Source organism: Anaerobacillus sp. CMMVII (assembly GCF_025377685.1).
Lineage (GTDB): Bacteria > Bacillota > Bacilli > Bacillales > Anaerobacillaceae > Anaerobacillus.
This window is the reverse complement of sequence record NZ_JACEHK010000016.1, coordinates 57,672-115,342: the sequence shown is the minus strand read 5'-3', so window position 1 is coordinate 115,342 and position 57,671 is coordinate 57,672. Positions and strand designations below refer to the sequence as shown.

Below are 57,671 nucleotides of genomic sequence, written 5' to 3'. Positions count from 1 at the left end.
TACCATACGCATATTTAAAATAATACTTTGTAGGTCCCCTGATATTCTTGACATATGTTCGACTGTCTCTGTCAAATCTGTACTTTTCAATTCTTTAGCAATTTGTTCGAGACGCCCACGATCAATGACTAATTCCTCAAATAAATTCATTAGAATATCTAGTCTGTCAATATTTACCCTAATTGTTTTGCTCGCTGAGTTATTTGACTTTTCTTCTTTGTTAGGGTTAACTAAATTCTTATCATTACTAGTATTAAGTGGAACTTCTTCGCTCTCAAGTTGACTTGATTCTTTTTCTTGATATGTATATTTATTGGAACCTAGATCGATATTTGTTACTTCAACGTTATCTACCTCGGAAACTTTTAAAATGCGATTAATCACGTCATCATTGGATTCCTTTGTTATAAGTGTCACTGTAAATTGATAGTCAAAGTTTTCTTCTTCTAGGGCCTCTACAGTTGGACTAGATTTAATGATTTCACCAACTTGTTCTAAAACTTCAAATACCATGAATACCCGCGCTGCTTTTAGAATACAATCCTCACGTAAAGTAATCTTTACTTGGTTAGCTAGAAAACCTTGTTCCAGCGCTTGCGACAAAACAGTGATCTCAAAGTCGTCATAAGTTTCTTCTAAGACAAGGCTATTAGTGTCAAGAATCTCTATAGTAGCAGCAATTTCATTATTTACCGTATCCTGTACTGCAACCACATCAGCCTCCTCTATTTTTTCCAATTGGGCAACGACTTTCTTCACATCACGCTTACCGTCACCACCCGTGGCAATTGATACGACCATTGCTTCTAAGTCATCAACCGCTTCAAAGACAACATCTAAAATCTCGCTTGAAACACCAATTTTACCATTTCGTATTCCATCAAGAACATTTTCCATAATATGTGTCAAGCTTGCAAGATCTTCATAGCCCATCGTAGCCGACATGCCCTTTAACGTATGAGCTGAACGAAAAATTTCATTTACTATAGCCATATTTTCAGGTGTATTTTCAAGCTTTAATAAGTTATCGTTCATTGCTTGTAAGTGCTCTTTACTTTCATCAATAAACATATCTAAATATTGATTTTTATCCACAAGTATATCCCCCTCTATCGACAATACTTTTCAATGCTCGCGGCAATGTCGTGCAAACGTACAACTTCGTCAACCTTGGTCGTGTTGATTGCCGCACGAGGCATTCCAAAGACTACCGCAGTCTCTTCTGCTTCTGCTATCGCCACAACATCACAAGAATTTTTTAATTTTAATAAACCTTTTGAACCATCAGAACCCATTCCAGTCAGGATAACCGCTATAATAGAATGATTTTTAATAGTGGCCAATGAATTTAGCATCGAATCTACTGAAGGTCGATGACCATTTTCTGGAGGTGACTGATCAAGCTGTATTGCTATGGTAGTCCCGATGCTTCTCGCTCTTAAATGGTATCCTCCTGGGGCAACATAGGCAACACCTTTTTTTACGACCTCACCATCTTCAGCTTCTTTCACCTTAATACTTGCTATGTTATCAAGGCGGGTTGCAAGAGACTTGGTAAAGCCTGCAGGCATATGTTGAACAATGAAGATCGGTGCATTTAGATCTTTAGGAAGCATTGTAAGGACTTGTTGCAATGCTTTCGGTCCACCGGTGGAAGTACCTATAGCAACAATTTTTTTTCTAATAACTGTTTTTGTCGTCTTTTCTCTAATGGATTGGGTTTAGGGTTAGGCACTGTTTGATTGTCGTTTGGGAACAACTTTGAAAGTTTTACACTCGCTGCTTGAACCACTTTTTCAATAAGTTCATCACGAACTTTATGGATATCAAGCGAGATTGCTCCTGATGGTTTAGCAATAAAATCAATTGCCCCATAGGACATCGCCAAAACAGTGTTTTCCGCTCCTTCTTTCGTTGTACTACTTACCATAATGACAGGCTTCGGTGATGTTCGCATGATTTGCTTTAATGCCTCTAGCCCGTTCATGATTGGCATCTCTACATCCAAGGTAATGACGTCAGGATTGAACAACTGAATTTTATCTAGTCCATCTTGACCGTTCCTAGCTGTTGCTATCACTTCGATTCGTTTGTCCTCCTCCAAAAAATCCTTGATCATCTTTCTCATAAAGGCAGAGTCATCTACTACGAGTACTCGGATCAATCTAGTCACCACCTTTTTTCTGTAAGGTATTGTTTAATCTTACTAAAGAAAGTAGTGTACGAACGGACTTTCAACTCATTTCCTGCGACACCTAGATATCGCGGAATAAGTTCTTTTAGAGACTGACTCGGTTTACTAGAAGGTGAGTAAAGTAAAAATGGTACTTGTGCTTTGACTGCCTTCAGTACAATCATATCAAAAGGGATAATTCCTAATAGAGTGATATCTTTTTGAAGGAATTGACTTGATACCAATTTTAAATTTTCGAACGTTTTCTTGCCTTCAGCAGGAGAGTCAACTTGATTAACTAAGATGGCAATTGGAATATCCTGATCTTTTAAGTGAATATATTTTATCAGAGCATAAGCATCAGTAATCGATGTTGGTTCCGGTGTTGTAACAACAATGACTTCATTGGCCGCTAAAATAAAATGTAAACTATCCTTAGAAATTCCAGCACCCATATCAAAAATAATATAATCGTACTTCCCATTCAATAGCTCAAGTTGCTGTAAAAATCTTGATAGTTTACGAGGGTTTAATTGAAATAGCGACGAAAAACCTGTTCCGCCGGCAATAAATGATAACTGTTCGGGACCTTCCTCAATAATTTCCAAAATTGATAGATCTCTTTCAATCATATCAAGGATTGTAAATTGAGGAGAAACCCCCATTAATATGTCAACATTTGCCATACCAATATCTAAGTCAAAAAGTAAAACCTTCTTACCTACTTTCATAAGATCAATCGCAAAATTCAACGAAAAATTAGATTTTCCTACGCCGCCTTTACCGCTTACTACGGCTAACACTTTCGTATCTATATTCGTATCACTAGCCATCTCTAACATTTGTCGTAAATTCTTTGCTTGATCATTCATAGGTTTCAACCTCTAAAATACTATTTACGATTTCTTCTAAAGAACCCTCAATGATATCGTCAGGTACACTCTGTCCATTTGTAATATAAGCTACGCCTACTTTATACTCATGAACTAAATTAAACATCGATCCTCTTGATAATGTTTCATCTTTTTTCGAAAAGATAACCTTACTAATATTTATTTTAGAGAATTGTTCATAAATCGACGCCATGTCACGATACTTTGACGTAAGAGAAAGTACTAAATACGTTTCCATTTCCTCATCAAAGTCAATAACCTTTTTAAGTTCATCAATATACATTTGATTTAAAAAATTTCTCCCTGCTGAGTCTATCAACACTACATCATACTCTGACAGCTTTTCTTTGGCTTTTACAAAGTCTTCTACAGAAAAGGCAACTTCAATAGGAACATTTAAGATTTTGGCATATGTCTTTAACTGGTCAATGGCAGCTATTCGAAATGTATCAGTCGTTATAAAAGCGACTTTTTTCTGATGCTTTAGCATGCAGTGTGCTGCTATTTTAGCAATAGTTGTTGTTTTTTCCCACTCCTGTAGGTCCAACTAGGTTTAAAAACTTCTTGTTAAATGCAAAGCCACCCATTTCATTCCCCTGGATAGTTTCTTTCAGTACTCCTTTTGCCCATTGCAACGTTTCACTCTCGCTAGTTGTTTCCTTATCTTTCACATACCAATTTTTTAATAGCTTTTTCATGACTTCAATGCGAATGTTAGGTGAAATTTCTTGGTCAATAAGAATTTGATTGATATTCTTCAAAGCCTCTGGATAATCATGGAATTGAGTTGCAAAAGAACTAGTCATATTGTTAACAAGGCTTTTAAGCTCCTTAACTTCCTTTTCTAACCCCTCATTTTTAACTTCCGTATTAATTGTTACTGGAGTACTTTGTTCCTTTGGCTTGATATGATCTTGAGGAGGCTTTCTCTTAGGTACAGATCTCCGAACAGTCGGTACAGAATCAACTGCGGCTATTACCTCAATATTTTTTTTCGTAAAAAAGCCTAGAAAACCACCAGTCTCAATTTCTTTCGAATTTAAGATAACCGCTTCACTTCCAAGTTCCTTACGAATTTGCTTCATTGCTTCAGACATAGAATTAGCTACAAATTTTTTGACCTTCACTATACATTCACCACCCCTACACTTTGAACCTCAATGGAAGGCTCAAGCTCATTATATGATAATACTGGAACATGAGGTAAATAACGTTCAAGTAAATGTCGAATATACATTCGAACAGCTGGAGAACAAAGTAATATTGGCATTTGCCCCATCTCACTCATTCGCTCTACCTCATAAAGAACTGCATCAATTATTGTCTGCGAGTCATTAGGTTCTAAAGTCAAGTAATTTCCATGTTCTGTTTGCTGGACTCCATCTGCAACTATTTTTTCTACAGAACCACTTATAGTTACAACGTAAAGAGGTTCATTATTATTTGCGTATTGTTTTGTAATTTGTCGTGAAAGAGCTTGTCGAACATATTCAGTAATTAAATCCGTATCTTTCGTCATTTGGCCATAGTCAGCTAATGTTTCAAAGATCGTTGGTAAGTTTCGAATAGAAACTTTTTCTTTTAATAGATTAGCTAGTACTTTTTGGACCTCGCCAATTGAGAGTGGATTTGGTGTCACATCTTCAACCAATGTAGGATAGGATTCTTTTAAATGATCGATTAACTGCTTGGTTTCTTGACGACCTAATAATTCATGTGCGTGACGTTTTATCACCTCAGTAAGATGCGTTGAGACAACAGAAGGGGGATCTACAACCGTATATCCAGATAACTCAGCCTGCTCTTTTACGTCTTCACTGATCCAAATCGCAGCCATTCCAAAGGCCGGTTCAATTGTTTCAATCCCAACGATACTTTCATCATCGATTCCTGGGCTCATTGCCATGAAATGATCAAGTAACAGTTCTCCTCTTGTAATTTCATTTCCTTTAATTTTTATTGAGTATTCGTTTGGTTGTAATTGAATATTATCCCGAATTCGAATAACTGGAACGATTAATCCTAATTCAAGGGCAAGTTGACGTCTAATCATAACAACACGGTCTAATAAGTCACCGCCTTGATTGGCATCTGCTAAAGGAATAAGACCATAACCAAATTCAAATTCAATCGGATCCACTTGAAGAAGGTTAATTACACTCTCTGGAGATTTCATATCTTCATGATTTTCTGATTCAACACTTGCGGCTTCCTCTGCCTCGAACAATTTCTGATCTTCTTTCTTTAATAACAAATAGCCACCAATGATTAAGAATAATCCAATCGGAGTTGTTAATCCTAAATTAATCGGAGTAAAGATTCCCAGTAAAAGAATTGTACCTCCAGCAATATAAAGCATTTTAGGATAAGCTAATAGTTGGTTTGTTATATCGTCTCCCAAATTCCCCTCAGAAGCTGCTCTAGTAACTACAATACCTGTAGCTGTTGAGATTAAAAGTGCAGGAATTTGACTGACTAATCCATCTCCAACTGTTAATAGCGTATATTTTGACGCAGCCGCACCTATATCAAGCCCTTGTTGCATCATACCGATTATTAAACCAAAAATAATATTTATAATAACAATAACAATACCTGCAATTGCATCACCTTTAACAAATTTACTAGCTCCATCCATTGATCCATAAAAATCAGCTTCTCTTTCAATTTTCAGTCGGCGCTCTTTTGCCTCGATATCAGATATCATCCCAGCGTTCAAATCTGCATCAATACTCATTTGTTTTCCAGGCATTGCATCTAAAGTAAAACGAGCACCTACCTCTGAAACGCGCTCCGCACCCTTAGTGATGACAACGAATTGAATAATAATTAATATTAAGAAAACTACGAAGCCGACGAGCGCATTTCCCCCCACTACGAATGAGCCGAATGTATCAATTACATTACCAGCTTGGCCTTCACCGAGTATGGATCTTGTCGTTGAGACATTTAGTCCTAAACGAAATAATGTAACTAAAAGTAGTAGTGTTGGAAAAATTGAAAATTGCAAAGGCTCTTTTGTATTCATTGCTACTAATATGATTAGGAGAGCAAGAGAGATATTAATAATGATTAGAACATCCAATAACACGGGTGGCAATGGGATGATAAGCATAACCACTATTAATATGACTCCTAATAGTACACTTAAATCCTTTGCTGACATTTGGTTCTCTCCTTCATAAGTCTAGACTTTGTTCTTGATCCGATAAACATATGCTAAAACCTCAGCCACAGCTTTAAACAATTCTTCAGGGACTTCATCCCCAATATCTGTTTGTTCGTATAATGCTCTAGCTAAAGGTCTATTTTCAACCATAATAATCTCATTATTCTTTGCAATTCCTTTGATCTTTTGAGCAATAAAGTCAACACCTTTGGCAATAACGACAGGCGCATCCATCTTCTCTCCATCATACTTCAAGGCAATAGCAAAATGAGTTGGGTTTGTAATCACGACATCAGCTTTAGGAACTTCCTGCATCATGCGCTGCATCGCCATTTGTCTTTGCTTTTCTTTAATCTTTGATTTTATTAAGGGATCTCCCTCAGTTTTCTTGTATTCATCTTTAACATCTTGCTTTGACATTCGGATATTTTTTTCATGATCGTAGCGTTGATATAAGTAATCTAAGACAGCCAAAAATATTAGTAAAATTGAAACCGCCACACCCATTGTTATTGTTAGCGTTCCTACAAAACTAAGTGCATCAGTGATTGGAATTAATGATAAGATCAAGATTTGATCAATACTAAACCACAAAATTGTGAAAGTTACTAGACCTACAAGTACAATTTTTAGTAGTGATTTTAGTAATTCAACAATCGCCCTTACTGAGTAAATTCTTTTAAATCCTTGAATCGGATTAAGTTTGCTCAGTTTCATCTTGATCGCTTCAGGAGCAAATAAGAAACCTACTTGCAAGTAATTACTGAAAATAGCAGCAAGAAACGCCATTAACATGATCGGAGCGACAATGACCACTGTTTGCATTGTAATCTCTAGAAATAAGCTCTGGACATTTTCTGCGGTCAGTTGAAATAGTAAATATTCTTGATACATAAACTGTAAAAAGGTAACCGTTTTTTTACCAACAAAACTACCAATTAATCCTAAAAATATAAAAATTAATAATAATATAATAGCAGTATTAATATCCGTACTTTTCGCAACTTGACCTTTTTTTCTAGTCTCTTGCTTTTTTTTCGGTGTTGCATTTTCAGTTTTTTCTTGCGCAAAAAACTGGAGGTCTACAGATAAAAAAGCCATCCTACATCCCCCCATAAAGCTGCATCAGTGTTCGCATCGCTAAAATCATTTGTTGTACCAAGTGTTTCGTCACCATGAAAAAAGCTGGCATTACCAAAATCAGAATAACAAAACCAACAAATATTTTAATTGGAAAGCCAATGACAAAAACATTCACTTGTGGAACAGCTCTAGCAATCATTCCTAATGCCACATCAACTAAAAATAAACAACCAACAATGGGCATTGCCATTTGGAATGCTATAAAAAACATGGTCGTAAACGTTTTAATAAAATGAATTAAAATATTTTCATTACTAAACGGAATGTAAATTTGCTCAAGCGGAATGAATTGATAGCTATAATAGATACCGTCTAATAATAGATGATGTGCATCTATGGCTAATAAGAATAGGAGAGCGAACGTATATAAATAGCCACCGGTTAATGGACTTTGTGCCCCAGTTTGTGGATCGATAACATTTGCGATCATAAACCCCATCTTTATATCAATAAATCCACCAGCTACTTGAATCGCATACATGATCACCATCGCTATTAAACCTACCGTTAACCCAACGATAACCTCTTTTAAAATGAGCAAAAAATAAATACCATCAATTTCAATTTGACCAGGGTCGACTGTAAAAAACATTAACCATGATAGGAAGACCGCTAGCCCCAATTTATGGATGGGTGGTATTGTTCGATGTGAGAACAATGGTAATGTGATAAAAAAGGCAGAAACCCTAGTAAGAATCAGTAAAAATGCAGGAACGTATTGTACTAAATCAAGCATTAGCCCACAAACCGATGTAAATTACTAAAAATTTCATAAGCATAGGTGATCATATGTGAAAGCATCCAGGGCCCAAAAACGATAAGCGCTATTAACACCCCAACAATTTTTGGAATAAACGCCAACGTTTGTTCTTGAATTTGAGTTGTTGCTTGAAAAATACTCACTGCTAGACCTATTCCTAAAGCTATTAATAACAAAGGACCCGCAATTACCAGGATTGTAAAAACCCCTTTTTCTGCCATTGAAATGACAAATTCCTCACTCACTTAAACCACCCTTTAAAAACTTAATAGTAATGATCTTACAACTAAATACCAGCCATCCACCATTACAAATAACAATATTTTAAATGGTAAGGCAATCATAACTGGAGGAAGCATCATCATCCCCATCGACATTAAAATACTAGCGACGACCATATCAATCACTAAAAATGGTACGAATACCATAAATCCAATTTGGAAGGCAGTCTTTAATTCACTAATTGCAAAGGCAGGTACTAACGCGGTAAGCGGAATGTCATCAATCGTGTTTGGTCGCTCCATTCCAGCATAGCCCATAAACAAAGCTAGATCTTTTTCTCTTGTATGCTTAGCCATAAAGTACTTAAATGGTGTTGCGGCTCTTTCAAATGCTTCCTCTTGGGTTAGTTCATCATTGAATAATGGCTGTAATGCTGTTTCATTTACTTCTGCCAAGATTGGTGACATAATAAAAAACGTGATAAATAGTGCAAGTGCAATTAATACTTGGTTCGGAGGCATTTGTTGTGTTGCAAGCCCTGTACGAACAAAGGATAAAACGATAATGATCCTCGTAAAACTTGTCATTAATATTAAGATGCTTGGTGCCAGCGTTAGTACTGTTAATAGTAATAGCAATTGGATTGTAGCCGCCACGTTTTGGGGCTCTTCACTAAAAATATCTAGGGCAGGAATAAAACTAATCATTGTTCCCTCTCCTTAATAACTGCATGAGCTTTTTTTTGGGAATTTTTGACTTCTGTTAATTGACGTTCTAATAATCCCTTAAAATTCACCTTTGTAGGCGAATTTCCCCCTTGACCATTAAGTTTCGTTTGTGCCCAGGTAACAAATGATGAAAGATTTTGTTGCCCCTCTTGAACCTCAAAATCTTCTAAGATCGTATTAATCTCATTTTCATCATCAATTTCCTTTAACAGTTGAATGGTTTCCCCTACCCCAACAACTAAAACTCTCTTACCTACTCTTACTAGCTGAATAGAGCGGTTAGTACCGACATGAACACCACCGATATTTTGAAGCGTACGATGTGTTTGATAGGATTGGGTTCTCTTACCAATAAAACGTATTAGTGCATAGATCATCAGAATGATCACAGCTAATGCTAAAAAAAGCTGAAAAAAGATCTTAAATAAACTCTGATCCTCAAGTGCTCCACCAACTTCATCAGAATCGATCTTATTTATTTGTCCCGTATTTTCATTTTCAGCATTTTCAGCAGGAGCTTGTCCATCTTTTGGCTGATAACTGTCAAATACTGAATTATTAGGCGCATTCGCTTGAACCTGCCATGCTACAAGCGAATGACTACCTCCCACGAACAAGATCATAGATAAGATAATTCTAAAGTAAAACATAGGTTGCAAACGACTAAACATCAGTTCTATCCAATCGTTTTCTTTATTGCTTCAATTACACGATCAGCTTGAAAAGGTTTAACAATAAAGTCTTTAGCACCTGCTTGAATAGCATCAATAACCATTGCTTGTTGTCCCATGGCAGAACACATGATGACTTTAGCATTCGGGTCAAACTTTTTAATCTCTTTAAGAGCGGTAATACCATCCATCTCAGGCATCGTAATATCCATGGTAACTAGATCTGGTGACAGCTCCTTATACTTTTCGATGGCTTGAGCACCATCATTTGCTTCACCAGCTATTTCAAATCCATTCTTTGTTAAAATATCCTTTATCATCATTCTCATGAATGCTGCATCATCCACGATTAAAATTTTATTTGCCATTTTAGGGCCTCCTTCAATTTTTACTTCAAATTCTTTAAACGGTCCGTTTGACTAACAATATCTGTTACCCTAACGCCAAAGTTTTCATCAATAACGACAACCTCTCCTTTAGCGATTAACTTGTCATTTACTAAGATATCTACAGGCTCACCAGCTAGTTTATCTAATTCAATAATAGACCCTTGTGAAAGTTCTAGAATTTCCTTTATCGAACGTTTCGTTCTTCCTAACTCAACAGTCACCTGAAGTTGAATATCTAAAAGCATGTTTAAGTTTTTCGCTTCTACATCATTTAAGCTTGGACTTTCAAAGCTTGAAAATGCTACTGGCTGTACGTTAACATCACGTTGATATTGGTGTTGACCACTCGATGGTCCGCCAAAATTTTGTGGCAATCTTTGAGTAGCTGACACTTGATAATAATTTATATCTGAAGCACTTTGTTGCGGTTCTACATCTGGCGTTGAATAATTGACAGGTGTCTGTTGTTCGTTTTGCTTCGCTCTCGTTTGTTGATTACTAGGAGAGACTTGAATAGTTTCAGGTATCATACCTTCTTCTTCAGTCGACGGATTCATGAGTTGATCTACTAAATCTTTAGCAAAAGAAACTGTCACTAATTGCATAATTTGCGAATCAATTAAGCTACCAATTTTCAGACTAAACGAAATTTTGACTAACGTATGTTCATCAGGTATATTACTCGTCCCTTGACCAACCTTTACATTCATTAAATTAATTCCTGGTGGAGAAATATCAACTTTCTTGTTAAAGATTGTTGACATTGACGTTGAAGCTGAACCCATCATTTGATTCATTGCCTCTTGAACAGCACTGATTTCCATTTCGCCTAATTCGGTTTCGTCCACATCTAGTCCATTTCCACCTAACATTAAATTGGCAATGATAGCTGCATCTTTCGTTTTAATTACTAATAAATTGGTTCCTTCAAAGCCCTTTGTATACTTAACATGGATTGCTACATGGGGTTGTGGAAACTGTTCTTCAAGCTTTTTCTTTTCAATAACTGATACTTTAGGTGTTGTAATATCTACTTTTTGATTTAATAATGTGGAAAGCGCAGTTGCTGCACTCCCAAATGAAATATTACCAATTTCACCAAGTGCATCCTGTTCAATGCTAGAAAGGTAATTCTCTACCTTTGGACCAGCTGACTCGCTATTATCTTCAATGACATCATTATTCAGCCCACTTAACAATGCATTAATTTCATCTTGAGAAAGCATGTCACTCATTCTTTTCATCCTCCTCAATTTCTTCTGTTATTTGAATCGCAAGTTTATTTTTCACTTTCCCTGGTTGAGCCCAAAACTTCGCAACATTCCCCACTTTAATCAAAAGAGGGTCATCAATTAAACTATTCAGTTCGATAGTATCACCTATGTTTAGATGCAAAAACTCTTGGATCGTAATTTCTGATTTACCAAGCTCAGCTTTTATAATTAATGGTGCACTCCGAACATTTTTTTCTAATTGCATCACTTCTTCAGGAAGACGACTTTTCTTTTTGGTTTGCATCCAGTAATGAACAGATAACTTTGGTAATATTTCCTCCAAAACAACATGTGGTAGACAAATATTGATCATACCTGTCGCTTCACCTATCGCAGTCGATAGAGAAATGACCACTACGGTTTCATTAGGGGAAACCATTTGTAAAAATTGTGGATTGACCTCTAAATCGTCCATTTGTGGATCAAGTTCTACAACAGTGCTCCATGCTTCTTGAAAACTATCTAATGTTCTTTGGAATAATTGCGTCATAATTCTTGTTTCGATTTCAGTTAATGTATCTACTTTATTGATGGAGACTCCTCTTCCACCTAAAAGACGATCTAGCATAGCATAGGCTATGTTGGGATTTACTTCAATTAAAAACCGCCCATCTAACGGGTATGGTTCAAAAACGTTTAAAATCGTCATCTTTGGTACAGAGCGAATAAACTCATCGTAGGGTAGCTGATCTACAGAAGCAACTGTTATTTGAACAAAAGTACGTAATTGAGCAGAAAAGTACGTTGTTAACAGTCGTGCAAAGTTCTCGTGAATTCTTGTTAAACTTCGAATTTGGTCTTTTGAGAAGCGAAGTGCCCGTTTAAAATCATAAACTTTGATTTTCTTTTGAGCTTCTTCTTTTTTTAACTCATCAGCATCCATTTCTCCTGTTGATAATGCAGATAGCAGGGCATCAATTTCACTTTGTGATAATACCTCAGCCAAGGGCCTCACCTCTCTTAAAAAAGTAATTTATTGTATCATCATTGTAGGACAAAGCCTGTGGTATACACACTTACTACCACCCCATCTTGCATGTATTCATTAATTTTGACTTTAATTAATTCTTCCAACCTTTCAATCCCTAACGGACCTGCAAAGTCGCTGGCTCTCATTCCAGATAATTCACGAATAATGATATTTCGGACTTGAAAATCACGTTTCTCCAACTCTTTTTTTGCTTTAGAATTATCGACTTGGATTTTAAATGCAACCCTGACATAATCATTTGTTAATAAATTCGTCGTAATTTCATTTGTATCAACTGATAAGGCAATAATGTCATCAATCGTTGGCTTTTTGGAGGAGACTTCTGCTTTTGCCGATTGATAGTACAGGACTAACGTAATACCTCCTATTAACGTTAAGGTCATTAATATGATAAGCATAATGTTGACTAATTTATTTTTAAACAATTAATTTTCCTCCGCTTCATCGTTGATGAGCCCAACCAATCCAATTTGTCGGTAGAATTTTGTAATTTTTAACATTACATCGTCTTCTTTATCTCGAACAATGATCTTTTTTCCATTTGTTAATGTGATAGTTGTGTCTGGAAATGACTCTACCTGCTCAATAAAGAGTGCATTTAACCTAAAAGAATGACCGTTTAGTCGGGTTAGTTTAATCATTTAATTTATGAAGAGGTGAGTATAATCACCTCTTTTCCTCCTTACACAAATTGTTACTAGATAAGAGAATGACAGTAGATTTACGCTATTAATCTACAATCTAGTTTCATAAGGATTAACGCTTTAAGTTTACTAGCTCTTGGAGGATTTCATCTGAAGTTGTAATAATTCTTGTATTTGCTTGGAAGCCTCGTTGAGCAACAATCATTTCTGTAAATTCTTCCGACAAATCAACATTGGACATTTCAAGGGTACTACCAGCAATTACGCCTCGCCCCTGACCTGCAAAACCAATATTAGGTATTCCTGAATTATTCGATGCTTGATATAAATTATCTCCGGACTTTGTTAAACCACCCGTATTATTAAACGTTGCCATTGCAATTTGTCCAAGAATTCGTACATCGCCGTTTGTATAGACTCCATTAATTTCTCCTGTCTGAGAGATATTAAAGCTCTCTAGGAAGCCTTCAAAGTTACCATTAATTTCATCCACATCTGCAGTACTTGTTCCTTCGAATTGAGTTAAACCCTTGAACATGTCAATACTTAGCGGAATCATGATTGGCTCTACATTATTCCCTAACTCAGCAGGAGACAAGGCTAGTATTTCTGGAGGATCAGGAAATCCTGCGGTAATTAGCGCTCCATTGGTGTCAAAATTAAGTGTTCCGTTCACAGCAGAATTCAGTCCTACCCAAGGACTACTAGGTGGTGTAACAGAACTATCAAATCTTTGAACTAAATAATTCCAAACTCCATCTGCTGCTCGTTCAAATTGAACTCGTAAATCATGTAATCTCCCGAGGGAGTCAATGACTTTATGTTGGATATGAACACGTTCAGGTGGTGTTGCCCCAATTGGAAGTGTTGCATTTAAATTACCTTTATATGATACTTCAGTTGTCGGTTTTGGTGGAATTACATTTCCTGCCTGTATCTTTAGCTCTCCATATTCATTCGGATTAATTCCATTTCCATTTGCATTTGCTTGATAGCCCTGAACCTTCAACCCATTTGCAGTTACTAATGTCCCTTGGCGATCCAAATAAAAATTTCCCGCACGTGTATAGTAGGAAAGATTGCCATCATTGACGATGAAAAAGCCATCACCTGATACCCCAAGGTCAAGAGCACGACCGGTAGTTTGTAAACTACCTTGAGTATGAACAGTATCAACTGTAGCCATTGTCACTCCCAAGCCAATTTGGATAGGATTTGTCCCTCCACGATTATTCGTTGGATTACTCGCACCAGAAAGTTGCTGACTGACCAGATCTTTAAATGTAACTCGTCCTTTTTTAAACCCAGAAGTATTAACGTTTGAAATATTATTACCAATTACATCAAGCTTTGTTTGGAAATTTCTCATTCCACTAATTCCAGAATACATTGAACGTAGCATAGTCGGTTCCTCCTTCAAATTTAACTGCTTCAATCAGTCAGCAGTTAGCGGCTCCCTCGCGGTCCAGCCGTTACTCAATAATTATCGTTCCATTAATATTAGTGAAAATTTGCATACTTGCTTCTTCTCGATCTAATGCAGTTATAACTGTATTGTTTTTAGCACTTACAACTAACGTAGCATTTTTTAATACTACTAATGAGTCTTTCACGCCTTTTTGCTTAGCCTCTTGAATTTTCATTGATATTTGTGCCCATTTATTATCATCAATGGTTATGCCACGATCATGTAGCCTTTTCTCAGCATGCTTGCTAACTTTGAGATCAAGCTTGTCCTGAATTTCACTATTTAATAGCTCCTTAAAGGAAGTAATACCCTGAGGTTTCTTGGTTTGTACTGTGGGTCTTGGAAGTAGGTTCAGATTGTAAGCTTGAATTCGTTTATCCATCCCATTCACCTCGATCTCTATAGTTATTGACTTGGACGGCTTATATGAATAACTTGAATTGTATCGATGACTTCCCCAGTTTCTAAAACTAGTTTAGTCTTGCCGTTTTGGAATTTAATTGCGTTTACAACGCTATCCTGAACATTCATTTCTGTTTCTCCGCTAGGGTTTGCTACTATTTTCTCCCATTTAATCTCTTTACCTATTAACTGGCTATGAGAAAGAAAGTGATTATCTTTTTGCATGTCAAGAAACCCTGTTAAGGCTTTATTCATTTGTGTCATTTGTTCTAAACTTGAAAAATTTGCCATTTGAGAAATGAATTCTTTATCTTCCATTGGTTTAGATGGGTCTTGATTTGCTAGTTGTGTAATTAAGATTTTTAGAAATGCATCCTGATCTAATGTACTTTGCCCGGTTTTCCGTTCTACTTGTCGCTCAGATAAATATAAGCTATTGACCGAATTTATCATCTTACACCTCCACATCAATTTCGAGCGTTTTGTTTAGCATGGTAAGAAAATTTTCTTCTTCTTCTTGTTCGGTATCCTGCTCTTTTTGCATTTTATTTTGCTGATTATTTTTTTGTTCTTCTTGATTTTCTTTATTTGCTTGATACATTGATGGTTGTTGCGTATGAACTTCTATTTTTTCAACTTGAATATTTTGAGCGATAAATGCTTGCCTTAGTTGTTGAAGTTGCGAATCAATTGCAGTTTTGGCTGCTTTAGTAGTTGTCATTAACTCTGCAACGATCACACCATTTTGGAGCGTTAGCTTTATGTCGAGTCTCCCAAGGTGCTGTGGGAAAAGCTTAACTGTTAATTGGTGTATTCCATTTGGAAATTGCGCTAAGGTACTTTTGCTTACTATATTTTGAAATTGCCTTAAAAACTGTTCTTCATTTTGACCATCTCGATTTTGGCCTACATGTAAAGCGTATTGATGCAACTGGTGAAGACCTTGATTTAACGGAGCTGTTATTACTTGTGCTCCGAGCATTGTTGGTTCAGTTGTTATTCTAGAGAAAGCAGAGGTCACGATTTGTTCTATTTTTGTCGATTGGAACAATTCTTGTGTTTCTGATTTTTCCTTTTTCAACAATGATAAACTCAATTGTGCTAGAGCTTTTTCCGTTAATTGCTCTTTAGATATATACCGTAAAAGCGTTTCTAGATTCTGCTCATTTTTACTTGTTAACTCAGTTTGTTCACTTGATTTAGAAACTATATTTCTATCTAGTAATTCTTGAATTTGGATTTGTAATTCGATCGGAAGTTGATTTACTATTTCTTCAATATCAGCTATTTCAATGAGGCCTTCAGTAAAATCATTCTCAGTCAGCTGAAATTGTTCGGAGATCTCCTTTAAAACCTCCTCGGTAACTAAACGTTCGTTAGGTAAATTAACTTTAAGATTATGTTCCGGAAATATCACATCCAGTTGTTGAAAAAAATTACTTTCCCCAGTTCCTTTGGTTCCAGTTTTAGGTCTCACTTGAGAAGTCATTTGTAGACCATTTATTACATTCATCTTTACACCTCCTTTCAAGATTAATTAACACTTAGTAAGGTGATTAGTTCAGCAGCTTTTTCTGGTGACATTTTTGCCAAAATTGAGGCTCTGGTGTCTATTTTGATAAAGGATAATTGAGTAGCCGCTTCTTCAACCGGAAGTTCACTTAGAATTCTAGCTGCATTATTAGCAGACATAGCAAGATACATTTTCGCCAGATCCTCGTACTCTTTTTTAATCGAGACTTGGGCTTCTTGCTTTTCATCTAGCTTTTTCATTAATAATTTAATTTCAGCAAGAAGGTTGACAATTTCACCTTCTTTTTGAGTAATGCTTTGTTTTAATTGGTCTATTTCTTTTTCCTGTACATCAACGATAGACGCTAAATCGTTGATATTTTTCTGTAGTTCCTCTTCGAGAATCTGTTCATCGGTTTTCACAAATTCTGAAAAAATCGGGATGTTTGCTGCAATTTGCTTTGTATGGTCCACTAGGTTTACCCCTATAACACTAAGAATAACCCCAAATAATAACAGCGCAAATACAGTAGGAATAAAAATAACCATAACAAACCATTGAGTTTTACTGTATTCTTGTTCTTCTTTTTTCAATTCGCTCACCTAATTTCAGCGATTGATGAACTGTTGAACGGAAATTTCGTCCATCAAAATATTTTCTTTTCGCTTTGACTCTTCTATATAAAGCTCATGCTTTATCTGTTTCATTTTTTCATATTTTTTTAATTCAATCGTTTTTTCAACTAATTGTTCTTGTTTCCTGTTCATATTCTCCCTAGCTTTTTGTGTATAGTATTGTAGATGATCAATTTGCTTTTGGTATTGTAATAAAATAGTATGGAATTGTTGAAGTTCAAAGATCGCTATTCCATTTTCGATACGCTGACTATACTTGGACTGGTAATTTTCTTTTTTTTTGAGGAGCTCATATAGTTTCGTGGCCACTTCTTCAAACTGCCTCGTTGCTTGAGTAAATTCTTTTTCGGATTTTAGCTTTTCATTTTCCCTAACTTCCAAAACTTTTTGCAGCGTAAATTGAAACGACATAACTATTCCCCTTTATGAAATTCTCTAATTAGTAGATAGATTGCCTCTTTAAAGGAAACTTTCTCCTCAGTACTTTGTTTAACGAAATTAATAATATTCGGATAAGCTACTATCGCCTCATCTACCTCTTTCGAAGTACCGCGTTTATAGGCTCCGATATTTATTAAGTCCTCTGAGTCAGTATAAATAGCAAGCAGTTGTCTCAGCCTATCTGCGGCTAATCGATGCTCAGGATCGACAATGTCATTCATGACACGACTGATACTTTTTAAAGGGTTTATCGCAGGGAATTGCCCCTTATTGGCTAGCTTACGGTCTAATACCAAGTGACCATCCAAAATACCACGTACGGCATCGGCAATTGGTTCATTCATATCGTCACCATCAACTAAAACTGTATAAAAGGCTGTAATTGTACCTTGTTCATTTGTACCCGAACGCTCTAATAATTTTGGAAGATAAGCAAAAACACTCGGTGTATACCCTTTAGATGTCGGAGGTTCACCGATAGCTAATCCAATTTCACGTTGGGCCATGGCAAAACGTGTGACAGAATCCATCATTAACGTTACATGTAAGCCTTGATTTCTAAAGTATTCTGCTATAGCAGTAGCGGTCATTGCTCCTTTTATTCTCATTAAAGCTGGTTGGTCAGATGTCGCAACAACAACCACAGTTTTTCTTAAACCCTCTTCCCCTAAATCTCTTTCAATAAAATCCCGAACCTCTCTTCCACGTTCACCTATAAGTGCGATAACGTTTACATCGGCTTCAGAATTCTTCGCGATCATAGCCATTAGCGTACTCTTTCCAACACCGCTTCCAGCAAAAATACCCATTCGCTGTCCTTTACCAACGGTAAATAAACTATCAATTGCCCGGACCCCTAAACTAAGCGGCTCAAGAATTCTCGGTCTAGATAAAGGATTTGGAGGTGCATTTTCGGTCGGGAATCGTCTTAACCCCTTAGGTAACCCAAGTCCATTAGAGGTTGACCGAGTCCATCAACAACATGTCCAATAAGTTCAGATCCTACCTTAATTTCGAGTGGTTTACTAGTTGCTTCAACTAAGCTTCCGGGACTAATCTCATTAACAGTTGTAAATGGCATCAATAATACCATTTCATCCCGAAAGCCGACTACTTCTGCCATAACTTTTCGTTGAGTCGATTTTCCGATAATAATATAACATAGCTCCCCAATTGAGACCTGTGGCCCTCTTGACTCAATGAGGAGACCTACAACCTTTGTGACTTTACCGTAACTTTTAAACGAGTTAATGTTGGCTACTTCACTTATTAAATTAGCAACCTTCATTTCCACTTAGCTCCTTTAACTTTTCCTCAAGGGCACGTTTAATTTCTGCAAGCTGACTATTAACTGACGCGTCTATTTTTCCATACGGAGTTTCGATTTGACAGCCATTTTCATCTAGGTGGATATCTGGATAAATATATAAGTTCTCACAATTCGGTAACAATAATCGTAACTCTTCTTTATGAGCTAATGTAAACTCATACCATTTCGGATGGACATATATCTTCACTTGCTCTTGTTCTCGTACTTCATCAATTACTGCTTTCACTATGGGAAGCCAAATACTAGGTTCTTGCTTCAAAGAGTTGGCGATTACTTTTTCTGATACTTTTACAGCTAATTCAACAATTACTTGTTCAGCATCTTCTAGTTTTTGGAAGTAGTCTTCCTTTGATGCATTTATGATCTCCCTCGCCTCTTGAATAAATGTTTCATATTGGCGTTGACCTTCCTGAAGCCCTTGTTGAAAACCTTGATTATATCCTGTTTCCTCAGAATGTTTGTATAAATCCTCAGCCTTTTGTTGATTTAGCTGAATTTCATGATTCATTCTCTCTTGAAAATGCTCATACTCGTATTTCGCTTCATTTCTAATAGACTCTGCCTCTTCCATAGCCTTTTGCAGTACTTCATCTACTAATTTAGAATTAATTTCACTAGAGTTTTCTTTACTATCATTTTTCATTTGAGTTGAATTAACAAACTTTGTTAAACTTCTTAAGCCAATTGTTCGTTTTTCGGAGTCGGGATTGTTAGCAAGAGACGACTTAATGATTTTAGACAATAATATCATCTCCTCCACCACGAGCGATGACAATTTCACCTGCTTCTTCTAAACGGCGTATAATTGCAACAATTCGCGATTGTGCTTCTTCGACATCACGTAGACGAACAGGACCCATATACTCCATTTCGTCTCTAAATGTTTCAACCATACGTTGGGACATATTTTTAAAGACAACATCTTTAACCTCATCGTTGGCAACTTTAAGCGCTAATTGCAAATCCTCATTTTCAACATCACGAATTACACGTTGAATTGAACGGTTATCAAGAGTTACGATATCTTCGAAGACAAACATTCGTTTCTTTATTTCCTCAGCAAGTTCGGGATCTTGGATTTCAAGGGCATCTAAAATCGTCCGTTCCGTACTTCTATCAACACTATTCAGGACTTCAACAACGGTTTCAATTCCACCGGTCCTTGTGTAGTCTTGAGTTACTGTAGCTGAGAGCTTCCGTTCTAGGATACTTTCTACTTCATTAATTATTTCTGGAGACGTACTATCCATTAGCGCAATTCTTTTCGCAATATCAGCCTGAACCTCTTGAGGTAGTTCTGATAATATTTGTGCTGCTTGCACGGATTCTAAATAGGAAAGTATTAAGGCAATAGTTTGCGGATGTTCATTTTGGATAAAGTTTAAGATTTGTCCTGCATCTGCTTTTCTTGCAAAATCAAACGGTCTAACCTGTAGAGTTGAGGTTAACCTATTGATAATTTCCATCGCTTGTTGTTCACCAAGAGCCTTCTCAAGAACATTTTTGGCATAACCAATGCCACCTTGAGTGATGTAATCTTGAGCAATGGCAAGTTGATGAAACTGTTCAATGATTTCTTCTTTTGTAGTCGAATCTACTTTTCGAACACTTGCAATTTCAAGTGTAAGCTTTTCTATCTCCTCTTCACTTAAATGTTTGTATACTTGAGCTGAAACATCTGGTCCTAGGGAGATTAGAAGAATCGCTGCCTTTTCCTTACCAGTTAACCCCTTCTTTTTAACCACCATACTTTTCCCCCCTTAATCCTCAGATAGCCATGTACGAACAAGCTTTGAAAATTCCTCTGGTTTTTCTTTTGCCATTTTTTCTAACTGGCGACGGCGCGCTTTCTCCTCACTATCTGTCTCGTGACCGAGGTCAGGTAAATCAAAGCTCATTATTTGCTCTTTAGATTCCTCAGCTATAACTACCTTTTTATTTTTTCTAAGTAATAAGAAAATCAGTAAAACAATAAATAAAATTAGTCCACCAACAATGTAATACCAATTAGGAATCTCAGGTTCTGGATCTTCAAAGACCATTTTTCCTTTTAAAGGCTGCGCAGATACAAAGACTTTATCGTTAATTTGTTCAGGTGTTAGTTGATCAATAACTTCTTTTGAAATGCTCGTTCTAACAATTGTACTAAGAATTTGTTGGACATCATTTAAGAGTTCAACTGGTAGAGAGTTAATGTCTTCCGGATTAGGAGGCTCTATCATCACTTGAATACCGAGATCCCTAACTTGATAAGGGCTCATGACGATATCACGACGAATTCGGTTCACATCATTATTAATACGTTCTTCCATTTTCTCATAATCCCCAGCACCGTTAGCTGCTCCACCTGGATAACCAGGTATATCCGTTTCACCCGTTCCTGGAATACCACCAACTTGGATGTCCTCACCACTAAAGTCTCTGTTATACGTTCAATGCTGATCGCTAAGCCAGACATCCCCTCGACATCAACGGGAGTAACTAAATCTTCGGCTCGATTTTCCTTTGTAAAATCAATATCTGTTGTAACCGATACAACAACTTTATCTCTTCCTACAAGAGTCCCTAACATTTGTTGAACTTGCCTTTGTAAATCTCGCTCAATTTCCTTTTGGATTGAACGTTGTTGTTCAAAAGTTGATAGCGTCGAGTCAACAATATTTTCATTATTTAATTCTAAGTACTCAAACATTTGATTCATAATGACGATATTATCAACAGGAAGCTTTGGAACACTTTTAGAGATAAGATGGTATAGTGCTCTGATTTGATTTTGATTTAACTGATAGCCAGGACGAATGTTTAATGAGATCGCAGCAGATGCTGTTTGCTCGCCACTTGAAATCCATATACTTTCTTCGGGCAATGTAATCATTACTTGAGCATGCTCAATTCCGTCAATACTTCGAATTAAATTTGCTAGTTCTGTTTGCATCGCTGCTCGTTCCATAATACTAAATTCATTATCGGTCATCCCAAATCCCATTCGATCTTTAAATGTCGTATAATCAATACTACCACTTTTGGGAATACCTTCAGCTGCCAGTTCTACTTTCAAACTATCAACCAATTTTTCTGGGACATTTATAGCAGTTCCACTATTTGTTATTTCAGAAGCAATACCTCTGGCATCCAACTGCGCCTTAATTTCACCTGTCTCCTGGAACGAAAGGTTTGTATAAAGTGGAGCCATATTCGTTCGTGAACCTAACATTGACACAACAACGAGTAGGATAAGGAGCAGTAGGAAAGAACCGACAATAATCCCTTTTTGGGCATTCGATCGTTCAGCCCAATATTTAGTTATATTTTCTTTATATAGTAATAATTTCTCGTTCATGTTTCCCCCTACACATTAAAACCACTTAGTTGATTATTGCACCATGTGTAAATTGTGTACTTCCTTATTAAACTTGCATTCTCATAACTTCCTGATAAGCTTCAACAACCTTATTCCTCACTTCTATTGTTGCTTGTAGCGAAATACTTGCTTTTTGAGCGGTTATCATTACTTGATGTAAGTCAATATTCTCTCCCCTAGCTAGCTGACTAGTTGCTAGTGTTGATGCATGTTGGGCTTCGTTAACTTTGTGTAACGCATCATTTAAAGCCACTTTAAAGCTAGTTTGAGCTTCTGCAGGGGTCAACTTTCTAACAGGTGTACTAGGACCGCTTATATTCATAACTGACTGCTGTTTCAGTGATATAGGTTCCACTTATTTACCTCCTTACCCTTTGCCAATTTCAAGGGCTTTCATTAGCATACTTTTTGTTGCGTTGAGTGTCGTCACATTCGCTTCATAAGAACGCGTTGCACTCATCATGTCAACCATTTCCTTTAAGGGATCGACATTAGGTAACCTAACATACCCTTCAGCATTTGCATCTGGATGGTCTGGCTGATAAGCGAGTTTAAAAGGAGTTTGATCTTCGACAATCTTACTAACCTTGACTCCATTGCCAGGGTGTTCGGAAACACCTAGTGCACGGGATAAATGGGTAGAAAAGCGATTTTCATTCGGTTGCATAACAACCATTTTCCGTTGGTAAGGCTGCCATTCTCCATTTACATATTTCCCTCTGGTTGTATCGACATTTGCCATATTTGAAGCTATGACATCCATACGTAGCCTCTGAGCAGTGAGCGCTGAGGCGGTTGTATTAAAGCCGTGAAAGATCGTCATAATTATTTTCCACCCCCTATGACTGTTTTTAAACTATTAAACCTACCATTTAATCTCTCGATCATCGCATTATAATAGATTTGGTTTTGAGCCATTTCGGACATTTCCTGCTCGATATCGACATTATTACCATTATGGTTAAACATTGTATTACTACGCGAAACAACAACTGCAGCTGCAGAGTTCTTCTTTCCACCAAATTCTATATGTAAATTGCTAGTCCGGTTAGCGGTCAATCGTTGCCCATCAAGCGCTTTATCAAACTGGTGCTTAAAGACCGTTTTCTTCGCTTTATAATTAGGTGTATCAACATTAGCTATATTTTGCGATATCGTTTTTTGACGTAAAGAGGCCGCATGTATGGATTGCTCAATTAGTTGTTGGTTAGCATTCGAAAATAGTTTCATCTTTAATCCCCCGTTAAAAAATTGGAAATAATTATACTTTCATAATTTAACTTTAACCCCCCAAAAAATAAACCACTAAACGTATTGTATATAATAATTTTTTAATTGTCTAACCTTGTTTTATTTTGTCAAAAACCGCAACTAAAGACCTAAAAATATTCCAAAAAAAACATGAGTATAGTCGGATTTTAACGGATCTTGTATAACGTTTTCGAACCTTACTTGTTACATATTATACTTTCATGGCACTCAATTAGTAAGGAACACTATTTCCCATTTCGTTAAATTACGACCAATTCTATTAAATCCACACAGAAATTATTGCTAAAAGTCAAATATTGTACACAAATTTATACAAAAAAAGGGCAGACAAAACCGAAGAAAAAATGTATAACCATTTATTCTTCGCAGTATTGTCTGTCCTTTGATTAATTTATGTTACAAGTTATCTTTATTTAGTTTTAAGCTTCTCTAATTCTAGGAGGAACTTATCGTTAAGAACTTTAATATATGTGCCCTTCATTCCTAACGAACGAGATTCAATAACTCCGGCACTCTCTAATTTACGAAGCGCATTTACGATTACTGAACGAGTAATTCCTACTCGATCGGCAATCTTAGATGCAACTAACAACCCTTCATTGCCTTCTAACTCATCAAAAATATGCTCTACCGCTTCTAATTCACTATAAGAAAGTGAACCAATAGCCATTTGAACAACAGCTTTACTTCTAGCTTCTTGTTCAATCTCTACTGTTTTTTCATGTAGGATCTCCATACCAACTACAGTAGCTCCATACTCACCAAGCAATAAATCATCATTATCAAATGAATTTGAAAGTCTTGCTAAGATCAAGGTACCAATTCTATTACCACCACCGTTAATTGGTACAATCGTTGTTAATCCAGTACTGAATAAATCTTTATTTTCAACAGGGAAAGCTGTAAATTCACTATTGATGTCCAAGTTTGAAGATGTTTCATTAATCTTGAAGAGGTTTGTTGTGTAAACTTCAGGAAATTGACGATCTTCCAACATTTTTTTCATTCTTTCATTTTCAATTTCTTGTTTGATAGCGAAGCCTAATAATTTACCTCTACGGCTTACGATGAAAACATTAGCCTCAATTACATCTCTTAACGTCTCAGCCATATCTTTAAAGTTTACTGGCTGCCCCGCAGTTTTTTGTAGCATTTCATTAATTCTTCTCGTTTTTGTTAATAAATCCATTTAAAATCCTCCTAATAATTATATCTCTATAGAATGTATTGGCTTAAATCTCTATTTTTTGCAATTGTCGCTAACTTCTCATCTACATATGTAGGTGTAATGACAATTTCCTCTAGTGTTATATCTGGAGCTTCGAAGGATAAGTCCTCTAAAAGTTTCTCTAGGATCGTATGAAGCCTTCTGGCACCTATATTTTCAGTATCTTGGTTTACTCCTGTTGCAATTTTTGCAATTCTTTTAATAGCATCGTCAGAAAATACTACTTGTATACCCTCTGTAGCAAGTAAAGCTTGATATTGTTTAATTAATGCATTATTCGGCTCCACTAATATCTTGACAAAATCAGCTTCAGTTAAGCTCGCCAGCTCGACTCGGATCGGAAAACGCCCTTGTAATTCTGGAATTAAATCAGAAGGTTTAGCCAAGTGAAACGCACCTGCAGCGATAAATAATACATGATCGGTTTTCACCGGTCCATATTTCGTAACAACCGTAGAACCCTCTACAATTGGTAAAATATCGCGTTGAACGCCTTCTCTCGATACATCAGCTGTAGACTGTTGACCTTTGCCAGCTACTTTATCAATCTCATCTATAAAGATTATTCCCAATTGTTCCGCACGTAAAACGGCTTCTTGGGACACCTCGTCCATATCGATAAGTTTTTGCGCCTCATCTTCTGTTAAAACTTTACGAGCTTCTCTAACCGTCAGCTTTCGCTTTTTCTTCTTTTTAGGCATCATGTTACCGAGCATATCTTGCATATTCATACCCATTTGCTCCATACCAGAACCTTGGAACATATCAAGAAAACCACCAGCTTGTTCTTCTACCTCTACAGTAACAAAATGATCTTCTAATTCTCCCAAAGCAAGTTGGTGTTCAATTCTACGCCTGCGATCACGGAGATTTTCTTCCTCATTGTTGTCTACCTGTTCTGAGGTTGTTTGATTTTGACCACCGAAAAGCATTTCAAACGGATTTTTATAAGCTGTTTCCTTCTTTTGCGAAGGAACTAACAGTTGCACAATCCGCTTATTTGCATTTTCTTCAGCTTTTCCTCTTACTTTTTTCATTCGATCTTCTTTAACAAGTCGAATTGATGTTTCAACCAAGTCACGAACCATTGATTCTACATCACGGCCTACGTAGCCAACTTCCGTAAACTTTGTAGCCTCAACCTTAATAAAAGGTGCCCCTACAAGCTTCGCTAATCTCCGGGCAATTTCCGTTTTACCAACACCCGTTGGCCCAATCATTAAAATATTCTTAGGTGTTACTTCATCGCGTAGTTTTTCATCCAATTTCCCGCGGCGATAACGATTACGAAGGGCTATGGCAACCGACCGCTTCGCTTTATCTTGGCCAACAATATATTGATCTAGCTTCTCTACAATTTGCCGAGGTGTTAAATGATTTTCCATACCATCGCTCCCTTTGTTCAGTTTTGAGGTTTGAATGTTGAGTTTGAGTTGATTGTAGAACTATTGCTTCGTTGAATAAGCAAAAAACACTCATAACTCATGACTCATAACTCATAACTTATTAAAGTTCTTCTAAGACAATGTTATTGTTCGTATATACACAAATTTCCGCAGCGGTTTGAAGGGCTGCCATTGCAATTTCAGATGCCTCAAGGTGTGTAGCGTGTTTTTTTAGGGCGCGACCAGCTGAAAGAGCATAGTTTCCACCAGAACCGATGGCTAAAACCCCATCGTCAGGCTCAATAACCTCTCCAGTGCCTGAGACAAGATAGATATGTTCTGAATTTGCCACGATTAACATTGCTTCAAGGCGACGAAGCACTTTATCACTGCGCCATTCTTTTGCTAACTCAACTGCTGCCCGCTGAAGATTGCCATTGTATTCATCTAATTTCGCTTCAAACTTTTCAAATAGAGTGAAAGCATCTGCAACTGAACCTGCGAAACCAGCCAAGACTTTGCCATTATATAGCTTACGTACTTTCCTTGCCGTATGTTTCATCACAACTGCATTTCCGAATGTAACTTGCCCATCACCTGACATCGCACATTTCCCTTTATGATGAATAGCAAAAATTGTTGTAGCATGAAATGAATGTTCCAATTTTAACCCTCCTTAATTAAGAAAAGCGCAAGGCGCCCGCCTATCGGCGACAAGCAAATGTTCTGTCAGATTAAAAGTGCGCACTTCTCTTTATGTCTAAGAAAAAGCGAACTCCTTTTTCCAAGGCAGATTATTTGACCTCGAGCCAAGTACTTCCTTGAGTCAGCTCCTTTGCGACGAGTAACCGCAGAAGCAGATGGCGCCTGAAGCTAGGCATCAAATACTAAAATGCATATACTTTCTTAATTTTCAAGAAAAGTACAAGTACAAACAACGTACTCTTTTCTCTAAAAATCAACTCGTTACAAGTCATCTAGTACCCGAATTAATGGTTTGTCTTTTTAACTAACACTAAAAACGCTTGAATTTCTAACTCTGTAAAAATCATGCTCTAGGGTGAAAGCTACTATACACCTGCTTTAAATGTTCCTTTTTTACATGTGTATAAATTTGAGTCGAAGAAAGATGAGAGTGACCTAACAACTCTTGCACACTACGCATATCTGCACCTTCATTGACTATGAGTTGCAAAGGTATGCGTTAGTACATGGGACTAATATGGACAGAAGTTGTAGTTATTTTCACTAGCTCTTCTAATATTCTCCTAACACCACTTCGCGATAACTTCGTACCACGGTAGTTTTAAAAAAGAGCATTTTCATCTTTATCCTGAATCCCATATAACAGTTTCTTTCTACCATTTATATACGTATGTATTGCATCGAGCGCATAGCTCCCAACTGGAATATTCCGCTCTATACGACCTTTACCTAATACCGATATCGTTCCGATTTGAAAATCTAGATCTTGCAGTCTGAGGTTACAGCACTCTGTACCTCGAATTCCAGTACCATACAACAATTCTAATAAGGCTTGATCCCGTTGACCTAAGGGAGTATTTATATCAGCAATAGTAAATAGCTACTGTAATTCATCTTTATACAAAAAAGTCGGTAATCTCGTTTCTTGTTTAGGAATAGTTGCAATCGCAAACGGATTTGCCGTACTAACTTCTTCACCCATTCAGAATTTGCAGAAAATTCTTAAACTAGAAATTTTCCGTGCAACCGTTTTTCTTTCCAATTCTAAAGCATACAACTCAGTTAAATAAAGCCTCACAAATACATAAGAAACAGCAGCGTAACTAGTTATGCTATGCTGCTTCATGAAAGATGAGAAATGCTCGATACCTTTTTTGTAATTGTAGACAGTATGGGTTGAATAATTTTTCTCCACCTGCAAAAAACGTATAAACGTTTCTATTTCCATTACCATATAGGACATATTGCTGTTCTCACCTCAACTAGAGCCTCTAAATAGTACCACAGTTTTAGGAGTGACGCAAGAGAATTTACAATTTTTTCACAAAATTCTGAATTGTGTCAATGGCGCGTGTAGCTAACAATTCATAACGCTCTTTTTTACTTTTAATACGTGGCTCAATCGGTGGTAACAATCCAAAGTTTGCATTCATCGGCTGAAAGTTTTTTTCGTTAGCAGTAGTAATATAATTAGCCATGCTGCCAAGAACCGTCTCTTCTGGAAATATGACTAACTCTTTCCCTTGAACATATCTTGCGGCATTTAATCCTGCTAAAAGACCCGCAGCTGCAGATTCTACATAACCTTCTACTCCAGTTATTTGTCCAGCGAAGAAAAGGTCCTCTCTACCTCGATATTGGTACGTTGGTAAGAGTAATTTAGGTGAATTTATAAAGGTGTTTCGATGCATAACTCCATACCGAACGATCTCAACCTGTTCAAGACCTGGAATTAACTGCAGAACTTCTTTTTGTGGTCCCCACTTTAAGTGAGTTTGAAATCCTACAATATTATACAGAGTTCCTGTTTGATTATCCTGTCGTAATTGAACAACTGCAAAAGGACGTTTTCCAGTTTTCGGGTCTTCTAGGCCTACAGGCTTCATTGGACCAAACAATAAAGTTTTCTTGCCCCTTTTTGCTAAAACTTCAATCGGCATACAGCCTTCGAAAAATATTTCTTTCTCGAATTCTTTTAATGGGACAGTTTCAGCGGAAATTAACGCCTCGTAAAAACGATCAAATTCTCCTTCAGTCATCGGACAATTTAAATAGGCAGCTTCGCCTTTGTCATAACGCGACTTTAAATATACCTTATCTCGATCAATACTATCAACTTCTAAAATTGGAGCCGCAGCATCATAAAAGTACAAATAATCTTGGCCCGTAAGTTCCTTTAGTTGTTGGGATAGTTTCTCAGAGGTTAGCGGTCCTGATGCGATTACCGTTGGACCCTCTGGAATTTCAGTTACTTCTTCCGTAATGACTTCAACTAAAGGGTGATTTTTCACTCGGTCAGTTACAGTAGCTGCAAATTCATGACGATCGACTGCCAAGGCCCCACCAGCCGGAACTGCACAATCGTCCGCAGAACCAATAATAACAGAATTTAACTGTCTCATTTCTTCTTTCAATACTCCTACCGCATTTGATAGGGCATTCGACCTCAATGAATTACTACAGACAAGTTCGGCAAATTTATCTGTATGGTGTGCAGGGGTTTGTTTCACCGGTCTCATTTCATATAGCTTCACTGGTATCCCTTGCTTAGCAATTTGCCAAGCAGCTTCACTTCCAGCTAAACCTGCACCAATAACATTTATTTTAATTTCAGTCAAAATAATTCCTCCAATAAGAAAACTGCGAAGCAAGTGCTGCTAACTCAGCACCTTGCTTCAAGACACTTTTCTAATTCAAAAAAGTTTTAATTTGTTTCTTCTTCGTAATCACATTTTGTACATTGTACGTTAACACCTTTTTTGGTTTTCTTCTCAACCAACATTTCATTACACTTTGGACATGGTCTAGCAATTGGCTTATCCCAAGAGATAAATTCACAGCTTGGATACCGATCACATCCGAAAAATGTTCGGCGTTTTTTACTTTTTCTCTCGACAATATTACCTTCGTTACAACTCGGACATTTCACGCCTATATCTTTGACTATAGCTTTTGTGTTGCGACAATCTGGAAAGTTAGAGCAGGCCATAAACTTGCCGTATCGTCCCATTTTATAGACCATTCCATGACCACAGTGCTCACAATCTTCCCCAGCAGGTTCATCTTTGATTTCGACTTCTTTCATTTCTTCTTCAGCTATTTTTAGATTTTTTTCAAATCCTTTATAAAAATGATCGATAATGCTGATCCATTTTGTCTGTCCTTCTTCAATAGCATCAAGATCACTTTCCATTTTTGCCGTAAATTCAACATCTAATATCTCCGGGAAAAATTCATTAATCAACTGAAGAACGATTTCACCTAATTCGGTTGGAATAAACCGTTTGTCCTCAAGGGCCACATAGCCACGGCGTTGGATCGTATCTAATGTTGGTGCAAATGTCGAAGGTCTACCTATTCCAAGCTCTTCTAGAGTTTTAACTAATCTAGCTTCGGTATAACGAGGAGGCGGCTGAGTAAAGTGTTGATTAGGCTCAATCGCTTCTTTTGAAACTGACATACCTTCCTCTAAATGTGGTAATAGACGATCTTCTTCTTTTTTTCCATCATCATTTCCTTCAATATATACTTTCATAAAACCAGGAAATTTAATTTTTGAACCTGTAGCTCTAAAAATAACACCATTGTTAATAATATCAACACTCATAGTATCCATAATAGCTGGTGCCATTTGACTAGCTAGTAAGCGTTCCCAGATAAGTTTATATAGACGTAGCTGGTCCCTACTCAAATAGTTCTTTAAAAATTTCGGGTCTTTAAAGATTGATGTTGGCCGGATAGCTTCATGAGCATCTTGAGATTTTTTATCTTTTTTTGCTTGCTTTTTATCAGTAGCAAGGTAATCTGCCCCGTAATGAGTTTGAATATATTCACTCGCTTCTTGCTGAGCGACTTCGGAAACTCTCGTTGAATCTGTTCTCATATATGTAATTAAACCAACAGTACCTTCTTTACCAATATCAATTCCTTCATAGAGTTGTTGGGCAATCATCATCGTTTTCTTTGCTCGAAAATTTAATTTTCTTGCAGCCTCTTGCTGTAACGAAGATGTCGTAAATGGCAATACCGGGTTTCGTTTTCTTTCTTTTTTCTTCACACTTTCAACGACATACGAATTCTGAAGTTTCCCTAAAATATTTTGAACGTCTTCTTCAGATTTCAATTCCGTCTTTTTGTCATCTACGCCATAAAACTTTGCTTCGAAGCTTTCTTTTTCAGTATTAAAGTTCGCGACAATTGACCAATATTCTTCTGGTATGAACGATTGTACTTCTCGCTCTCTGTCGATAATCATTTTGACGGCAACAGATTGAACCCTACCAGCACTTAAACCTTTTTTTACTTTCTTCCATAATAAAGGACTTATATTGTACCCAACGAGACGGTCAAGAACTCGTCTTGCTTGTTGTGCATCAACTAAATCCATGTTTATTGGTCTTGGGGTCTTAAAAGCATCTTTTATTGCTTGTTTTGTTATTTCGTTGAAAACTACTCGACAGTCTGATTTTTCATCAATTTTTAAACTGTGTGCTAAGTGCCAAGCAATTGCTTCTCCTTCGCGGTCAGGGTCAGCTGCTAAGTAAATTTTCTTAACTTTCTTTGCAGCTGCTTTTAAATCCTTCAAGATCGGCCCTTTGCCACGGATCGTAATATATTTAGGATGATAATTATCTTCAATATCTACACCCATTTGACTTTTCGGTAGATCAATGACATGTCCCATTGAAGCTTTAACAATGTATTTTTTCCCTAAATACTTTCCAATTGTTTTTGCTTTAGCGGGAGATTCAACGATCACTAAGTAATCTGCCATTTTATGTTTCCTCCCCCTTTAAGAGGTATTTTTAAAATCTTCCCTATTATTAACCACTATTTTGCTATTTGTCAAACAAAATTATGAATACTTCTCAAATTTACACTTTAAAAATTGGCAAAAACGTTCGTAATATCACTTTTTTCCAATTTTAGAAAAATTTTAATCATTTTAATTTTTTTACACATTTTACTGTTATTATACTCTGTTACAGTTCATTTAAAACATCATTACTACATTTTGTCAACTTTGCTCCTTGCTGTATTAACCAATGCGTTCCTTCTGTTTGTTCATCTAATATAGAACCAGGTACAGCAAATATTTCTCTTCCTTGTTGTAAGGCAAGGTCTGCAGTTATTAAAGAGCCACTTCTAGATTTCGCTTCAACAATTAAAGTACCCTTTGTTAGACCGCTAATAATTCGATTTCTCATTGGAAAGTTCCACTTTTGTGGTTGTCGATTTGGGGGAATTCAGAAATAAGCAAATGATCTTTTGCAATTTTTGAGGCTAGTTTTTGGTGACATTGGGGGTAAATATAATTAAAACCTGACCCTAATACAGCGATCGTTCGACCACCTTTTTCTATGGTAAGCATGTGCGCTCTCCCATCAATTCCGACAGCCAAGCCACTTACAATAATCCAATTTGCTTGTATTAATGGTGATAAAATTTTCTCTAAGCTTACTAGTCCATTACGAGATGGATCTCTCGTTCCAATAACACTAAGTTTATCTTGTTCTAAAAAAAGAGATAAATCGCCTTTACAATATAAAACCCATGGAGGATCATAGATTTGTTTCAATAAATATGGGTAGCATTTGTCGAAAATAGTAACTACTTCAATTTGATTCTTCCGATAATATTCAACAATATGTTCCAAACTTTTTAGATCTTCTAAAAAATGATCAATTTGATTGGATTTCATAGAGAAACGCTGCCTAAGTTCCTCTTTTTCTAAATTAATTACTTTCTTTAGTGTTGGATCAAATTCTAAGAATTTCTTTAGTAATACCCAGGTGACACCTCTACACCCATGTAATAGGATAAGTCTCTCTCTTTTATTCATCTTCATTTCTCCTTCGTCAGTATGAAGTATCCTAACAATTTCAGCAAAATAATATAGCCTTAATCCTAAAAAAAATAGACGACCCCCTTAGGAGCCGCCAATAATTATTACTTATGAGTGATACATTTTTCTAACAAGTTGTTTTCTACTAAAGCTGCTACTAATGTTTCGCCCATAACAGCAGGTGTTGGAGCTACTTTCACACCACAACTCTCAAGAGTTTTAATCTTTTCAGCTGCAGTCCCCTTACCTCCTGAAATTATCGCACCAGCATGCCCCATCCTTTTTCCTGGAGGTGCAGTTTGACCACCAATAAAGCCTACAACAGGCTTTTTCATATTAGCTTTAATCCATTCAGCAGCTTCTTCTTCAGCTGTTCCGCCGATTTCACCAATCATAATTACAGCGTACGTATCTTCATCTTCATTAAATAAATTTAATACATCAATAAAGTTCGTGCCATTCACTGGGTCTCCACCAATACCAACAGCAGTTGATTGACCAATTCCTCTAGTTGATAACTGATGAACCGCTTCGTATGTTAGCGTCCCTGAACGAGAAACAACACCTACGTGTCCTTTTTTATGAATGTAACCAGGCATAATACCAATTTTACATTCTTCAGGAGTAATTACTCCAGGACAGTTTGGTCCAATTAAGCGTGTTTCCTTACCTTCCATATAACGCTTAACCTTTACCATATCTAACACTGGAATACCTTCAGTGATACAAATAACTAAGTCTAAATTTGCATCTACAGCCTCCATAATTGCGTCAGCGGCAAATGCTGGCGGTACATAAACAACAGATGCATTTGCACCAGTAGCTTTTACAGCATCTTCGACTGTATTAAACACTGGAATTCCTTCGATTTCAGTTCCACCTTTACCTGGTGTAACACCACCGACAATATTTGTTCCGTACTCTACTGCCTGTTTTGTATGAAAAAGTCCTGTTGCTCCTGTAATTCCTTGTACGATTACTTTTGTATCTTTATTTATTAGGATACTCATATTCTTCTCCCGCCCTTCTATTTCACTAGAGATACGATCTTTTCTGCCCCATCAGCCATCGAATCAGCAGAAGTAATATTTAATCCAGATTCATCTAAAATTTTCTTTCCTAATTCAACATTTGTGCCTTCAAGACGAACTACTAATGGCAAGCTTAAGCCTACTTGCTTCGTTGCTTCAACTACACCTTCAGCAATTACATCACATTTCATAATTCCGCCAAAATATTAACGAAGATTCCTTTAACATTTTCATCAGAAAGAATGATTTTGAATGCTTCTGTAACTTTCTCAGCAGTAGCACCGCCCCCTACATCAAGGAAGTTAGCCGGATCACCACTGTAATGCTTAATGATGTCCATCGTAGCCATAGCAAGACCTGCACCATTAACCATACAGCCGATATTACCTTCTAAAGAGATGTAACTTAAGTCATATTTTGATGCTTCGATTTCTTTAGCATCCTCTTCATCTAAATCGCGATATTCGACAATATCCTTATGTCGATAAAGCGCATTTGAATCAAAATTAAACTTTGCATCTAATGCCATGACACGGCCGTCACCTGTTGTAACTAATGGATTAATTTCTGCAATTGAACAATCTTTATCAACAAATACAGTATAAAGACCCATCATAAACTTTACAGCTTGACCAACTAGTTCTTTAGGGATATTTATATTAAAAGCTAATCTTCTTGCTTGGAACCCTTGTAATCCTACAACCGGATCTACTACTTCTTTAAATATCTTCTCAGGTGTTTTTTCAGCAACTTCCTCAATTTCAGTTCCACCTTCTTCAGAAGCCATCATTACAACACGAGAAGTAGCACGGTCTAGCACTAATCCTATGTAATACTCTTTTTTAATGTCACAGCCTTCTTCGATAAGTAAACGCTTAACTTCTTTACCTTGAGGACCTGTTTGGTGAGTAACTAACGTTTTACCTAAAATTTCGCTAGCGTATGTACGTACCTCATCAAGACCTTTGGCAACCTTAACTCCACCTGCTTTTCCTCTTCCACCTGCATGGATTTGTGCCTTTACAACAGTAACATTTGAACCAAGCTCTTTAGCAGCTTCAACTGCTTCATCAACTGTAAATGCAACTTTCCCGTTTGGTACGCTTACACCGTACTTTCGCAGGATTTCTTTACCTTGATACTCGTGGATATTCATCGTCCATCCTCCTATCAAATGCAATTCATAATAGTGTTTCTCATCGACTAAACGCTCAGTTGGTATGAGAAACAAATAATCTAATTATACTTAGATTACTCACAACTTATTTTATTCAACACTACTATCAAAAAATCCTTTACTTTTTTGAAAAGTTACGAAAATTTTAATAAAATAGCATTGCAATTTTATTATACATTAGAAATTAGTAGTGTGCACTAATTAACTATCCGTTCAACTTGTTTTTGTTTTAACTTCTTTTCGTGAACCTTACTCCTGCAATTACTCGTGGCACTAAATTAATTGTTGCTTTTAATTAATAATATCGATTGTTAACCAATGCATTTCTTGATTTACATGGAAAGTTAGAGTTTCTAACAATTTATTTTAGAATTATAAGTTTACGAAACAAAAAAGCAGATTTGGTGCTATCTGCTTTTTTATGACTACTTTTGCGATCAACTTTTTATCGATCACTTATTTTTATCTTTCTTTTCTGTGTCTCTTTTAATGTTTCCATAACTAACATTCATCGTTGGATGCATAAACATTTGATAGGGATGTTCTTTTTTTGTGCTTACTTCCTCACAATCGCCATTTTCCCAGAAATTCAACTGTTCTAATGGGGAGTTCTCTTCTTGAGCCCAATGATCCCCTGACATAATTGCTGGATCCAACTCAACACTCCAATTATCGAGAGGAGTGGGTGGGTTTGGATTGAAGTTTCTTTCTTTTTTCACTCTCTTCACCCTCTTTACTAGCTTTTTGACTTTTTCCAATTGCTGTGATGATTTCTTTTTCAACTACCGGACGCGCGATTCCAAACTCTTCGGCAATTTCCTCACTTGAAAAGTGGTGTAAGTAATGTTGCAAGTGAAATATCTCCATAGAAAAAACACCTCTTTCGATGAACTACTACATTTTAGGTATAGCATTCCCAAAGTGCATAGTTTTACGATTGGTGTTTGTATTTTTTCAACTATTTTATTCATGATGTTTATCAACCCGGTAAATAAAAGCAAAAATTTCAGCAACAACTTCATACAATTCTTGAGGAATGGCTTCATTGATTTCTAATTGACTTAGTAGTCCTACAAGACTAGCGTCTTGTTGAATAGGAATGTTATGTTGAAGGGCTTCTTTAATTAGCTCCTCAGCTATAAAGCCTTTTCCTTTGGCCAAAACCTTTGGAGCACGGTCAATGGTAGACGTATATGACAGTGCCACTGCATGCTTCTTTTTAGACTCTTCCTTCATATTCGGATATCAACTCCTTGATATTGTCGATGTGGTTGATATAAGCGGTTTACTGGCGATACTGGATTGCTTTTATTATTGTTTTTTTGGCTTTGTTTAGGTTGGGTCCACTTTAGTGAAGAAATCTGATAATTCAGCTTGGTTAATGATTTTTTTAAGTAAGGTAGGAAGACATTAATTAAAGCTTCAGGTTTATCAAACTCATTATAAATTTGCAGAGATACAATCCGTTTTTGAATCTGCACATCAATGACAGTATCTTTTATTTTCCTAAGATGTAAATAGAATAATATTCGACAATGATCAGGATTGAACTTCCCATCTTGTTCTTTCTTTCCTTCCCATTGAATGGTTAAATCTGTAGTCTCGCCGAATAATTTTAATGGTATCATTACTGACTGATGTACCATCGGACCTTCTTGGTTAATCGACAGCAATTGCTGTCCTGTAATTTGATTTATAATAGCTTCAATTTTACTTTCAATACTTGATGGTAACTGTATTTGTTGTGATTTAATTAAGAGAGCCTTTAGTTGTGTCAAAAAGGTTTCGCTATTTTGATCTTTAAATAAGAAGAATTGCCTAGCATTACGTTCATGCTGAAAACCAATCTGTTGAATAATAGAAGTAAGTTGTTTTCCTACCGTTTCTTCTTGTTGAAAAACAGAACTCAGCAAGGATTTATCTCCTTTTGCGTTAAACAATGAGAGCAGCTGTTGCAATGTCCGTTCTCCATCTTCGTTCTTTTCTAGTACTACTTTTGTAAGTAAATCGTCGATTTTACCATTAGTTAGTTGTAATAAGATTTGTTCTCTTACTAGTATAGGCCAAATTTGCTTTAAATGAGCTTCGTCAGTTTTTGTTATCGTCTCCTTAAATTGAGCTACTACTTCTTTTGGAGATTGCTGTTCAATAATTCCTAATTTTTGAAGCAATAACCGCGCCTCTTCGGATTGAACTGCTTTGGTATCGTCTTTTATATACGTCCTTAATAAATCGAGAATGATATGTTGATCTACCTTAATATTTCCCTTTGTCGTAATGGTCTCAAGTACTTGCTGAACCTGAACTAATAACGGTTCTTTTATTTTTTCTGACTTTAGTAAGTACAAAAGCTCATCCAAATGAGCTGCAAATCCTTGACCAATTGACATACTATGCAATGCCTTAGTAGTTGCAGGTGTAATAGGTAAATTTTTCTTAACAAGAAGACGTAATATGGATAAGCCTTGTTCATCAGCCATACCAACACTTTGTAACATTTCAGCTCCACGCACAACCTGATCCCTAGTAAAAGGAAGATCCGCCTGTACTAAGGATTTTACTACTCGCTCATTTAGTTTTGAATTTAGGCTTAGTTGCTGGGGGATTTTATCATCTCCTACACCATCACCAAAAACCTTTAGGACAGGTAGCCCTTCTTTAGGTTGCACTTGAAACCAATAGCGACTTCCGGCAATTAACGAAGCTTCTAATTTTGCAGTTAAAGTCACGCCTCTCAATCTTATAGAAGCTAATTGACCTGGATATATCTTTACAATTTCACCGTTGATGAACTGCCCTGGTCTAAGTAATAATGATTTTTGATGAAATGGATCCAATCCCTTAAGCAAGGTATTCACATAATTCGTTTGGAACAAAACCATACCACCACCTTAGATATTTTACTTTTGATAGTGTTAATAACTAATAAGATTATAGCTGTTTCATTTAGATCAATGGTTTATCAAACCGGGACTGGTTTCTTAGAATAATCGATTAGTAATACTGCGTTCACGAATAGGAGCAAATGATTTACGGTGTTCAGACAATAGTCCAAACTCATCAATGGCTGCTAAATGCTCTTTAGTCCCATAGCCCATATGATTCTCAAACCCATATTGAGGGTATTGTTGACCGAGCTTTTCCATATAGTGATCTCTAGTTACTTTTGCAATGATCGAACTAGCCGCAATTGAGACACTCTTACTGTCGCCTTTGATAATCGATGTTTGGGTGTAGTTAGTTGGTAGCTTCATCGCATCAATTAGTAAATGCTCAGGTGGGATATTAAGTTCGTCAAGCGCTTTTAACATCGCTAGCTTAGTAGCTTCATAAATATTAATTCGATCTATTTCTTCTGCAGGCACCACACCGATACCGATAGAAATAGCTTCTGAATAGATAACTTCATAAAACTCTTCACGATTCTTTTTTGAAACTTTTTTAGAATCAGTAAGACCCATTAAACGAAACTTCTCCGGTAAGATAACCGCCGCAGCGATGACTGGCCCCGCTAAGGGTCCTCTTCCTACCTCATCTATGCCTGCTATGTAGCGAAGTCCCTGTTCCCATGCTTTTCGCTCATAATATAGCATTTCTTCGAATTGTGTCTCTAGTTGCTCCTGCTTCTCTTTTTGAGATAACCATTTAGAAAACGCTTTTTGAACTCCTTTTCTATCATCACTTTTTATTGTGAACAAGAGGTCCTCTGAAACTTCTTCATTCATTTTAAGGATGTTTTCAACTTCTTTAATAGACAATTTCAATTCTTCCACTACCTATTCTATAAAAATTTAATACAATCGTTTTGGATTTTAATTAGGTTAAAAAGCAACAAGTTTTTGTGCGACGAGTAATCGCAGGAGCAATGTTTTAGTAAAGAGCCTTGAGAAAACAGTCTTTCTAAAAAATATTCTCTTTGCTTATTGGGGCGTAACAAAGAATGCTTGGCTTTAAACGACTATCTCTAATTATACTAAAAAGCGAAAATAAAGAAAGGTACGCTTTTTCATGCGTACCTTCCTTTATGGTTTTTCTAGTGAAATTTTACCGATTTTACATGATCTGAATTCGCGAAGAATTAATTCTGCAGCTTTATCGTAATCAATATAGCCTCCGCTCATTAATAACCCACGATTTCTCCCAATAGCATCGAATAATTCAATCACATCTTCATTGATTTCTGTTAACTTAAATCGGTCCATTAAATACTTTGGATATTCTTCCTTTAAGTATTTTAGCAAGAAGACAGCAACATCCTGAAAATCCAAAATTTCATCTTTTATTGCGCCAGTAGCTGCTAACCGGAAACCAACGACTTGATCCTCAAACTTTGGCCAAAGAATCCCAGGAGTGTCCAATAACTCTAGTTCGCTACCAACCTTAATCCACTGTTGTTTTTTTGTAATTCCTGGTCTATCACCAGTTTTGGCAATCTTCTTTTTAGCTAAACGATTGATTAAGGTTGACTTACCCACATTGGGAATACCCAAAATTAACGCACGAATCGCCCTAGGTTTCATTCCCTTTGCTTTGAGCTTTTCTAATAAATCAACAGCAAGCTCTTTAGCGATAATCGGGATTTTTTCTGTACCTTTACCAGTTTGGGAATCAATCGAAATGACTTTAAATCCTTGGCCGATAAAATAACGACTCCACTGCTCTGTAATAACAGGATCTGCTAAATCTGCTTTATTGAGCAAGATAAGACGTGGTTTATGACTGACTAACTCATCTATCATCGGGTTTCTTGATGAGAGAGGTACTCTTGCATCAACTAATTCAAATACTACGTCAATTTGTTTTAGTTTTTCAGTTACTTCACGACGGGCTTTGGCCATATGACCAGGAAACCATTGTATCGTCGTCATCACTACACCTACTTTGCTATTCTAATTTCAGAAAAGGGCCAGAACACAACATTAGCGCTTCCTACAACACGATCGTACGGGATAAAACCAATATGCCGACTATCTTTACTATGCTGTCTATTATCCCCTAAGACAAATACGTGCCCTTCTGGAACGAATTCATGCCCAGTATAGTCTTTTAATGAAAAGTCCCCAGTAAATGGCAAGCTATAGGCACTTTTTTTATAGTCATCTAGATAAGGTTCCTCAACAAGTTCACCATTTATGTATAACATGTCATTTTCATAATAAATTGAATCCCCAGGTAAGCCAATCACCCGTTTAATATAATCTTTTTCCTCAGTTGCGTGAAAGACAACAATATCGAAACGATCAGGTTTACCTATTGTATAACCAATTTTATTGACAATTAAACGATCATTATTTTGTAACGTCGGCATCATTGACTGGCCATCTACAACAATGGGAGCAAATAAAAAATATCGTATAACAAACGCAAGAAATAGCGCAATAAAAACGGCTTTTAACCATTCCCAAGACTCACTTTTAACACTAGACATGTTTCTATCCCCCAGTACATCTATGTTATAATAATGCTCTTTTCATAACCTTTGTTGCTTTACAATAATCAAAAATAATAAAGATACACTAAAGACCCTTAAATGTTTCAAGACTGATACAAAACAGCCTAATATCGTTTTTCTTGTTGAAAAAAGGAGCTTGAAAATCAAGCTCCTTTTTTACTAACAATTGATTATCGAATTTCTTTAATACGGGCCGCTTTTCCACGAAGTGCGCGTAAGTAGTACAATTTAGCACGACGTACTTTACCACGACGCATAACTTCGATCTTATCGATCTTCGGCGAGTGTAATGGGAATGTACGTTCAACACCTACACCATAAGATACCTTACGTGCAGTGAAAGTTTCACTAATACCTGAACCACGACGCTTAATCACGACTCCTTCATACACCTGAATACGCTCGCGAGTTCCCTCAACAACCTTTACGTGTACACGTACAGTGTCTCCAGGACGGAAAGCTGGGATATCAGATCTTAATTGCGCTTTAGTTACTTCTTGAATAATGTTGTTCATCGTATCGTTCCCTCCTTCCCTAACAGATGCTCATTCCAATTTTTTTGCAGCGGAACATCTTGATACTGGCATAAGCCACAAGGAATATAATAACACAAGCATCTGGCAGTTACAAGGAGAGAATTATATTTTTTTATAAATTCCCTTTAAATGCTTCTAACCATTCTTTTTCACGTTTAGAAAGTTTTCGCCCTTCAAGCAAATCTGGTCTACGTTCTAAAGTCCGCTTTATCGCTTCCTGGTGTCGCCATTCCTCAATATTTTTATGATGACCTGAAAGCAATACTTCGGGGACTTTTAAGCCTCGAAAATCAACAGGTCTCGTATAATGAGGATATTCTAATAAACCTGTACTAAAAGAATCTGTTACAGCTGAAGTTTCATTTCCAAGTACACCTGTTAATAGTCGTGTGACACTATCGATAATCACCATAGCGCCTAATTCGCCACCTGTTAAAACATAGTCGCCAATAGATACTTCATCAGTGACCAAATGCTGCCGAATTCTTTCATCATAACCTTCATAGTGACCACAAATAAAAATTAGTTGTTCAGCTTGAGCAAATTCCTCTGCTTTTTTTTGGGTATATCGCTCACCTTGAGGACACAACAAAATAATCCGCCGCTGATTAGAGGTACTTTCTTTCGTAAGGTCTTCAATTGCATCAAAAATAGGTTGAGGTGTTAATACCATCCCACCACCACCACCATAAGGATAATCATCTACTCGGTTATGCTTGTCCTCAGAGTACTGACGAAAATCAACAACATTGTAAGAAACAAGGTTTTTTTCTTCCGCTTTTTTTAATATTGAATTCCCAAGCACACCCGTAAACATTTCTGGAAATAATGTAAGGACATCATAACGCATACTTATTCAAGTCCATCCATGAGGTGAATAACAACCTTCTTTTCTCTTACGTCTACTTGTTTAACGACTTGCTCTATGTAAGGAAATAGGAGATCTTTTCCGCCATTTTTTCGCTGCACAACCCAGACATCCTTTGCACCAGTTGCAAGAATTTCTTTCACTTTCCCTAACTCTTCGCCATCTTCAGTTACTACATTACATCCAATAATTTCATGATAATAGAACTCTTCGTCCTCTAATTCTGAAAGTTGATTTTCGGTTACTTGTAATGTCCCACCCTTATATGCGACTACATCATTAATATTAGGGTGGTTTTCAAAAGTTAGTAAGTCAAAGTTTTTATGTTGTCGATGACTGGCAACCTTTAATTGACGCCTGTCCTGTAAATCTTTGTGTTCTAGATAAAGAACTGAACCAACTGCAAATCTTTCATCAGCAAAATCAGTACTTGAAATAACGCGTACTTCCCCTCTAACCCCGTGCGTATTTACAATCTTTCCTACATTAAAATATTTTGTCATTAGTCTTACCTCCTTCACGAATTTCAGCTACAAGACCGTCTTTAATAATAATCTCGGTACCCTCCATGAATACATTCCAATCGTCACCAACGTTCAACTCATGCAAAGTATCGATCGTTTGTTCCTTGATTTCTGTACCAATTTCTAATTCTTCAAGTTGACCAATTTGAAAATCAATAATCTTAACTTTATCATTCCGCTCTTTTATTTCTTTATTAAACGAAGACTTAAGGGCATTCTGGTATTCATAGTTGTTTTTACTTGCTTTAAGCTTTTTATGTAATTGGAATTCTAATTGCTTTATCTCTTTTCCACTTGTTTTTTTTGTTTCACGAAATCTCCCAATACCAATTGTTTACGATTTTCTGTGAGTACTTGCTTAACAACTACTTTTTTTATAACCTTCATCATGCACCCCGTTCTGTATTAAGTTAAGTGGAACGATACCCTACACGATTTTACCATATTTTATCAATTTTATAATAATTGAGCCTAAAATGCCATGAGTATTAAGAAAAGCGCAAGCGGCCATTTAGAAGTGCAGTAGCCTCGCTAAAGTTAGACATTACCTATTAAAAACGTTTATACTTTGTTAACTAGTAAAAAAAGGCAGAGGTTGCCCCCTAGCCTTTTTACGCTAAAGAGGCTAGCCTCTTTAGCTTTTCTTATTGTATTTCCAAATTGATACGCTTTTTGTGATTGGCACCAGCTGCATAAACAACCGAGCGAATCGCTTTCGCAATTCGTCCTTGCTTCCCAATAACTTTCCCCATATCTGATGCATGGACTGATAGCTGTAAAGTCAAGGACTGTTCATGCTCAACCTCTGTAACACGAACGTCATCGGGATGATCAACAAGAGCTTTGGCAATTGTCTCAACTAACTCTTTCATCATTTATCATACCCCTTACGAAATAGTATGTAGTTATAGAAAAACCAAGTTTGCACTGAGTACGAACAAGGTTTTTACAAAAAAAACTGGGCTCTAGCCATTTGCATGATTAAAGCCTTAGTTTTTTTATAGCTGTCTAGCGTTTACGCTTTGCTAATTACTTTACATTTTTAGCATTGTGTAACTTTTCCATTAAACCAGCTTTTGAGAAAAGGTTACGAACTGTGTCAGAAGGCTTAGCGCCATCAAGCATCCATTTTAAAGCTTTTTCCTCGTTAACCTTAAAATCAACTGGATTAACCAACGGATTGTATGTGCCGATTTCCTCGATAAAGCGACCATCACGTGGTGCGCGAGAGTTAGCAACTACTACTCTGTAAAATGGGGCTTTGTTTGAACCCATACGTTTTAAACGAATTTTTACTGCCATTTATGTTTCACCTCCAAAATTAATTCACACAATAAGGTATATTATCATAAAACTCACTAGTTGAAAACTAGTAAAGTAAAAAAACTTTACAAAAGAAAAACTTAACAATCGAGGGAATGTTTTAAGAATGAAAATTACATAAAAGGAAACTTAAACTTACCTTTTTTCTTTCCTTTTGCAGTCATATTCGACATTTGTTTCATCATCTTTTTCATTTCATCAAATTGTTTAATAAGGCGATTTACTTCCTGAATGGTTGTTCCACTACCTTTAGCAATTCGTTTTTTACGACTTGCGTTTAAGATCGTTGGATCTTCTTTTTCCTTCTTTGTCATTGAGCGAACGATAGCTTCAATATGTCCAATTTGTTTTTCGTCAACTTGAACATTTTTTAAGCCCTTCATCTTATTTGCTCCAGGCATCATTCCTAACAATTCGTCAAGAGGTCCCATATTACGAACTTGAGCTAATTGATCGAGGAAGTCATCGAACGTAATGTCAGCTGTCCGCATCTTCTTCTCGAGCTCACGAGCTTTAGCTTCGTCAAAATTTGACTGAGCCTTTTCGATAAGAGTAAGCACATCCCCCATGCCAAGAATTCTTGAGGCCATGCGATCAGGATGGAACGGCTCTAAAGCATCTAATTTTTCACCCATACCTGCAAATTTAATCGGTGTATTTGTGACTGCTTTAACTGAAAGTGCTGCACCACCACGAGTATCACCATCTAATTTCGTAAGAACAACACCTGTCAGGTTAAGTTGCTCATTGAAGCTTTCCGCAACATTTACTGCATCTTGTCCTGTCATAGCATCAACAACAAGTAAGATTTCATCTGGATTAACAGCTTCTTTTATCTGTTGTAACTCACCCATTAAGGCTTCATCAACATGTAAACGGCCGGCCGTGTCAATTAGAACGTAATCAAGATGTTCTTCCTTTGCTTTCGCTACTGCTTGTTTGGCAATTTCAACTGGACTTACCTGATCACCAAGTGTAAAAACAGGCATACTCAATTGATTACCTAACGTTTCTAGCTGTTTTATCGCAGCTGGACGATAAATATCTCCTGCTACAAGCAAAGGCTTACGATTATGGTTTTTTCGTAAATGATTTGCTAACTTTCCAGTCGTGGTTGTTTTACCTGCACCTTGCAGTCCAACCATCATCACAATAGTTGGTGGTTTTTTAGCTATCGCTATTTTACTTTGTTCCCCACCCATTAATTTTGTCAGCTCTTCATTAACTACTTTTATAACTTGCTGACCTGGCGTAAGGCTATTTAATACTTCTTGCCCTATTGCTCGTTCTTTTACATTAGCTATAAAATCTTTTACAACTTTAAAGTTAACGTCCGCTTCAAGTAATGCTAGACGTACCTCACGCATCATAGCTGTTACATCTGCTTCAGATACCTTACCTTTCCCTTTAATTTTATTTAAAGTGTTTTGTAAGCGTTCTGCTAAGCCTTCAAATGCCATGTTTGTCGCCTCCTAGTCTAACCTCTCAAGAGAATCGACGATTAATAAAATTGATTCTTTAGTTGCGTCTTTCTCTATCGCCGTTTTTAAATTTTTTATAAGGGTTGAACGCTCATCAAATTTTGAAAAAAGACTAAGTTTTTCTTCATATTCTTCAAGCATATTTTCAGTTCTTTTAATATTATCATAAACGGCTTGACGACTAACTTCAAATTCTTCAGCGATTTCACCTAAAGACCAATCATCAAGGTAATACAATTGCATGTATTGACGCTGCTTCGTTGTTAGTAAGCTTTGATAAAAATCATAAAGATAATTCATTCGAAGCGTTTTTTCTAACATCGAATAGCCCCCTTGTTAAGTAAAATCCCTTTACGAATATTTATAATACACGAACAAAAAATCAGTGTCAAGTTTTTTTCTTTACGTGATTAATAAAGTTTATAGTGTAGAGTGTAAAGTTATTTAAGTCTTGCTTCGAAGCCAAAACAAGCACAACTCTACACTCTAAACTATTCTTCAGCTTTCTCGAGCACTTCAGAAAATAATCCGTAAACAAACTGTTCTGCATTAAATTCTTGGAGGTCGTCAACCTTTTCTCCTAAACCGACGAACTTAACAGGAATGTCTAATTCATGACGTATCGCTAAAACAATCCCACCTTTTGCTGTACCATCGAGCTTCGTTAAGACAATTCCGGATACATCCGTAGCTTTTCCGAAGGTTTTAGCCTGTGACATTGCATTTTGACCAGTTGTTGCGTCAAGAACTAATAATACTTCATGCGGTGCACCAGGAACTTCTCGCTCAATAACACGCTTCACTTTTTCTAGCTCATTCATTAAATTCACTTTATTTTGTAAACGTCCAGCCGTGTCACATATTAAGACATCAACACCACGTGATTTCGCTGCTTGAACTGCATCAAACATAACAGCAGCAGGATCTGAACCTGATTGTTGTTTTATGACATCAACACCAACGCGTTCGCCCCAAACTTCAAGCTGTTCAATTGCACCTGCTCTAAATGTATCTCCAGCTGCTAAAAGGACAGATTTCCCCTCTTTTTTAAGTTTATTGGCCAACTTACCTATTGAGGTTGTTTTTCCAACTCCATTAACCCCCACAACTAAAATAACTGTCATTCCTGTTTCTTGGAGGTTTAGCCTTGACTCTTGCTCATCCTTTTGCAAAAGCTCTGCAAGTTTCTCTGAAATAACCGGTTGTAATTGTGCAGAATCTTTGATATTGCGTGTTCTTGCTACATCTTTCAGCTCATCAATTAGCTCCATTACAGTCATTACACCAACATCAGCACTAATTAACAGTTCCTCTAACTCCTCAAAAAACTCTTCATCTACACTACGATAATTTTTCACAAGGTCATTCATTTTTCCAACAAATGAATCTCTTGTTTTTGTTAACCCCTCTTTAAACTTCTCAGTTACAGTTTCAGTTTGTTGGGTGATTTTTTCCTTAAGCTTTTAAAAAAACTCATTTTTCAATTCCTCCTTAAATCAAATTTTAAGTTTGAGGGTTGAGTTTTGAGTTTTGAGTTTTCTGAAAGGACAACACTTCGAAGCTTAACGATCATTAACTAACTCATAACTCATAACTCATAACTCATAACTCATAACTCATAACTCATAACTACGTTGCGATTAACTGGTTGGTTTCCTCTAAACGCACCGAAACTAGTTTTGATACCCCTGACTCTTGCATTGTCACGCCATAAAGAACGTCAGCTTCTTCCATCGTTCCTTTACGATGTGTCACAACAATAAACTGTGTCTCTTTACTAAAATCTTTTAAGAAACTAGCAAATCTACTTACATTCGCTTCGTCAAGTGCAGCTTCCACCTCGTCTAGTACACAGAAAGGAACAGGTCTAACCTTTAAAATCGCAAAAAGTAAAGCAATAGCTGTTAATGCCCGTTCTCCCCCTGATAAAAGGGCAAGATGCTGCAGATTTTTCCCAGGTGGCTGAGCAACGATTTCTACTCCAGTTGTCAGTATACTTTCTGGATCACTTAGAATTAAATCTGCTTTTCCTCCTCCAAATAGTTGCTTAAATACGCCTTGGAAATGCGATTTAATTTGTAAGAACGTTGTTTCAAAACGAACGGACATCTCTTCATCCATTTCACCAATGACACGATAAAGTGTTTCTTTCGCATCCTGTAGGTCTACCTTTTGTTCAGTTAAGAACAAAAAACGTTCAGAGACACGACTATATTCTTCTATCGCACCAATATTTACAGTCCCTAAGTCATCAATTGCTAATTTAATTAGCTTAACTTTTGACTTTGCTGCTTTAGCGTCTATTGAAAGTGGATACTTTGCTTTTGCCATTTCAAAGCTAATCTCATAATCACTAGCAAGTTTCTCTAAACGATTCTCTAATTCAACGTCGAGACGATTTACCTTTACTTCTTCCGTGTGAAGATAGTCAGAAAGTTGTCTGTGAGTACGTTTATGTTCTTTCAATTCTCTTTCTAGGTCATCATGAGCAGTTTGGGTTAATAAGCGTTCTTTCCTACGTTCCTGAATTAACTTGAATGTACGATCTTTTTCTAAACGTTTCTTCTCAATGATCTCATCTAAGGAGTCTTCTCCAGTTGTATTATCGCTCATCTCTCGCTCTAGCAACCAGTATTCCTCATCTGTTTCATTCCATTCTTTTTCAAGACTATCTTTTCATTAAGAACACTTTGAACTCGTTCAGTTTGATTACGATATTGCTCTTCTTCTTTAGCTACTTTTACCTTTAATTCTGTAATAAATTCAGATAAAGATTCCTTAGAAGTTTGCTGCATTTTTTTCTTTTCAGTTAGGTTTCGAACTTGTTCATCAAGTTTGTCTTTTAATTTACTAGCTTCGGTAAGCTTAGTGGTTAAATGCAACAATTTTGCTTCAATTTCTTCAACCTCAGTCCGGTAGGAAGCTTTTTCCTTATCGTAAAGAGAAAGTCTCTCATTGAGGTTTTTCTCTTCAATTTCATACTCTCGTAGGTTACCTTTCAATTGCTGCTCTTCGTTTCGCAACAACTCCCCCTCTTTACGAAGGTCATTTATTCTTGCTTCTTTCGCTTGTCTAGCATCTTTTAGGGCTTTAACTTTGGATTCCATTAATTTCGTTTGCTCTTCTATGGTAGCTAGTTTCGTCATTAATTCTTCTAGTTCACGTTGTCGCCCAAGCAAAGGCGTACCTTTTTGTTTAACACTACCACCACTCATAGAGCCACCAGGATTAACAACATCACCTTCTAGTGTTACAACTCTATTTTTATAGTTAAGGATCTTTGCTAATGTATTAGCCCCTTCAAGGTCTTTGGCAATCACTACATGTCCTAACAAATTTGAAATGACTGACAAGTACTTTTCATCGAATTGAATAAGGTCTTTAGCGACCCCTACAAAGGCTGGATGACTTCGCAACTTCTCTCTTTCAAAAGTAGCCAGCTCTCTTCCTTTAATGACTGATAATGGCAAAAATGTAGCTCTGCCAAGTCGACGCTTTTTTAGAAATTCAATTGCAAGTCTTCCATCAGTTTCGGTATCAACTACAATGTGCTGCATTGCTCCACCTAATGCTGTTTCTACTGCCAATTCAATTTCTTTCGGGACCGTAATAAGCTCTGCAACAGCCCCTTCAATTCCCTTTAGACTTGTTTCTCTAGCCTTCAAAATTTCTTTTACACCCTGAAAGAAGCCTGCAAAATCCGCCTGCATCTCTTCTAGCACTTCTTTTCGCGATTTGATTTGTTGAACATGTCCAAAAGCTTGATAAAGCTGTGTCTCTTTCTTTTGGTAATCCTCAATAAGCTTTTCCAATTGCTGACATTCATTTCGATACAAATGAATGTGCTCTTCTAATCGTTTTTGCTTTTGGATCAGTTGGTCTTTAAAATGCGATTCTTTTTCAGCTACCGCTTCTCTTTGTTCTAATAACGTTACATTACTACTATCCAAATTGTCACTTTTTCGTTTTCGTTGCCTTAACTGTTCTTCTAAATACCTCGTTTCATTACGAATCGAAGCCTGCTCATTTAGAACCTCAATGTAGTCTGATTTCATTCTTTCTAACTCTGTCTCAATATCTTCCTCAAGTGAAACTAAAAGCTTGGCTTCCTTCTCTAGTTGTTTTTTGGATGTTAGGAGATTTTCTTTAAAGATGTTCTGCTTTTCCAGCTCGTTTTTTAGATTTCCCTCAACCTGTTGCTTTTTACTTTTTAGGACTTCAATTTTCTTTAACAGCGCTTCTTTTGTTTGGTGATAATTCTTTTTTCTTTCTTTTAAGACTTCTTTTTGGCCTTCTTTTTTTTCAAGCTGCTCACTTGTTGCAAGCAGAACGTCTTGAAGATCGTTGATTGATTCATCGAGAGCCTGCATTTTTGCTCTAAACTCTTCTATTTTAACTTCTTCTATTTTTATTTGTGAAGAAATTTGGAGTTGATCTTCATTAAGTTGTTGAACTTTCTTTTTTTGGTCATTCCAAGTAGTATGTAGTTCTTCAATCTCATACACTAACAAACCAACTTCAACTTTTTCAAGCTCTTCCTTTTTTTCAAGAAAATCTTTTGCTACTGAAGCTTGTATTTTTAGTGGTTCGACCTGGTTTTCCAATTCATGTAAAATATCTTCAACTCGGTACAGATTTTCTTGTGCTTCTGCAAGTTTTCTTTCAGCTTTTTGCTTCCTTGTCTTATATTTCAACACACCTGCAGCTTCTTCAAAGATAACCCTTCGTTCTTCGGATTTGCTACTTAGTATCTCTTCTATCTTGCCTTGTCCAATTATAGAATAAGCTTCTCTACCTAAACCAGAGTCCATGAAAAGTTCATGAATATCCTTAAGTCTACAACTTTGCTTATTTATAAAGTACTCACTTTCACCTGAACGATAAACACGCCTAGTTACACTTACTTCGCTGTAATCTATGGCTAAATGATGATCTTCATTATTTAAGGTTAATGTAAGTTCTGCAAAATTTAACGGTTTGCGTGTATCACTTCCAGCAAAAATAATGTCTTCCATTTTTGCTCCTCGGAGTGATTTTGCTGATTGCTCTCCTAATACCCAGCGGATCCCGTCAGAAATGTTACTTTTACCACTTCCATTAGGACCTACAACAGCTGTTACGCCTGGAACAAAGTCAATCGATGTTCGCTCGGCAAAGGATTTAAATCCTACTACATCTAATCTTTTGAGGAACATTGTTTCTCCACCTCATTAATGATATATAATCTTTTAATCTATGCTATAGTTAACTTATCTATTTTACCATATTTTCTTGACAATGTTATGCTGTTTTCCCGCACTAGACGCTTTTTTTTATGAAAATGAATACATAAGTGGTACAATAAAAATTACTAGGCGCTTTATGAAAGGATGATAATAATGAATTTAAAAGAAAACAACCGTGAAAATATTGAATTAATCATCTCCAACATTAAAGAAAAATTACAAGTAGTCAATGGTGGGGCAATGAGACCTGAAAGCTTTGATACTGACAACTACGAAGATCTTGTTGAAATTTATGAAATGATTATGAATAAAAATCTTTTAGTGTTAGTGAAATTGACGCTATCGTCTCTGAATTAGGTAAATTACGCAAAAAGTAATTGGCTCTTTTCGTAAAACTTTATTGCTTTTAGGTCGTCTTTTGAGAATAAATAAGCTTTTGGGGACAATTTCACTTGTCCCAATGGCTTATTTATTCTCAAAAGCTTCACGCAAAGCGTGAAGAACCAAGCATTAGCTTGGTTACGACCTAAAAGCTAATAGTAACAATCTTTTAGTAAAATTACGAAAGACATGATATATCAAGCTATTTGGGCATTTTCTCCAACTTTTTACGGCTTTATTCTCAAAAATAGGGGTTATTTATTGAATTAATTGTTTGTAAATCCACAATGTTTATGAGAGGCTGTATTCGCAAAGTTTGTTGTTTTACACATAAATACTAAGATTTCACTACTTATTTAGTAAGAATTGCTCTTTTCTCACTTAATTTATTGGGTGCTATCTTCATCTATGTAATTTTCTCAATTAATTTAGGTGAAAAAGCAACAAGTTTTTTTGTGCGACCAGTAACCGCAGGAGCAATGTTTTAGAAAAGAGCCTTATGAAAAAGAGAAATAAAAAAGAAGGTACCCTGTTTACATCAAACCGGGTATCTTCTTTTTATTTTTCCATGAGTTTTTGTAACGCTTTTTGAGCAGCTTGTTGCTCTGCTTCTTTCTTCGATCTACCTATACCTAGTCCAAGCTTATCTTCATTTAAAATTACTTCTGAGACGAACTCCCGTGCATGTGCAGGACCTCGTTCTTGGACAATATGATATTGAATATGCCCCAGGCCATCTCTTTGAATAAACTCTTGTAGCTGGCTCTTAAAATCCATCATATGAGAAAAAGCACCCTCATCGATTTTAGGATAAATGGTTGAGCTTAAGAATTGGTAAACAGCTTCTAACCCTTGATCCAAATATAAGGCTCCAACAAACGATTCAAAGATGTCAGCTAATAATGCTGGACGTTCCCTACCGCCTGTCATTTCCTCACCTTTGCCAAGAAGAACGATTTCGCCAAAGCCTAAATCTGTGGCAAATTTAGCAAGTGATGGCTCACAAACGATCGCCGCTCGTAGCTTTGTCATCTCACCTTCACTCATTGTTTCGTACTTCTTATATAGGTATTGTGAAACCGCTAATTCTAAAACCGCGTCACCTAAAAATTCTAACCGTTCATTATCATCAAACGGGCGAATGCGATGCTCATTCACATAGGATGAATGTGTAAATGCTTGAATGATTAGTTTTTCAGTTCGAAAATGAATTTCTAATTTATCAAGAAGCTTTTCAAACTTCAACCTCTGGGCAGGCGTTAATTGAATGCGTTTTTCAGTTCGTTTTGACGTACGTCTGCGGACTTTTCTTGAAGATTGTTGCATGTTAACCTCCAAAACCTTTCAATGCGTAGATTATACTAAATTGACTTTTTCACTATTAGCCCCAACCCCTCGTTGTGTGTGGGGTAACTATTCAATTAAACAACACAACAATCTCTGAGATAATAGGCTTTTTTATAAAATATAGGAAGATGATTTAAAGTTTCCTTTAAACCATCTTCTCATAACCTACTGGTGGCTGTTTATGTAATCAACAACATCTTTAACAGTAGCAATTTTTTCTGCATCTTCGTCAGAAATTTCTAAATCAAACTCATCTTCAAGTTCCATCACTAGTTCTACTACATCTAGTGAATCAGCTCCTAAATCCTCTTTAAAAGTTGCTTCAAGTTTTACTTCAGCTTCTTCAACTCCAAGACGATCTACAATGATTTTTGTAATACGTGATAATACGTCTGCCATGGGGTCACCTCCTCTCAAAAAATGTAAATTTTATTTTTAACCATAATGTACAAGCTATGTACACATTATAGGATAAAATCAGCTAATTAACAATTTTTTCTTACATTACCATTCCGCCATCGACATGCAATGTTTGTCCTGTCATATAATTTCCGTCTTCACTTACAAGGAAACGAACAACTCTAGCAATGTCTTCAGCCTTGCCTAATTTAGCAAGCGGGATTTGTTTCATTAATTCTTCTTTAATTTCTGCTGATAACTCATCTGTCATATCTGTTTCTATAAAACCAGGCGCAACAGCATTTACAGTGATATTTCGATTAGCTAACTCACGAGCTAATGTTTTCGTAAGCCCGATAACACCTGCTTTTGCCGCTACATAATTAGCTTGCCCGGCATTCCCCAAAACACCTACTACTGATGAGATGTTAACTATTCTGCCGTACCGTTGTTTCATCATTTGTCTTGTTACGGCTTTTGAACAATTAAATACTCCTTTGAGATTTGTGTTGATTACAGCATCCCAATCTTCTTCTTTCATTCTCATAATTAAGCCATCACGAGTAATACCTGCATTATTTATTAGGATATCTAAAGCACCAAATGCATCAATTGTAGCTTTCACCATAGCTGTTACTTCTTCTGAATTAGCGACATCAGCTTTAATTGCAAAAGCTTCTACACCTAGCTCTTTGATTTCAGCCACAACTTCTTCTGCTTTACTGGCGTTTCCTGCAAAGTTTACAGCAACATTAACTCCTTGTCTAGCTAATTCTATCGCTATGGCTCTTCCAATTCCTCTTGATGCACCTGTTACAAGGGCTGCTTTTCCTTTTAGCATTAGGCTGTGCCTCCTTTTATAGTAGCAATGGTTTTTTCCATTGTTTCACCATCATTAACAGCAAATACATTCACTTTCCGATCAATTTTTTTGACCAGACCAGCTAAGACATTCCCTGAACCAATTTCAATGAATGTATCTACGCCTTGTTCTAGTAGATATTTCACCGTATCCTCCCAAAGTACCGGAGAGAACACTTGTTGAATTAGGTTTTGCTTAATCGTATCTCCATCCGTTACCGCTGTCGCAGAAACATTAGCGACTACTGGAATTTGCGCATCTTTAATTTCAATTTTATTTAGAGTATCAGACAACTTATCAGCCGCTGGTTTCATTAAGCTTGAGTGAAACGGTCCACTTACTTGCAGAAGAATAATCCTTCTAGCACCTTTTTCCTTAGCGATGGCTGACGCTTCAGTTACTCCTTGTTTTGAACCAGAAATGACAATTTGTCCTGGACAATTTAAATTTGCTAATTCCACTGGATGACCATTTGCTGAAATTTCATCAGTAATGTCTTTGAGAACATCCCGGTCCATACCTAAAATCGCTGCCATAGCGCCAAGGCCCGCAGGAACAGCTTCTTCCATAAATGCTCCTCGCATTCTTACTGCATAAACGGCGTCCTCAAATGATACAGCATCAGCAGCTACTAAGGCACTGTATTCACCTAAACTATGTCCTGCCACGTAATCTGCCTCAATTTTTGCTTCTTTGAAGGCTTCTAGAATAGCAATACTAGTAGTAAGTAAAGCTGGTTGCGTATTTATTGTTAACGTTAACTCTTCATCAGGCCCTTCAAAGATAATTTTTGAAAGATTTGTTTCGAGACGTTCGTCTGCCCTTTTAAAGATTTCCGCAACTGCATGATTTTTATCAGCCAAAGATTTCCCCATCCCAACTGTTTGTGACCCTTGGCCAGGAAATAAAAATGCGATTTTACCCACGAACTAATCCCCTCCTAATTTACTCTCTTAATTACTTCGTTTTTTATCGTTTCAACAACTTGCTCCTCAAGCATTAACCGAGCTTGCCTGATTGAATTTAAGATAGCTGTATCATTTGAGGAACCATGAGCTTTAATGATCGGTGCTTGAAGGCCAAAAAGTCCTGCGCCACCATACTCGGTATAGTCCATCTTGTCCTTTATTTTTTTAAAGCTAGGCTTAAGTGCTCCAGCAGCTAATTTATTAAAGAAGGTACTCGTTAATTCTTTTTTTAATAACGAAAATAAAGAAAGGGCTGTTCCTTCTACTGTTTTTAAAACGACGTTTCCAGTAAAACCGTCGCAAACAACTACATCAGCAACGCCTTCAAGCAAATCCCTTGCTTCAACATTACCAACAAAATTGATCGGAGCATCTTTTAATAGTGCGAATGCTTGCTTTGTCAATTCTGTTCCTTTGTCATCTTCAGTTCCAACATTCAAAAGACCAACCCTCGGACGTTCGATATTACGAACCTTTTGCATATAAATACTCCCCATCACGCCATAATGTAGGAGATGTTCCGGTTTTGCATCCATATTGGCACCAGCATCAATCAACAAAAATCCTTCCCCCGTAAAAGTGGGAAGCATTGGCGCTAAAGCTGGACGTTCGATACCTTTAATTCGACCAACAATTAAAACACCACCAGTCATTAAAGCTCCTGTATTCCCTGCAGAAATACAAGCGTCAGCCCGTCCTTCTTTCACCTCTTTAATGGCTAAGACCATTGATGAGTTTTTTTTGCGGCGAATGGCCGCCACTGGTGAATCTGCCGACTCAATTTTCTCATCAGTATGTATAATTGATATGCGAGTATGATCAGTTAGGATTTCGTTTATTGCCGTTTCATTACCAACTAGAACAATCTCTATATCTTCATATTGCTTAATTGCAGCCATAGCTCCTTTGACAACTTCTTTCGGAGCATGATCGCCTCCCATGGCATCAATTGCTATCCTCATGTTCACCCTTCTCTCCTTGCATGTACTTAACTGAACGGTACATATGGAATTCACCTGAAAAAACTAATTCTTGCTCAACATAACTATTTACTTCGACTTTCGTTCGTTCTTTCTCATGTTTGAGAACTTTCGCTTTAGCGATCACACGTTCGCCTTCACTCACTCGCCTTGTAAAACGAACATTCGCTTTAGCTGTTAGAGCTAATTCATCATCAATAATAGCCACTGCCAACGAATTTGCTTGAGCAAAGACGTGATGGCCTCTTGCTATTTTTGTTCTCGAAAAAACGTGCTCTGGACCAATATCTAAAATGGAAATCGCTCTTTGATCAAGCTGCAAATCAATAATTTCACCGATAACCTCTTCAATAGGTAATGCTTTTACGGTATCGAATTGCTTTTCGGCTACATTCTTTATTCTTTCCCTTAATTCAGGAATGGATAATTCTAAACGATCTAAACGGATCGTTTGCACACTGACATTAAAAAATTCTGCTAAGGCATCATCAGTAACAAACGGATTTTCATTAATTTTCTCTATCAATAATTTCTGCCGTTCTTTTTTCGAGCGTCTCATTCTTTCTACACCTTCCATGCTTCTATGACTAGGTACTAACAGTAGTATATAAAATATAATCGTAGATTTCAATAACAAAATCTAGATTAATCCATTTTCTCACCTGCCAGAGCCCCCTGTTCTTCTAAATACATCACTAAAAATTTATAGTCAGGACTTGTCCAAAAATAATCAGAAGAAACTAGTTCTACTGCATCTTTCCTTGCAACATCAAGGGCTCGATAGTCGTGAATCATGTCAGCTATTTTAAACTCGGGTACTCCACTTTGTTTTGAACCAAAAAAATCACCTGGCCCTCGCAATTCAAGGTCACGTTGTGATAATTCAAAGCCATCATTCGTTTCTGTCATAATTTTCATTCGTTCTTTACCAACGTCAGACTTAGGATCTGCTAATAAGACACAGTAAGATTGGGCATCACCACGACCTACTCTCCCTCGAAGTTGATGAAGTTGAGATAAACCAAAACGTTCAGCATCATAGATCACCATAATTGTTGCATTAGGAACATTGACACCTACTTCAACTACCGTTGTTGAAACAAGAATTTGCACCTCATTGTTGCTAAACTTTTGCATAACCGTATCTTTTTCAGAACTCGTAAGCCTTCCATGCATTAACCCAACCTGATAATCTGTAAAAAATTGTTGAAGTTGAGCGTGTACATCAATGGCGTTTTGCACATCAAGTTTTTCTGATTCTTCGATTAGCGGACAAATGACGTAGGCTTGTCTACCTTTGTTTAATTCCTTCTCAACAAACCCTAGAACTCTTTGCAGCATTTGATGCTGCGCCCAATATGTTTCAATTGGTTTTCTACCTGCTGGCATCTCGTCAATAGTCGATACATCCATATCACCAAAAATAGAGATGGCTAGGGTTCTTGGAATGGGTGTAGCAGTCATAAACAACACATCAGGATTTTGTCCTTTATTTCGTAAGGTACGCCTCTGTTCTACACCAAAACGATGTTGCTCGTCAGTAATGACTAATCCTAGGCGATCAAAAACAACTTCTTCTTGGATCAATGCATGGGTCCCAATGATCACTTGAACTTGCCCCGTTTCAAGTCGATGAAGAATCTCTTTCCGTTTCTTCCCTTTAATTGAACCAGTCAAAAGTTCTACAGAAATATCTAACGGTTCTAAAAGTTGTTTTAAAGAGTGAGCGTGTTGTTCGGCTAAAATTTCAGTAGGGACCATTAAGGCCCCTTGAAAAGAAGCTGATACAGTAGCATACAAACAAATTGCTGCTACAACAGTTTTTCCTGAGCCGACATCTCCTTGCAATAAACGATTCATACGGTAAGGGGACCTCAATCCGCTAAGATCTCTTTGACCACACGCTGTTGCGCGGTTGTTAACGGAAAAGGTAAATTTGTAATAAATCGATTTACAGCTTCGTGATCAAAGTTAATTGTCGTTCCTCCACTGTTTTCTCTATGGAATTTTCGTAACGTTTGCATCTTCAACTGAAAAAGGAGAAATTCTTCATAAACCATTCTCCTCCTTGCATGTTTGGCATCTTCAAAACTTTTCGGATAATGAAGTTTATAAATCGCATATTTTCTTTCTATTAATTTATACTTTTGTAAGAAATCAGGGGGAAGAATTTCAGGTATATGTTGACCATATTGATCCATAGCACTTTTGATCATTTTTTTAAACCTTTTACGGTTATCTTTCCTCCAACAGAATATACAGGATCATAACTTTCTTCCGTCTCAACGCTACCAAATTTGCACTCATTTACTGTTAACGTGAGCCGATGCTGATCCCACTTGCCTGTCATGGTAACAGTGGTTCCAACGACTAATTTTGGTTTTAGATAATGCTGATTAAAAAAAACTGCAGTTAATAATACATTTTCAGATAGAACGCGTATTGAAAGCTTTGATTTTTTTCCCCCAAAAAACC

General features: G+C 36.8%; 54 protein-coding genes and 9 pseudogenes (2 of these 63 cut by a window edge). 1 reads left to right on the top strand and 62 read right to left on the bottom strand.

The genetic code is table 11. The annotated features are described in order from the left end of the window. The 55 genes and pseudogenes from H1D32_RS20710 to smc form a co-directional block, all read right to left on the bottom strand. A protein-coding gene (locus H1D32_RS20710; protein WP_261180109.1) for a chemotaxis protein CheA crosses the window boundary here: on the bottom strand, positions 1–1,095 show its 5' portion. 954 nt of this gene lie to the left of the window's left edge; 1,095 of the gene's 2,049 nt are visible here — the first part of the coding sequence; its start codon is at positions 1,093–1,095; the stop codon falls past the left edge of the window. Between the two features lie 14 nt (positions 1,096–1,109). Continuing rightward, positions 1,110–2,128: pseudogene (locus tag H1D32_RS25545) on the bottom strand (protein-glutamate methylesterase/protein-glutamine glutaminase). Between the two features lie 41 nt (positions 2,129–2,169). Further along, a complete protein-coding gene (locus H1D32_RS20700) occupies positions 2,170–3,045 on the bottom strand; it encodes a MinD/ParA family protein (RefSeq protein WP_261180108.1) in 876 nt (291 codons plus the stop codon). After that, positions 3,038–3,556 carry a flagellar biosynthesis protein FlhF gene (locus H1D32_RS25145; RefSeq protein WP_314733471.1) on the bottom strand — a complete coding sequence of 173 codons (519 nt, stop codon included), beginning with the start codon at positions 3,554–3,556 and terminating at the stop codon, positions 3,038–3,040. The genes H1D32_RS20700 and H1D32_RS25145 overlap by 8 nt, the downstream gene beginning before the upstream one ends. A gap of 16 nt (positions 3,557–3,572) precedes the next feature. Further along, positions 3,573–4,193, bottom strand: a complete 621-nt coding sequence (locus H1D32_RS25140; RefSeq protein WP_314733470.1) for a flagellar biosynthesis protein FlhF — start codon at positions 4,191–4,193, stop codon at positions 3,573–3,575. Continuing rightward, complete coding sequence (gene flhA, locus H1D32_RS20690; protein ID WP_261180107.1) at positions 4,193–6,232, bottom strand: flagellar biosynthesis protein FlhA; 2,040 nt, start codon at positions 6,230–6,232, stop codon at positions 4,193–4,195. Before flhA ends, H1D32_RS25140 begins: the two co-directional genes overlap by 1 nt. 21 nt (positions 6,233–6,253) lie before the next feature. Continuing rightward, the gene (gene flhB, locus H1D32_RS20685; protein ID WP_261180106.1) at positions 6,254–7,336 is read right to left on the bottom strand and encodes a flagellar biosynthesis protein FlhB; all 1,083 of its coding nucleotides are present in this window, start codon (positions 7,334–7,336) and stop codon (positions 6,254–6,256) included. 1 nt (position 7,337) lies between these two features. After that, on the bottom strand, positions 7,338–8,114 hold the full coding sequence (gene fliR, locus H1D32_RS20680; RefSeq protein WP_261180105.1) for a flagellar biosynthetic protein FliR: 777 nt from the start codon (positions 8,112–8,114) through the stop codon (positions 7,338–7,340). Further along, positions 8,114–8,383: a flagellar biosynthesis protein FliQ gene (fliQ, locus tag H1D32_RS20675; RefSeq protein WP_261180104.1), complete on the bottom strand. Its 270-nt coding sequence runs from the start codon at positions 8,381–8,383 to the stop codon at positions 8,114–8,116. Before fliQ ends, fliR begins: the two co-directional genes overlap by 1 nt. A 12-nt stretch (positions 8,384–8,395) precedes the next feature. After that, positions 8,396–9,067 carry a flagellar type III secretion system pore protein FliP gene (fliP, locus tag H1D32_RS20670; RefSeq protein WP_261180103.1) on the bottom strand — a complete coding sequence of 224 codons (672 nt, stop codon included), beginning with the start codon at positions 9,065–9,067 and terminating at the stop codon, positions 8,396–8,398. Beyond that, the gene (locus H1D32_RS20665) at positions 9,064–9,759 is read right to left on the bottom strand and encodes a flagellar biosynthetic protein FliO (protein WP_261180102.1); all 696 of its coding nucleotides are present in this window, start codon (positions 9,757–9,759) and stop codon (positions 9,064–9,066) included. Before H1D32_RS20665 ends, fliP begins: the two co-directional genes overlap by 4 nt. Before the next feature lie 5 nt (positions 9,760–9,764). After that, entirely contained in the window at positions 9,765–10,127 is a 363-nt protein-coding gene (locus H1D32_RS20660) for a response regulator (RefSeq protein WP_261180101.1), read from the bottom strand. Between the two features lie 20 nt (positions 10,128–10,147). Continuing rightward, complete coding sequence (gene fliY, locus H1D32_RS20655; protein WP_261180100.1) at positions 10,148–11,383, bottom strand: flagellar motor switch phosphatase FliY; 1,236 nt, start codon at positions 11,381–11,383, stop codon at positions 10,148–10,150. Next, a complete protein-coding gene (fliM, locus tag H1D32_RS20650) occupies positions 11,376–12,368 on the bottom strand; it encodes a flagellar motor switch protein FliM (protein WP_261180099.1) in 993 nt (330 codons plus the stop codon). The genes fliY and fliM overlap by 8 nt, the downstream gene beginning before the upstream one ends. Positions 12,369–12,406: 38 nt before the next feature. Beyond that, on the bottom strand, positions 12,407–12,838 hold the full coding sequence (gene fliL / locus H1D32_RS20645) for a flagellar basal body-associated protein FliL (protein ID WP_261180098.1): 432 nt from the start codon (positions 12,836–12,838) through the stop codon (positions 12,407–12,409). Then, positions 12,839–13,054 carry a flagellar FlbD family protein gene (locus H1D32_RS20640; RefSeq protein ID WP_261180097.1) on the bottom strand — a complete coding sequence of 72 codons (216 nt, stop codon included), beginning with the start codon at positions 13,052–13,054 and terminating at the stop codon, positions 12,839–12,841. Positions 13,055–13,169: 115 nt separating this feature from the next. Then, positions 13,170–14,459 carry a flagellar basal-body rod protein FlgF gene (gene flgF, locus H1D32_RS20635; RefSeq protein WP_261180096.1) on the bottom strand — a complete coding sequence of 430 codons (1,290 nt, stop codon included), beginning with the start codon at positions 14,457–14,459 and terminating at the stop codon, positions 13,170–13,172. 70 nt (positions 14,460–14,529) lie between these two features. Then, positions 14,530–14,907, bottom strand: a complete 378-nt coding sequence (locus tag H1D32_RS20630) for a TIGR02530 family flagellar biosynthesis protein (RefSeq protein ID WP_261180095.1) — start codon at positions 14,905–14,907, stop codon at positions 14,530–14,532. 23 nt (positions 14,908–14,930) lie between these two features. Continuing rightward, on the bottom strand, positions 14,931–15,380 hold the full coding sequence (flgD, locus tag H1D32_RS20625) for a flagellar hook assembly protein FlgD (RefSeq protein WP_261180094.1): 450 nt from the start codon (positions 15,378–15,380) through the stop codon (positions 14,931–14,933). 1 nt (position 15,381) lies between these two features. Beyond that, the gene (locus H1D32_RS20620; RefSeq protein WP_261180093.1) at positions 15,382–16,440 is read right to left on the bottom strand and encodes a flagellar hook-length control protein FliK; all 1,059 of its coding nucleotides are present in this window, start codon (positions 16,438–16,440) and stop codon (positions 15,382–15,384) included. Between the two features lie 20 nt (positions 16,441–16,460). Then, on the bottom strand, positions 16,461–17,033 hold the full coding sequence (locus H1D32_RS20615) for a MotE family protein (RefSeq protein WP_261180092.1): 573 nt from the start codon (positions 17,031–17,033) through the stop codon (positions 16,461–16,463). Positions 17,034–17,048: 15 nt separating this feature from the next. Further along, entirely contained in the window at positions 17,049–17,486 is a 438-nt protein-coding gene (gene fliJ, locus H1D32_RS20610; RefSeq protein ID WP_261180091.1) for a flagellar export protein FliJ, read from the bottom strand. Between the two features lie 2 nt (positions 17,487–17,488). Continuing rightward, positions 17,489–18,804: pseudogene (gene fliI, locus H1D32_RS20605) on the bottom strand (flagellar protein export ATPase FliI). Continuing rightward, positions 18,791–19,588 carry a flagellar assembly protein FliH gene (fliH, locus tag H1D32_RS20600; protein WP_261180090.1) on the bottom strand — a complete coding sequence of 266 codons (798 nt, stop codon included), beginning with the start codon at positions 19,586–19,588 and terminating at the stop codon, positions 18,791–18,793. The pseudogene fliI and the gene fliH overlap by 14 nt, the downstream one beginning before the upstream one ends. Continuing rightward, positions 19,581–20,594, bottom strand: a complete 1,014-nt coding sequence (fliG, locus tag H1D32_RS20595; protein WP_261180089.1) for a flagellar motor switch protein FliG — start codon at positions 20,592–20,594, stop codon at positions 19,581–19,583. Before fliG ends, fliH begins: the two co-directional genes overlap by 8 nt. Before the next feature lie 12 nt (positions 20,595–20,606). Next, a pseudogene (fliF, locus tag H1D32_RS20590) lies at positions 20,607–22,186 on the bottom strand (flagellar basal-body MS-ring/collar protein FliF). A 67-nt stretch (positions 22,187–22,253) separates the two neighbouring features. Further along, positions 22,254–22,529 carry a flagellar hook-basal body complex protein FliE gene (gene fliE / locus H1D32_RS20585; protein WP_261180249.1) on the bottom strand — a complete coding sequence of 92 codons (276 nt, stop codon included), beginning with the start codon at positions 22,527–22,529 and terminating at the stop codon, positions 22,254–22,256. A gap of 45 nt (positions 22,530–22,574) precedes the next feature. Continuing rightward, entirely contained in the window at positions 22,575–23,030 is a 456-nt protein-coding gene (flgC, locus tag H1D32_RS20580; protein ID WP_261180088.1) for a flagellar basal body rod protein FlgC, read from the bottom strand. A 2-nt stretch (positions 23,031–23,032) separates the two neighbouring features. Continuing rightward, positions 23,033–23,437, bottom strand: coding sequence for a flagellar basal body rod protein FlgB (gene flgB, locus H1D32_RS20575; protein ID WP_261180087.1), 405 nt, complete (start codon positions 23,435–23,437; stop codon positions 23,033–23,035). Between the two features lie 451 nt (positions 23,438–23,888). Continuing rightward, positions 23,889–24,668: a GTP-sensing pleiotropic transcriptional regulator CodY gene (gene codY, locus H1D32_RS20570; protein WP_261180086.1), complete on the bottom strand. Its 780-nt coding sequence runs from the start codon at positions 24,666–24,668 to the stop codon at positions 23,889–23,891. 26 nt (positions 24,669–24,694) lie between these two features. After that, positions 24,695–26,092, bottom strand: coding sequence for an ATP-dependent protease ATPase subunit HslU (gene hslU, locus H1D32_RS20565; RefSeq protein WP_261180085.1), 1,398 nt, complete (start codon positions 26,090–26,092; stop codon positions 24,695–24,697). A gap of 121 nt (positions 26,093–26,213) precedes the next feature. Then, a complete protein-coding gene (hslV, locus tag H1D32_RS20560; protein WP_261180084.1) occupies positions 26,214–26,756 on the bottom strand; it encodes an ATP-dependent protease subunit HslV in 543 nt (180 codons plus the stop codon). A gap of 384 nt (positions 26,757–27,140) precedes the next feature. After that, positions 27,141–28,040, bottom strand: a pseudogene (locus tag H1D32_RS20555) (tyrosine-type recombinase/integrase). 67 nt (positions 28,041–28,107) lie between these two features. Further along, complete coding sequence (trmFO, locus tag H1D32_RS20550) at positions 28,108–29,415, bottom strand: FADH(2)-oxidizing methylenetetrahydrofolate--tRNA-(uracil(54)-C(5))-methyltransferase TrmFO (RefSeq protein ID WP_261180083.1); 1,308 nt, start codon at positions 29,413–29,415, stop codon at positions 28,108–28,110. Between the two features lie 86 nt (positions 29,416–29,501). Then, positions 29,502–31,571, bottom strand: a complete 2,070-nt coding sequence (gene topA / locus H1D32_RS20545; RefSeq protein ID WP_261180082.1) for a type I DNA topoisomerase — start codon at positions 31,569–31,571, stop codon at positions 29,502–29,504. 208 nt (positions 31,572–31,779) lie between these two features. Next, positions 31,780–32,498 (bottom strand): annotated as a pseudogene (gene dprA / locus H1D32_RS20540) (DNA-processing protein DprA). Positions 32,499–32,746: 248 nt separating this feature from the next. Beyond that, entirely contained in the window at positions 32,747–33,652 is a 906-nt protein-coding gene (gene sucD, locus H1D32_RS20535; RefSeq protein ID WP_261180081.1) for a succinate--CoA ligase subunit alpha, read from the bottom strand. A 17-nt stretch (positions 33,653–33,669) separates the two neighbouring features. Beyond that, positions 33,670–34,829: pseudogene (sucC, locus tag H1D32_RS20530) on the bottom strand (ADP-forming succinate--CoA ligase subunit beta). 473 nt (positions 34,830–35,302) lie between these two features. Next, positions 35,303–35,506 carry a hypothetical protein gene (locus H1D32_RS20525; protein ID WP_261180080.1) on the bottom strand — a complete coding sequence of 68 codons (204 nt, stop codon included), beginning with the start codon at positions 35,504–35,506 and terminating at the stop codon, positions 35,303–35,305. A gap of 13 nt (positions 35,507–35,519) precedes the next feature. Further along, positions 35,520–35,717, bottom strand: coding sequence for a hypothetical protein (locus tag H1D32_RS20520; RefSeq protein WP_261180079.1), 198 nt, complete (start codon positions 35,715–35,717; stop codon positions 35,520–35,522). Positions 35,718–35,813: 96 nt separating this feature from the next. Beyond that, positions 35,814–36,086, bottom strand: a complete 273-nt coding sequence (locus H1D32_RS20515; RefSeq protein WP_261180078.1) for an EscU/YscU/HrcU family type III secretion system export apparatus switch protein — start codon at positions 36,084–36,086, stop codon at positions 35,814–35,816. After that, a complete protein-coding gene (locus H1D32_RS20510; RefSeq protein WP_261180077.1) occupies positions 36,083–37,726 on the bottom strand; it encodes a hypothetical protein in 1,644 nt (547 codons plus the stop codon). The genes H1D32_RS20515 and H1D32_RS20510 overlap by 4 nt, the downstream gene beginning before the upstream one ends. A gap of 105 nt (positions 37,727–37,831) precedes the next feature. Next, a complete protein-coding gene (locus H1D32_RS20505) occupies positions 37,832–38,614 on the bottom strand; it encodes a ribonuclease HII (protein WP_261180076.1) in 783 nt (260 codons plus the stop codon). 258 nt (positions 38,615–38,872) lie between these two features. After that, a complete protein-coding gene (ylqF, locus tag H1D32_RS20500; RefSeq protein WP_261180075.1) occupies positions 38,873–39,718 on the bottom strand; it encodes a ribosome biogenesis GTPase YlqF in 846 nt (281 codons plus the stop codon). A gap of 8 nt (positions 39,719–39,726) precedes the next feature. After that, the gene (gene lepB, locus H1D32_RS20495) at positions 39,727–40,278 is read right to left on the bottom strand and encodes a signal peptidase I (RefSeq protein ID WP_261180074.1); all 552 of its coding nucleotides are present in this window, start codon (positions 40,276–40,278) and stop codon (positions 39,727–39,729) included. Positions 40,279–40,472: 194 nt separating this feature from the next. Then, complete coding sequence (gene rplS / locus H1D32_RS20490; protein ID WP_261180073.1) at positions 40,473–40,817, bottom strand: 50S ribosomal protein L19; 345 nt, start codon at positions 40,815–40,817, stop codon at positions 40,473–40,475. A gap of 133 nt (positions 40,818–40,950) precedes the next feature. Continuing rightward, entirely contained in the window at positions 40,951–41,688 is a 738-nt protein-coding gene (gene trmD / locus H1D32_RS20485; protein WP_261180072.1) for a tRNA (guanosine(37)-N1)-methyltransferase TrmD, read from the bottom strand. Between the two features lie 2 nt (positions 41,689–41,690). Continuing rightward, a complete protein-coding gene (rimM, locus tag H1D32_RS20480) occupies positions 41,691–42,209 on the bottom strand; it encodes a ribosome maturation factor RimM (protein ID WP_261180071.1) in 519 nt (172 codons plus the stop codon). Then, on the bottom strand, positions 42,193–42,513 hold the full coding sequence (locus H1D32_RS20475; RefSeq protein ID WP_261180248.1) for a YlqD family protein: 321 nt from the start codon (positions 42,511–42,513) through the stop codon (positions 42,193–42,195). The genes rimM and H1D32_RS20475 overlap by 17 nt, the downstream gene beginning before the upstream one ends. 361 nt (positions 42,514–42,874) lie before the next feature. After that, the gene (locus tag H1D32_RS20470) at positions 42,875–43,102 is read right to left on the bottom strand and encodes a KH domain-containing protein (RefSeq protein ID WP_261180247.1); all 228 of its coding nucleotides are present in this window, start codon (positions 43,100–43,102) and stop codon (positions 42,875–42,877) included. A gap of 157 nt (positions 43,103–43,259) precedes the next feature. After that, positions 43,260–43,532 carry a 30S ribosomal protein S16 gene (gene rpsP / locus H1D32_RS20465; RefSeq protein WP_261180070.1) on the bottom strand — a complete coding sequence of 91 codons (273 nt, stop codon included), beginning with the start codon at positions 43,530–43,532 and terminating at the stop codon, positions 43,260–43,262. Between the two features lie 134 nt (positions 43,533–43,666). Then, on the bottom strand, positions 43,667–45,013 hold the full coding sequence (ffh, locus tag H1D32_RS20460) for a signal recognition particle protein (RefSeq protein ID WP_261180069.1): 1,347 nt from the start codon (positions 45,011–45,013) through the stop codon (positions 43,667–43,669). A 12-nt stretch (positions 45,014–45,025) separates the two neighbouring features. Then, a complete protein-coding gene (locus H1D32_RS20455) occupies positions 45,026–45,355 on the bottom strand; it encodes a putative DNA-binding protein (RefSeq protein ID WP_261180068.1) in 330 nt (109 codons plus the stop codon). 170 nt (positions 45,356–45,525) lie between these two features. Next, positions 45,526–46,511, bottom strand: a pseudogene (gene ftsY, locus H1D32_RS20450) (signal recognition particle-docking protein FtsY). A gap of 152 nt (positions 46,512–46,663) precedes the next feature. Further along, positions 46,664–50,229: pseudogene (gene smc / locus H1D32_RS20445) on the bottom strand (chromosome segregation protein SMC). Positions 50,230–50,412: 183 nt separating this feature from the next. On the opposite strand from smc, the gene H1D32_RS25540 reads away from it, so the two are divergent. Beyond that, positions 50,413–50,616 (top strand): DUF1128 family protein, encoded by a 204-nt coding sequence (locus H1D32_RS25540; protein WP_396126267.1) that lies wholly within the window; start codon positions 50,413–50,415, stop codon positions 50,614–50,616. A 582-nt stretch (positions 50,617–51,198) separates the two neighbouring features. On the opposite strand, the gene rnc is transcribed toward H1D32_RS25540, so the two are convergent. The 7 genes and pseudogenes from rnc to recG form a co-directional block, all read right to left on the bottom strand. Further along, entirely contained in the window at positions 51,199–51,966 is a 768-nt protein-coding gene (rnc, locus tag H1D32_RS20435; protein WP_261180067.1) for a ribonuclease III, read from the bottom strand. A 186-nt stretch (positions 51,967–52,152) separates the two neighbouring features. Next, positions 52,153–52,386, bottom strand: coding sequence for an acyl carrier protein (gene acpP / locus H1D32_RS20430; protein WP_071318677.1), 234 nt, complete (start codon positions 52,384–52,386; stop codon positions 52,153–52,155). Positions 52,387–52,486: 100 nt separating this feature from the next. Next, entirely contained in the window at positions 52,487–53,227 is a 741-nt protein-coding gene (fabG, locus tag H1D32_RS20425) for a 3-oxoacyl-[acyl-carrier-protein] reductase (RefSeq protein ID WP_261180066.1), read from the bottom strand. Next, positions 53,227–54,174: an ACP S-malonyltransferase gene (gene fabD, locus H1D32_RS20420; RefSeq protein WP_261180065.1), complete on the bottom strand. Its 948-nt coding sequence runs from the start codon at positions 54,172–54,174 to the stop codon at positions 53,227–53,229. Before fabD ends, fabG begins: the two co-directional genes overlap by 1 nt. Before the next feature lie 14 nt (positions 54,175–54,188). Then, positions 54,189–55,178 carry a phosphate acyltransferase PlsX gene (gene plsX, locus H1D32_RS20415; protein WP_261180064.1) on the bottom strand — a complete coding sequence of 330 codons (990 nt, stop codon included), beginning with the start codon at positions 55,176–55,178 and terminating at the stop codon, positions 54,189–54,191. Continuing rightward, on the bottom strand, positions 55,162–55,755 hold the full coding sequence (gene fapR, locus H1D32_RS20410) for a transcription factor FapR (RefSeq protein ID WP_261180063.1): 594 nt from the start codon (positions 55,753–55,755) through the stop codon (positions 55,162–55,164). The genes plsX and fapR overlap by 17 nt, the downstream gene beginning before the upstream one ends. An 86-nt stretch (positions 55,756–55,841) precedes the next feature. Then, a pseudogene (gene recG / locus H1D32_RS20405) lies at positions 55,842–57,671 on the bottom strand (ATP-dependent DNA helicase RecG) (it continues 205 nt past the right edge of the window).

What these genes read in the sequence shown, in the direction of transcription:
- H1D32_RS20700 (WP_261180108.1), bottom strand. Translation starts at nt 3,045, where the DNA reads ATGAATGATCAAGCAAAGAATTTACGACAAATGTTAGAGATGGCTAGT.
- H1D32_RS25145 (WP_314733471.1), bottom strand. Translation starts at nt 3,556, where the DNA reads ATGCTAAAGCATCAGAAAAAAGTCGCTTTTATAACGACTGATACATTT.
- flhA (WP_261180107.1), bottom strand. Translation starts at nt 6,232, where the DNA reads ATGTCAGCAAAGGATTTAAGTGTACTATTAGGAGTCATATTAATAGTG.
- flhB (WP_261180106.1), bottom strand. Translation starts at nt 7,336, where the DNA reads ATGGCTTTTTTATCTGTAGACCTCCAGTTTTTTGCGCAAGAAAAAACT.
- fliR (WP_261180105.1), bottom strand. Translation starts at nt 8,114, where the DNA reads ATGCTTGATTTAGTACAATACGTTCCTGCATTTTTACTGATTCTTACT.
- fliP (WP_261180103.1), bottom strand. Translation starts at nt 9,067, where the DNA reads ATGATTAGTTTTATTCCTGCCCTAGATATTTTTAGTGAAGAGCCCCAA.
- H1D32_RS20665 (WP_261180102.1), bottom strand. Translation starts at nt 9,759, where the DNA reads ATGTTTAGTCGTTTGCAACCTATGTTTTACTTTAGAATTATCTTATCT.
- H1D32_RS20660 (WP_261180101.1), bottom strand. Translation starts at nt 10,127, where the DNA reads ATGGCAAATAAAATTTTAATCGTGGATGATGCAGCATTCATGAGAATG.
- fliY (WP_261180100.1), bottom strand. Translation starts at nt 11,383, where the DNA reads ATGAGTGACATGCTTTCTCAAGATGAAATTAATGCATTGTTAAGTGGG.
- H1D32_RS20640 (WP_261180097.1), bottom strand. Translation starts at nt 13,054, where the DNA reads ATGATTAAACTAACCCGACTAAACGGTCATTCTTTTAGGTTAAATGCA.
- flgF (WP_261180096.1), bottom strand. Translation starts at nt 14,459, where the DNA reads ATGCTACGTTCAATGTATTCTGGAATTAGTGGAATGAGAAATTTCCAA.
- H1D32_RS20630 (WP_261180095.1), bottom strand. Translation starts at nt 14,907, where the DNA reads ATGGATAAACGAATTCAAGCTTACAATCTGAACCTACTTCCAAGACCC.
- flgD (WP_261180094.1), bottom strand. Translation starts at nt 15,380, where the DNA reads ATGATAAATTCGGTCAATAGCTTATATTTATCTGAGCGACAAGTAGAA.
- H1D32_RS20620 (WP_261180093.1), bottom strand. Translation starts at nt 16,440, where the DNA reads ATGAATGTAATAAATGGTCTACAAATGACTTCTCAAGTGAGACCTAAA.
- fliJ (WP_261180091.1), bottom strand. Translation starts at nt 17,486, where the DNA reads ATGTCGTTTCAATTTACGCTGCAAAAAGTTTTGGAAGTTAGGGAAAAT.
- fliG (WP_261180089.1), bottom strand. Translation starts at nt 20,594, where the DNA reads ATGGTGGTTAAAAAGAAGGGGTTAACTGGTAAGGAAAAGGCAGCGATT.
- fliE (WP_261180249.1), bottom strand. Translation starts at nt 22,529, where the DNA reads ATGAATATAAGCGGTCCTAGTACACCTGTTAGAAAGTTGACCCCTGCA.
- flgC (WP_261180088.1), bottom strand. Translation starts at nt 23,030, where the DNA reads ATGACGATCTTTCACGGCTTTAATACAACCGCCTCAGCGCTCACTGCT.
- flgB (WP_261180087.1), bottom strand. Translation starts at nt 23,437, where the DNA reads ATGAAACTATTTTCGAATGCTAACCAACAACTAATTGAGCAATCCATA.
- codY (WP_261180086.1), bottom strand. Translation starts at nt 24,668, where the DNA reads ATGGATTTATTAACAAAAACGAGAAGAATTAATGAAATGCTACAAAAA.
- hslU (WP_261180085.1), bottom strand. Translation starts at nt 26,092, where the DNA reads ATGGAAAATCATTTAACACCTCGGCAAATTGTAGAGAAGCTAGATCAA.
- topA (WP_261180082.1), bottom strand. Translation starts at nt 31,571, where the DNA reads ATGGCAGATTACTTAGTGATCGTTGAATCTCCCGCTAAAGCAAAAACA.
- sucD (WP_261180081.1), bottom strand. Translation starts at nt 33,652, where the DNA reads ATGAGTATCCTAATAAATAAAGATACAAAAGTAATCGTACAAGGAATT.
- H1D32_RS20520 (WP_261180079.1), bottom strand. Translation starts at nt 35,717, where the DNA reads ATGGAGATATTTCACTTGCAACATTACTTACACCACTTTTCAAGTGAG.
- H1D32_RS20515 (WP_261180078.1), bottom strand. Translation starts at nt 36,086, where the DNA reads ATGAAGGAAGAGTCTAAAAAGAAGCATGCAGTGGCACTGTCATATACG.
- ylqF (WP_261180075.1), bottom strand. Translation starts at nt 39,718, where the DNA reads ATGACGACGATACAATGGTTTCCTGGTCATATGGCCAAAGCCCGTCGT.
- lepB (WP_261180074.1), bottom strand. Translation starts at nt 40,278, where the DNA reads ATGTCTAGTGTTAAAAGTGAGTCTTGGGAATGGTTAAAAGCCGTTTTT.
- rplS (WP_261180073.1), bottom strand. Translation starts at nt 40,817, where the DNA reads ATGAACAACATTATTCAAGAAGTAACTAAAGCGCAATTAAGATCTGAT.
- trmD (WP_261180072.1), bottom strand. Translation starts at nt 41,688, where the DNA reads ATGCGTTATGATGTCCTTACATTATTTCCAGAAATGTTTACGGGTGTG.
- rimM (WP_261180071.1), bottom strand. Translation starts at nt 42,209, where the DNA reads ATGACAAAATATTTTAATGTAGGAAAGATTGTAAATACGCACGGGGTT.
- H1D32_RS20470 (WP_261180247.1), bottom strand. Translation starts at nt 43,102, where the DNA reads ATGAAAGAGTTAGTTGAGACAATTGCCAAAGCTCTTGTTGATCATCCC.
- rpsP (WP_261180070.1), bottom strand. Translation starts at nt 43,532, where the DNA reads ATGGCAGTAAAAATTCGTTTAAAACGTATGGGTTCAAACAAAGCCCCA.
- ffh (WP_261180069.1), bottom strand. Translation starts at nt 45,013, where the DNA reads ATGGCATTTGAAGGCTTAGCAGAACGCTTACAAAACACTTTAAATAAA.
- H1D32_RS20455 (WP_261180068.1), bottom strand. Translation starts at nt 45,355, where the DNA reads ATGTTAGAAAAAACGCTTCGAATGAATTATCTTTATGATTTTTATCAA.
- H1D32_RS25540 (WP_396126267.1), top strand. Translation starts at nt 50,413, where the DNA reads ATGAATTTAAAAGAAAACAACCGTGAAAATATTGAATTAATCATCTCC.
- rnc (WP_261180067.1), bottom strand. Translation starts at nt 51,966, where the DNA reads ATGCAACAATCTTCAAGAAAAGTCCGCAGACGTACGTCAAAACGAACT.
- acpP (WP_071318677.1), bottom strand. Translation starts at nt 52,386, where the DNA reads ATGGCAGACGTATTATCACGTATTACAAAAATCATTGTAGATCGTCTT.
- fabG (WP_261180066.1), bottom strand. Translation starts at nt 53,227, where the DNA reads ATGCTAAAAGGAAAAGCAGCCCTTGTAACAGGTGCATCAAGAGGAATT.
- plsX (WP_261180064.1), bottom strand. Translation starts at nt 55,178, where the DNA reads ATGAGGATAGCAATTGATGCCATGGGAGGCGATCATGCTCCGAAAGAA.
- fapR (WP_261180063.1), bottom strand. Translation starts at nt 55,755, where the DNA reads ATGAGACGCTCGAAAAAAGAACGGCAGAAATTATTGATAGAGAAAATT.